Here is a 57671-nt window from a genome sequence, read left to right on the forward strand (position 1 = left end):
CGAACAGGCCAATCACCATGTCCAGCCCGCGCTCGACACAGATCGCCACGCGCGCATCCGGTTGCACACCGAGTTCACGCAGGTGGTGGGCCAGGCGGTTGGCACGCTCGTTGAGCGCCTGATAGCTGAGGCTCTGGCCTTCGGCCTGGACCGCAACGGCATGGGGCGTGCGTTCCACCTGGGCCTCGAACAGGCCGTGCAGGGTCTGCTGCAGCGCGTGATCGGTGACGGTGTCGTTGAAGGTTTCAAGCAGGGTTTCACGTTCGGCGGCCGGCAGCACCGGCAGGTGTTGCAAGGCGGTGTGGGGTGCGGCTTCCAGTGCGTCCACCAGGCCGTGCAAGGCGGTCTGCATGTAGGCCGCCATGCGCCCGGCATCCACGCCGGTGGTTTGCACACTGAGCAGGAAGCCTTCGCCCTGGTCGTCGACGCAGAGCATGCACGGGTAGTTGGTACGCTCGCGCACCTCGATCACCTCGGCGCCCGACCAATACTGCGGCCCTTCGCTCTCCAGCAACGGGCTGTGACGGTAATTGAGGATCGAACTGAACAGCGGTGACGACGCCGGTACGGCGCTGCAGCGTTGCGCCACCACCAGCGGTGCGTGCTCGTGGCCCAGCAACGCGGTCAACCGCGCATGGGTGGCCCGCACACCGGCGCGCACGTCTTGGGTGCCCACGGCCACACGCAGTGGCAAGGTATTGATGAACATCCCCAGGGCGCGGTCGGCGCCCTCACCGCTTTGCATGCGGCCCAGCAGCACGGTGCCGAACACCACGTCGTCGCGGCCGCTGACACTGGCCAGCACCCGGGCCCATGCCAGGTGGTGCAGGCTGGCTGCGCTGACGCCCAGGTGACGGGCCTGCGCTCGCAGGCGCCGGCACAGGCCGGCGTCCAGCTGGAGCTTGGCCTCTTCGGCTTCCAGGCCGTCGCCCTGCACTTCTTGCAGGCCAAACGGCAGGGTCGGCTCATCGACATCGCCGAGCATTTCGCGGAAGAACTGCTCGTGCTCCGCCTGGCTCACCCCCAACAGGGCCTGGGCCACGTAGTTACGGTACGGCATGGCCGCGTCCAGCTGGGCGAACTCGCCCTTGCGGAAGGCCTGGACTTCTTCGCTGATCACGTCCAGCGCCGTGTGGTCCATGGCGATGTGATGGAACAGCAGCATCGCCAGCCAGCGCTGGTTGGCTTCATCGTGTACATACGAGAGTTGCAGCAGCGGTGCCTGGCTGAGGTTCAACCGTACCTGGCGCGGGTCGAAACGCGCGTGCAGTTGCTCCAGCACGCTGCCGTGGGCCGCATCGAAACGCAGCTCTTCAAGCGCCAGCTCGGCGCGACGCAGCACCACTTGCACCGGCTGTTCAAGGCCTTCCCACAGCAAGGCGGTGCGGGTGATGTCATGGCGGTCGATCACCGCCTGCAAGGCCTGGGCAAACGTGTCGAGCTCAGCGCGGCTGTCCAGGCCGAAGGTGGCCTGCAACAGGTACGGGTCGCCCTGCTCGCTGGTGATGTGGTGGTACAGGATGCCCTGCTGCAACGGCGCCAGCGGGTAGATGTCCTGCACGTTTGGCGCACCGCCCGGCACGCGGGCGACGATGCGGTCCAACTCGTCCTGGCTCAGGTCGATCAGCGCCAGCATGTCGGCGCGGATGTGCGTGCAGTCGGCCGGGATGCGGTTGGCCGGCACTTGGACCTCGTTGCCGCCACCCACGGCAGCGGCCAGGGCCGCCAGGGTCGGCTGGCCGAACAGCACGCGCACGTCGGCGCTCAGGCCCTGTTGGCGCATGCGCTCGATCAGTTTGACCGCCAGCAGCGAGTGGCCGCCCAGTTCAAAGAAGTTGTCGTGACGGCCCACGCGGGCCACGCCCAGCACCTGGGCCCACAGCTCGGCCAGGGTGGTTTCGATGGCGTTTTGCGGGGCGGCGTATTCGCGGCTGGCAAAGGCATCGACGTCGGGCACCGGCAAGGCGCGGCGGTCGAGTTTGCCGTTGGGCGACAGCGGCAGCGTGTCCAACTGCACGTAGGCAGCCGGGATCATGTAGTCGGGCAACAGCGCTTGCAGGTGCGCACGCAGGTCATCGATACCCGGCAGTGCCTGCTCGGCCTGGGCGGTGAAGTAGGCCACCAGGCGCTTGTCGCCCGGGCTGTCTTCACGTACCAGCACGGCGGCGTCACGAATACCGGCGTGCTGGGCCAGGCGCGCTTCGATTTCGCCCAACTCCACCCGGAACCCACGGATCTTGATCTGGCCGTCGTTGCGGCCCAGGTAGTCGATTTCGCCGTTGAGCTGGTAGCGACCCAAATCACCGGTCTTGTACACACGCCCCCCGGCCACGAACGGGTCGGCCAGGAAACGCTCGGCAGTGAGGTCGTCGCGGTGCAGGTAGCCCCGCGCAACGCAGGCGCCGCCGATATAGAGCTCGCCAGCCACGCCCAGCGGCACCGGTTGCAGCTGTTCGTCCAACAGGTAGATGCGGGTGTTGGCCACCGGCACGCCAATGGACGGCAGCACCGGCCAGGACGCGGCATCACCGTCCAGGGTCAGGGCGGTGGTCACATGGGACTCGGTAGGCCCGTAATGGTTATGCAGGCGGCAACCCGGCAGGCGCTGGAACAGCGCGCGCATCTGCTCGCTGATGCGCAGCTGTTCACCGGCGGTGATCACATCGCTCAAGGCGCACGGCAGCGCGGCGAGCTCAGGCGCTTCGGCCACCGCTTCGGCCAGGGCTTGCAAGGCGATGCACGGCAGGTACAGGCGCTGCACGCGCTGCTCGCAGATATGGCGGAACAGTTCGCGGAAATTGAGCCGCACATCGCCATGGATCAGCGACAACTCACCCCCGGCACACAAGGTGCTGAAGACTTCCTGGAACGCCACGTCAAACCCCAGTGCGGCAAATTGCAGGGTGCGCTGGGCCACACGGTTGTCGCTGAGGGTTTGCGCGATCTGCCACTGCATCAGGTTGACCAGCGGCGCGTGCGGCATGGCCACGCCCTTGGGCTGGCCGGTGGAACCGGAGGTGTAGATCACGTAGGCCAGCGAGCCCGTGACCTGCGGGTTGTGCGCGGGCTGGGCATCGATGCCGTTGACGGCGCGTTCTTGCGGGTCCAGCAACAGCGTGGGCGCGGTTGAAGCGCTGAAGCGTTGCGCCAGGCTTTGCTGGGTCAGCAGCACCTTGGGCGCGCTGTCGTGCAGCATGTAGGCCAGGCGTTCGTCGGGGTAGGCCGGGTCCAGCGGCACGTAACCGGCACCCGCCTTGAGGATGCCCAGCAGGCCAGCGACCATCTCCAGGCTGCGTTCGGCGCAGATCGCCACACGGTCGTCGGCGCCGATGCCGTCGGCGATCAGGCGGTGGGCGATCCGGTTGGCCAGCGCGTTCAACGCGGCGTAGCTCAAGGATTGCTCTTGATAAGTGACGGCCGTGGCGTCGGGTTGACGTTGCACCTGCGCCTCGAACAGCGTGTGCACGTTGGGGGTGGCCGGGTAAAGCGCGTCAAACGCGTTGAAGTCGCCCAGCAGTAAGTGCTGCTCGGCGTCGGGCAGGATCGCCAGGTGGTGCAGCGCCTGGTCGGGCTGGGTTTCCAGCGCGTCGGCGAGGGCTTGCAGCACACGGTGCATGTAGCCGCAGACACGCTGCGGGTCGACACCGGCCACGGCTTGAACGGTCAGGCCGAACGAGTCGCCCAGGTCGTCCACCGAGAGCATCAGCGGGAAGTTGGTGCGCTCTTCGCCGCCGAGCATTTGCACACCCGCCCAGCTCAGGGCCTTACCGGCGTCTTCAGCCGACTGCGCGCCTACGGCGGCATGCCGGTAGTTGAGCAGCGAGCTGAACAGTGGCGTGGGCGCGGCCACACCACTGCAGCGCTGCGCCAGGGACAGCGGCGCATGCTCGTGGCCAAGCAAGGCGGCCAAGCGTGCGTGGGTGGTTTTCAGGGCGCTTTCAACGCCCTGCCCGCCCGCTTCGACGCGCAGCGGCAAGGTGTTGATGAACATGCCAAAGGCCCGGTCGGCGTCCTGGCCGCTGCTCAGGCGGCCCATCAGCACGGTGCCAAAGACCACGTCGCGACGGCCAGACAAATGCCCCACCACCTGGCCCCAGGCCAAATGGTGCAGGCTGGCATTGCTCACCCCCAGGCGGCGGGCCTGGGCGCGCAGGCGCTGGCCCAGCGCGGGCGCCACCGGCAAGGTGGCCTGCCCGATGCCCCGGCCATCGCCCTGCACGTCTTGCAGGCCGAACGGCAGGCTGGGCTCGTCGACGTCTGCGAGCATCTCGCGAAAGAACGCTTCGTGGGCCGCCTGGCTGATGCCCAGCCGGGTCTGCGCCACGTAATTGCGGTACGGCACCGACGGCGCCAGCTCAGCGTGGCGACCGTGCAGGCAGGCTTCGATTTCCTGGCCCAGCAGGGCCAGCGAGGTGGCGTCGTCGATCAAGTGGTGGAACTGCAACACCGCGACCCAACCGCCGCCCGCCACATCCTCGGCAAAATTGAGCGCCATCATCGGTGCACGGGTCAGGTCCATGCGGGTGTGGCGCGGGTCGAAACGCGCGGCCAGTAGCGTGGCCACGTCCCCCTGCGACGGTGCAAGCGTCACTTCCTGCACCGGCAGGCGGGCTTCGCGCCAGACCACTTGCACCGGCTCGTCCAGGCCGCTCCAGGCCACCGAGGTGCGCAATATGTCGTGGCGGGCGATGACCTGTTGCAAGGCCTCGATAAAGTCCGCCACGTGTTCGCGGCTGCGCATGCGCAGCACGGCTTGCAGCAGGTACGGGTCGCCGTCGGTGCTGGTCTGGTGGTGGAACAGGATGCCTTCCTGCAACGGCACCAGCGCGTAGATGTCTTGCACGTTGGCCACGCCACCGGGAACGCCCGCGACGATCAGGTCGATCTGCTCCTGGGGCAATTGCACCAACGGCAGCATGTCTGGGGTGATGCGTGTGCAGCCGGCGGCGATCAAGTTGATCGGCACTTGCACCTGGTGGCGGCTACCGGCGGCGGCGGCCAGGGCGACCAGGGTGGGCTGGCCGAACAGCACGCCCACGTCGGCGTTCAGGCCGACCTGGCGCATGCGCTCGATCAGCTTGACCGCCAGCAGCGAGTGGCCGCCCAGCTCGAAGAACTGGTCGTGGCGACCCACCTGCTCCACGCCAAGCAACTCGCTCCACAGGCGCGCCAGGGTAGTTTCCAGCTCGCCCTGCGGCGCCTCGTACGTGCGGCGCGCCAGCGCATCGGCGTCCGGCGCGGGCAAGGCCTTGCGGTCGAGCTTGCCATTGGTGGTCAGCGGCAGGCTGTCGAGCATTACAAAGGCGCCCGGCACCATGTAATCGGCCAGGTGCACCAGCAACTGGGTACGCAGCTCGGCGGCAGAAGGCTCGCAGCCTTCGGCGGCGATCAGGTAGGCCACCAGGCGCTTGTCGCCGGGCGTGTCTTCACGGGCGATCACCACCGCTTCGCGCACACCGTCGCAGGCGGCCAGGCGCGCTTGGATCTCGCCCAGTTCGATACGGAAACCACGGATTTTCACCTGGTCGTCGTTACGCCCCAAGTAGTCGATGCTGCCGTCGGCCAGCCAGCGGCCCAGGTCGCCGGTGCGGTACATGCGCGCGCCGGGTGTAGGGTCGAAGGGGTCGTTGAGGAAGCGTTCGGCGTTCAGTTCCGGCCGGTTCAGGTAACCCCGCGCCACGCCCGCGCCACCCACGTACAGCTCGCCTTCAACGCCGTGCGGGACCGCCTGGCCCTGGGCGTCAAGCACGTACAGACGCAGGTCCGGAATGCGCCCGCCAATCGGGCTGACGCCGACCAGTTGCGCGTCGGCGGTTTCCAGCGGGCGGTAAGTCACGTGCACCGTGGTTTCGGTGATGCCGTACATGTTCACCAGCTGGGTGCCGGCGTTGGCCATGCGCGCATACCAGGGTTTGAGAATGCCCGGCTCCAGGGCCTCCCCGCCAAAGATCACTTGGCGCAGGGAGTGCTTGAGGTCGCTTTGACCTTGTGCGGCGATCAGCGAACGGAACGCGCTGGGGGTCTGGTTGAGGATGGTCACGCCGGCGCTGCACAGCAGTGCGTAGCACTCGTCGGGGGAACGGCTGGTGAGTTGCGGCACCACCAGCAACTGGCCGCCGTGGATCAGCGCGCCCCAGATTTCCCACACCGAGAAGTCGAAAGCGAACGAGTGGAACAACGCCCACACGTCTTGATCGTTGAAGTTGAACCAATCTTCAGTGGCGGTGAACAGTCGCGAAACGTTGCGATGTTCGATCATCACGCCTTTGGGCAGGCCGGTGGAGCCGGAGGTGTAAATCACATAGGCCAGGTTCGCCGAGGTGAGGCCCGGCACAGCCGGGTTGACGGTGGATTCTGCTTGCCAGTCGCCCGCCTCCAGGTCGAGCACCGGCACCGACAGTTCGGCCACGCGCGAGGCCGTGGCGGCCTGCACCAGCACTGCGACCGGGGCGCTGTCTTGCAGGGTGTAGCTGATGCGTTCCTGCGGATAGGCCGGGTCGATCGGCACGTAACCGGCCCCCGCCTTGAGGATGCCCAGCAGGCCGACGATCATCTCCAGGCCGCGTTCAACGCAGATCGCCACGCGGTCATCCGGGCGTACGCCCAGCGCCAAGAGGCGGTGTGCAACCTGGTTGGCGCGACGGTTCAGTTCGCCGTAGCTCAGGCGCTGGCCTTCAAAAAGCAACGCGGTGGCGTCGGCCCGTGCAGCCGCCTGGGCTTCAAACAGGCCATGAATCGTGTCGTGGCTGGGGTAAGTGCCGACGCTGGCGTTCCACTGTTGCAACAACTCACGGTCGGCTTGGGTGCTCAGCGAGAACTCATTTACGGCCAGGTCGAGATTGTCCAGGCCCTGCTCCAGCACATGGGTGAAGCGCTCGGCCAGGGACTCGATTTCAGCGGCGTCGAAATACGCCTCGTTATAGACGTAATGCGCCCACGCCTTGTCCTTGTGGTTGCTCGCACGCAAGTGGAAGCCCAGGGGCATCTGCTCGTGGTTGTTGGTGACCTTGACCGTGTGCCCGCGCAGCTCGGCGTACTGGTACAGGTGATCGTCCTGCTCGTAAGACAGGGTCATGTCGAACAACTGGCCGCCTTCGGTGCGCAGGTTCATGCCGCTGAGCGGGAAACGCTGGTGACGGTAATCCTGCTTGAGGGTGTCGCGCACCGCGCTCACCAACTCGCCAAAGCTCAACGCGCGGCCCAGGCTGAAACGCACGGCGCTGACCTGGGTGAACATGCCCAGGGTGGTCTTGAATTTGGCCGAGCGGTTGAGCAGCGGCAGGCCCACCACCCACTCGTCACGCTCGGTTGTACGGGTGAAATACACATACATGGCGGCCAGCAGCACATGGTAGGCCGAGGCTTGCAGCACCTTGGCCAGCTCGCCCATGCGCTCGTGCAGCGCTACCGGGAATGCACGGATGTGATGATGACCGGGCGCCTTGCCCTTGGCGAAGCGGTCGCGGTGGCGGGCGACAAACAATGGCAGCGGCAGGCTGCGGTATTTCTCCTGCCAGTACTCGCGGTCCTTGGCGTAGCGGGCCGACTCGCGATAACGCGCGTCGTCGTCGATGAAATCGATATAGGACGAGGTCTGCAGGTCCGGTTCCCGGCCTTCGGCCAAGTGGCTGTAGAGGTCGCCCAGCGATTGCAGCATTTCGCCAAAGGCCCAGCCATCCAAAATGATGTGGTGGGCCTGGTTGGCGAAGTAGTAGCGCGCCTCGTCCAGCTTGACCAGGAAAAAACGAAACAGCGGGGCCTGGGTCATGCAGAACGCCCGGGCCATGTGTTCATCGATCAACGCCATGGCGCTGCCGGCCGGGTCGGCGTGGCCTGACACATCAAACAGCGGCACCTGGACCGGCACTGAGGGCGCAACGTACTGCAGCGGCACGCCGTCAGCGTCAGTTTGATCAAGCAAGCTCAGGCGCAAGGCATCGTGCTTGGCCACCAGTTGCTCGACCGCGCGCTGCATCAGCTCGGCACTGATGGGCCCGTTGAGCTCAAGGTAAGTACCGATGTTGTACAACGGCGAATCACCGTGGCCGATCTGGTCCAGCCAGATCGCTTTTTGTGCGGCGGTCAGGGGGAACGTCTGAGGGGTCTGTACGTAGGTGTTCATGCGATCACCTGCGCGGCAAGACGGGTAACGACAACGTTGTTTGAAGCACACTCTTTCGCGACAACGTCGCCTACGGCCACTGCAAAAAAACGTTTCATAAAGTCCTTCTCAGAGTTTTGTCAGTGCCACCTGAATCACAGCGCAGCAGCGATGGAAGTTGAGGCGAAAACAAACGATAGATATCGCTAAATTGTCAGGTGATCACGCCACTCATTGACCCGAAAAGTGTTGCGAAAACCCCATAAAACAGGCACACGCACGCACCACCCGATAACGGTATTGGCAGATTTAAGCACCGGCCCCATAGGCTGTATGTCACCCGAAACCCGGACATTTCAGGGCCACAGAAATATTTTGCAAATTCATCTTTAACTAGCTGATAAACAACTATTTTTTACGCAATAAAAGACAACGCCCGCGGCCAGTTAAGGCGGCGGGCGTCAGGGTTTCAGGACAGGTGGGAACAGCAGGGTGAATCAGGCGATGCGATCTTGCGCCGCAACGATGACATCGGAAACGATATGACCGTCCGACAACTTGACGATGCGATCTGCCAATTGGAAATATTGATCGTCATGGGTAATGATCAGCACGGTCTTGCCGCGACACTTGAGATCGGGCAACAGCTCTTCATAGAAGAAACGCTTGAAGGGTGGATCCTGGTCCGCAGCCCACTCGTCGAGCACATACACCTGACGGTCTTCCATGTAGGCACAGACCAGGGCCAGGCGTTTTTGCTGACCGTAGGACAGCTCTTTGGTGGTGGAATACCCCAGCCCTTCGATCTTGATTTTGTCTTCCAGCCCCAGGGTCGCCAGGTACTTCTGCGCCAGCGCCGGGCTGGCCTCCTCGTCATCGGGACCGATCAGGCGATTGAACAGGTGGAAGTCACTGAACACCGCGGAAAAGAGGTCACGATAATCATTGCGGTTTTCATCGGTAACCGCCACGCCATCAAGCAATATCTGGCCATCCTGGGGAACGTACAACCCGCAAAGCGCCTTGACCAAGGTGCTTTTGCCGCACCCGTTGCCGCCGATGATGTAGATCAACTCACCGCTGTTGATGGTCAGGTCGACCGGGCCCAGGCCAAAACCGCTCTCGGCATCCGCTCCGCGGTAGTTCATCTTCACGCCCTTGAGCGAGATCTGGCGCCACGGTTTTTTGTGCTCCAGGCGCAACACATTGGAGGTGTCGGCCTCGGGCTCTTCGCCATGGTGCTCGTTGATCAAAAACCCGAACTCGGCAAGACGACTGACGGCAACCCGCCCCTGCGCCATCACCGGCATGGTGCTGATCAACAGCCCCAACGGGCCCAGGATATACATCACCGTCAAGACACTGGCAGTGAGCACTTTGCTGTCGGCTGCCACCAGCAGCGGCAAGGCGAACACCAGGCTGCCGATCAGCAGTGACTGGGTGAGCAGGCCCATGTTTTCAGCGTCCAAGTACCACAGGTGCTCGATGAAGTTGAACCGGGCCACGCGGGTGGACGACTCTTTGATCGCCGAGCGGCCGAACCAGCGACGGCGAATGCCGTTGAGTTTCAGCTCCTTGAGGCCAAAGACCAGCCCGTGGGTATGCTCGTTGAAAGCGGTGAATTCATCACGCACGCGGGCGGTGTATTTCACGCCACCCAGGAACAAAAAGACGTAGAGCATGGCGCCCACGGCCAGCAGCCCCAGCGTCACTGCGAACACCGTCCAGGACAGGTAGGCCAGGTACGCCAGGCCAAACATGAACACGGTCGATTCCACCAACATCACCGGCATCACCAGCAGCGTCGCGTTGAGCTGGGGAATGTCCGTGGTCAGCAGCGTGAGCACGTTGGGCGGGCCACGCCGGTCCACTTCTTCCAGCGGCGAAGCGAGGATTTTCTGGCACAGCGCGATGCGCAGGCGCGTCATCAACTTCATGTTGGCATAGGCCGGAAACAAGGTGGCGGCGTTACGAAACGCCAGCGCGATCACCGTCAGGCCAATGAACCAATACAGCCAGTGCAGGCGCGAGCCTTCTTCATAGATGGCCTGGTTGACCACGTTGATCACGGCGATTGCCGCCACCCCACTGACAATACCGGTCAACATCGAAAAGAAGGCAAGCCAGGGATGGTTTCGCCACAGCAGGCGCATGACCGAGCCTGGTTTAGGCGGGTTCTCATGCTCTTTATTCATGGATTACGTCCTCAAATACACTCAAGACCGGGCATGGTCCGTCAGGCCAACCGCTTCAACCGGCCAGGATGCCGGGGCTGCCAAGTGTACGGATTGCCTGAAATCGGGCTGTCCCTGAAAGCCTGTACAAAACCCTCGCCAGGGAAAATACCCGGCAGGCGCGGGGCAAATCCGCGAGAGGCGACCCCGGCTTGCCGGATGTCCCCCGTTTCCATTGCAGACCGTCCCGCAATGGGTAGGCCTAATGCGAACCCTGGCAGCACCCTCTTGAGGAGAGAACGATGACCGCGCTCATCGCTCGTACAACAAAAACACACCGTCGATATCAAGGATGATCGGGCTATGGATTTAACCAGCAGTATTCGAAATGCGGACAGTCCGCAGTTCTATTTCATACTAGGCGAGTTGATTTCCAGCACCGACCAGGATCACTTCGCACTCAACATGCTCAAGCTGATCGACAAGCTGTTGCCTGTCACGGCGTTGACGCTCAGTGAGTGGACCATCGACGAGTCCCAAGCCAGCCTGGTGGATATCAAGGCGCTGGGCAGCGCGGGTACAGCCGCCGACATCGCGCCGCCCCACAGCACTCGCCACCCCGAAGAACACCCGCTGTTCAAGGAAGTGTTCGAGATGGAAGACTCGCTGCTGATCCGCATGAACACCCGCAGCAAAAAGGCCGCGCAGCCCGACGCCCACCAGTGCACGCTGGTGTCACGCCGGGGTAACCGGCGCTGCGTGGTGACGCTGTTCCGCTCCCACAGCCAGCGCGATTTTTCCCTGACCGAACTGTCGCTGCTCAAGAACCTGTCCGAGGCCTTGCTGCCGCTGATCGAAAGCTATGCCCAGTTCAGCCGTCAGAACACGCTCAAAAGAATGGGCGGCTGGATGACGGCCCCGGTGACCAACCATGAGCAAACGCAAATTCAACGTGAGTTCCACAAGCGCCTGACGCTGTGCGACATCACTTTGTCGACGCGCGAACAGGAAGTCTGCCTGGGCCTGCTCACGGGCGGGACTGTGCCGGAAATGGCCGAAAAACTGCGCCTCAAAAACAGCTCCGTCGAAACCTACCTCAAGCGCGCAACCGCGAAACTTGGGGTCAGCGGCCGGCATGGCCTGACCAAATGGATGGTCGGCACCTAGCAGCATTTGTAACGCGGGTCACTGCGACGTCACCCGCGCTCCCTTTTTACATGAGGCTTGTCCATGAACACGTTTCCTTTTTCCCTGGCGACACTGGCAGCGGCCGTCGTGCTGGGTGGTTGCTCGCTCATCCCCGACTATCACCAGCCCCAGGCGCCGGTTGCAGCGCAGTTCCCGCAGGGCCCGGCCTACGGCGCCTCGGCCGGGACGGTGAGTGAAGCCACGGCCAAACAGGGCTGGCGCAATCTGTTTCAAGACCCGGCGCTGCAACAGCTGATCCAGACCGCCCTGACCAACAACCGCGACCTGCGGGTGGCCGCCTTGAATGTTGAGGCCTTTCGCGCGCAGTACCAGATCCAGCGTGCCGACCTGTTCCCGGCCGTGTCCGCCAATGCCAGCGGCAACCGCCAGCGTGTGCCGGCCAGCATTACCCAGACCGGCAAGTCTGCAATCACCTCGTCCTATTCGGCGACCTTGGGCATCAACGCCTATGAGCTGGATTTCTTCGGCCGGATCCGCAGCCTCAGCGAGCAGGCGATGCAGGTTTACCTGTCGACCGAACAAGCCCGTCGCAGTGCCGAGCTGAGCCTGGTGTCAAGCGTGGCCGGGGCCTACCTGACCTGGCGCGCCGACCAGGAGCTGCTGGCGCTGACCCACCAGACCCTGGCTTCGTTTGAAGAAAGCCTGCGCCTGACCACCCGCAGCCTGCAAGCCGGTGCGGCCTCTTCACTGGACGCCGCGCAGGCGCAAACCAGCGTCGAAAGCGCCCGCGCCAACCTGGCCCGCTACGAGCGCCAGGTGGCCCAGGACTTGAACAGCCTGACCCTGCTGGTGGGCACCGCGTTGCCCGCCGACCTGCCCGCCCGCCCGCTGGCCAGCGACCTGATAGCCCAGGTGCCCGCCGGTTTGCCATCGGACTTGCTGCAACGCCGCCCGGACATTCTCCAGGCCGAATACCAGCTCAAGTCGGCCAACGCCAACATCGGCGCCGCCCGCGCTGCGTTCTTTCCCAGTGTCAGCCTGACCGCCAACGCCGGGGCGTCCAGCTCCGAACTGTCGAGCCTGTTCAAGGGCGGGTCGGGCAGTTGGAGCTTCCAGCCGCAGATCAACCTGCCGATCTTCAATGCCGGCAGCCTGCGCGCCAGCCTGGATTACGCCAAGCTGCAAAAGGAAATCAGCGTGGCCCAGTATGAAAAGGCGATCCAGACCGCGTTCCAGGAAGTCGCCAATGGCCTGGCCGCACGCCAGACCTACAACGCCCAGCTGAGTGCACAACGCGACCTGGTGCAGGCCGACCAGACCTACTACCACCTCGCCGAACGCCGTTACCGCCTGGGCCTGGACAGCAACCTGGTGTTTCTCGATGCGCAGCGCTCGCTGTTCGCCTCCGAGCAGACGCTGATCACTGACCGCCTGGCCCAGTTGGTGGCCGAGGTCAACCTGTACACGGCGCTGGGCGGGGCATGGGGAGAGCAGCCCCAACTGGCATCTGCCGAGACGCGCCCATGAGTACCTTCGAGCCGGGCCAATATGTGCGCCTGCGCTCGGGGGGCAAACGCATGCGGGTGATGCCTGCGCTGGAGACGGCGCAGCTGTACGGCACCTCGCTGGTGCCGTGCGAATACCAGGAGAAAAAACGCACGGTGCTGGGCTTCTACAACGCCGCCAACCTGACGCTGGCAGACGCCCCTGCTGGGGCGCCCACACGCTGAGCGGGGTGCTTGCCGTCAGCTGCGCGGCTGCACCTTTAGATGCCGCGCGTACCACGGCCGCTGCGGCACCTTGCGAAACAACCCCGCCAACCGGTCCTCGTCCTCGCCAAAGGTAATGCGCAGCGCGAGTTTCATCGTCTCCGGATCCATTTCCACCGAACGCCCCCTCTGCAAGCCAGGGGTGGTGCTGCAGCCGTGGGTGTCCGGCCCCAGCCAGGGGTCGCCGACTTCCACCCAGCGCCCCTGGGCAAACCACGGCACTCCATTGACCTCAAGGCGGCTGACTTCGCCCGGATGAAAGCGTTCGTGGGCACGAAACCAGTCTTCGACGCGGTCGTCGATCCAGCCGTGGAAGTGCCAGAACACCGGGTTGACGTGGGAGGAAAACGGGTCGCCGAGAAAGTCGTTTTCGGCGGTGTACCAACGGCTGGCAAAGTCCGCCGGGTCACGTGCCAGTGGCACCGGGGCGCCGTTGGACGGGTCGCGAGGCACCGAGGCCCAGCGCATGTGCAGCCAGTCGTGCAGGCCCAGCTCCAGTTCCGAGCCGAACTGGCCGAGGGTGAGCCTGGCCAGGTAGCGCGGGTCGCGGTACTGCGATTCCCAGACCTCAAAATTGCTGTGGTAGGTTTCGGCCGCCTTGATGTCGCTGACCCACTGGGTGTACTCCTCGTCTCCCGGCGCCAGCCAGGTGGGCGGCAACGAGTAGCCGTCGTGGTTGTCGAAGTAGCGCATAAAGCCCTGGCGATCGCGCACAAGCTCAGGCTGGGGTTGCGGAAAGTACGGCCAGGACGGCAGGTCTTGCATGGACCGGGCGGTGCCGAGCATGTGCCGGTGCATGAAAAAGAAGTCGATGCCCGAGCCGTTGCGGTCCTTGCGCGGGCCACGGGCATCGCGCTCACGGTCGCGGGGGCCGGGTTGCCAGCCGATCCCGCGCAGGGCGTTGCGTTTTTCCTCAGACAGCTTGTGCCACTGATCCCGCGTGGCGTGCCAGAGCTGGTGAAACAGGCGATGCTCGGGGGCGATCAGCCACGCCAGCAGCGTGGGGTTGAGGCCGACGCGCTGGCGGGCCTCGGGGAACACCCGCTTGGTGGCGACAAAACGGCTGTCGCGCTCGAGCAAGGCCAGCGCCCGGTTCAGGTTAAAGACCTGCCCACTGAGGGTGCCGCTGCCCGCGTTGCCAAAGTCGGCCCAGACTTCGTCAAGGCTCATCTTCAATTCGTAGGCGGGCGCGCCGCCTGCGGTGTCGCGGTCGACCAGCCGCCAGTACAACTGGGCGCCGTCACCGGGGGCCAGGTCGCCAAACACCCGGTAACGGGGCTCGCCCTCGCCTTGCAGGCGCTCGGCGGTGTCCAGGTAACCGCGCAGGCCCCGGCCACGCGGGGCGATGTCGAGCAGCAGCATCAAACCGTCAAGCGGCAGGCCCGCAAGGCCCGCGTCACGCCCTTGCAGACGCACGTCCCACACCCCGCGCAGGCTGTTCGCCAGGTGCTGGCCGGCGGTGTCGGCCAGGTCCACCGTGGCTTCGCCGGGGGTGATCACAAACGCTTCACGCGTCAACTCGCGGTGGGCATAAAAAGCAGCCGGCACCGCAGCGCCTGTCAGCGCCAGGCCGGCGATGAAGCCCCGTCGGGAAATCGTCATGGTCCTACCTTATTTAGCCCGCCCTCGCCTGCGGTGAAGCAGGCTGTATCAGAGCTAGAACGTTCGCTGCCCGGGGAAATTTACCGGGCATGGCCTGCGCGCTAAATTTCGCCGCCCCAGGCTCGTTCATCCCAGATAGCAAAGGCCTCAACTGACTGAGATGGCAATGACAAAACCACGTTCGAAAAAGGCACTGTTCATCGGTTTGCCACTCGCCCTGGCCATTGGCGCAGGCGCGGGTTTTCTGGTCTGGGACCACTGGTTCAAGGGTAACGCCGGGTATCCGCTGGAAGTGATCAAGCACGCCAACGAGCTGCAGGACCGCCTGCTGTCGTTCGACAGTCACATCACCGTGCCGCTGGACTTTGGTGGCGTGGGCAACGAGGCCGACAAGGACGGCAGCGGCCAGTTCGACCTGGCCAAGGCGGCCAAGGGACGCTTGTCCGGCGCGGCGCTGACGATCTTCGGCTGGCCGGAGATGTGGAACGGCCCCAACGCGCCGCACAAGCCCACGGCCGGTTTTGTCGACGAGGCCCGTCACGAGCAGGAGGTGCGCTACACGATCATTTCCGGCATGGTCCGCGACTTTCCCAACCAGGTGGGCATTGCCTACACGCCGGACGATTTCCGGCGCCTGCATGGCGAGGGCAAATTCGCGATCTTTATCAGCATGCTCAACGCCTACCCGCTGGGCCACGACCTGAACCAGCTGGACCTGTGGGCCGCGCGCGGCATGCGCATGTTTGGTTTCAGCTACATCGGCAATAACGACTGGTCCGACTCGTCGCGCCCGCTGCCGTTTTTCAATGATTCGGTGGACGCGCTGGACGGGCTGTCGGAGATCGGCCAGCAAGCCGTGCACCGCCTCAATGACCTGGGGGTGATCATAGATGTGTCGCAGATGTCGACCAAGGCCCTGGAGCAAGTCGCGCAGTTGAGCCGCACGCCCATGGTCGCGTCGCATTCGGCCCCGCGTGCGGCGGTGGACATCCCGCGCAACCTCAGCGACAAGGAACTGCAGCTGATCAAAAACAGCGGCGGCGTGGTGCAGGTGGTCGGTTTCCCCGCCTACCTGCGCCCGCTCAGCCAGCCCATCCAGGACAAACTCAACGCATTGCGCGCCCGCTTCGACCTGCCGCCCCTGCCCAACCTCGCCATGGCCTTGATGCCGGGCGACCCGATCATTGCTGCGTGGCCCGAGCAGAAGTTCGGCCAGTACGCCCAGGCGCTGTACGCGATTCTTGAAGAAGAACCCAAGGCCACGCTCAAGGATTGGGGCGACGCCATTGACTACACCGTGCGCAAGATCGGCATCGATCACGTCGGCATCGCCTCGGACTTCAACGACGGCGGCGGCCTCAAGGGCTGGGAAAACGTCGGCGAGGTGCGCAACGTCACCGCCGAGCTGATCCAGCGCGGCTACTCCGAAGCCGACATCGCCAAGCTGTGGGGCGGCAACTTCCTGCGGGTGTGGGACCAGGTGCAAAAAGCCGCCAAACCCTTGGCCAACCGTTGACCCCTCGACCCGGAACGAAACCCGCCCATGACTGACCGCCGTACATTCCTCAAGCAGGCAGGCCTGCTGGCCGCAAGCCTGCCGCTGGGCGCCAGCGTCATCCCGCAGGCCCTGGCCGCCGCCCCTTCGCCCACAGATCCCTGGGCAACGTTTCGCCAGCTGTTCGACCAGGACCCGGACTACCTGCACTTTTCCAACTTCCTGGTCACCTCCCACCCCAAGCCCGTACGCGAGGCCATCGCACGCTACCGCGCCCAGATCGACCGCAACCCGGGCCTGGCCATGGACTGGGACCTGCAGGAAACCTGGAAACGCGAAGGCCAGGTGCGCGAATGGGCCGGGCGTTACCTGAACGCCAAGCCCGGCCAGATCGCCCTCACCGGCAGCACGTCCGAAGGCCTGGCGATGATTTACGGCGGCATTCACGTGCGGCCCGACCAGGAGATCCTGACCACGGTGCACGAACACTACGCCACCGAGTACAGCCTGGACTTTCGCGTGCGCAAGGAAGGCACCCAGGTGCGCAAGATCGCCCTGTTCAAAGACCCGGCCCAGGTGTCTGCCGACGAGATCCTCGGTTCGATCCAGCGCAACATCCGCCCCAACACCCGGGTGCTGGGCATGACCTGGGTGCAGTCCGGCAGCGGCGTCAAGCTGCCCATCGGCGAGATCGGCAAGCTGGTGGACGCGCACAACCGCGACCGCGACGACAAAGACCGCATCCTGTATGTGGTCGATGGCGTGCACGGTTTTGGCGTGGACGCCCTCGACTTTCCCGACATGCACTGCGACTTCTTTATCGCGGGCACCCACAAATGGATGTTCGGGCCCCGGGGCACCGGGATCATCTGCGCCCGCTCGGCGACAAACACCGACGTGACCCCCATGGTGCCGACCTTTTCCGAAGACACCGATTTCGCCACCCGCATGACGCCCGGCGGCTACCACGCCTTCGAGCACCGCTGGGCGGCGGACGAAGCGTTCAAGTTGCACCTGCAACTGGGCAAGGCACAGGTGCAGTCGCGCATTCAGGCACTCAACGACGAACTCAAGCACCAGTTGCTGGCACAGCCGCAGATCGAACTGGTCACCCCGCGCAGCCCGGCGCTGTCGGCAGGCTTCACGTTTTTTCGCGTCAAGGGCCAGGACAGCGACCAGGTAGCCGCCTACCTGATGAAGCAACGCGTGGTGGTCGACGCCGTGGACCGCGACGTTGGCCCGGTGATCCGCACCGCACCCGGCTTGCTCAACACCCCGGCAGAAATCCAGCGCTTCATGGCCCTGCTGACCCCACGCCTGTGACCCCTTTTACCTTTGAACGAGAGGCACCCATGAAACACTGCAAACCCCTCGCTACCCTGGCACTGGCCGCCGTGTGCGGCGCGCTCTTGCCAAGCCTGGCACACGCCGACACGCCACAACCCGGCAAGGTGTTCAAAGACTGCAAGGACTGCCCGGAGATGGTCGTGCTGCCCGCTGGCACCTTTACCATGGGCACGCCCGAAGACGAGGTGGGCCGCGAGCCCGATGAAGGCCCGATGCACGAGGTGACGTTTGCCAAGGCGTTTGCCATGAGCCGCTTTCACATCACCGCTGCCGAGTGGGACAGCTACGTGCGCCAGAGCGGCGTGCAGATCGCCAACGGCGACGAACGCCCGGGCCGCGAGTGCGTGGCCAGTAAGCCGCGCTACCCACAGGGGCCCCGCCAGCCAGCGGTGTGCATGGACTTTGACGACGTGAAGAACTACGTGGCCTGGCTGTCGAAAAAGACTGGCTACACCTACCACATGGTCAGCGAAGCCCAACGCGAATACGCCGCCCGCGCAGGCTCCACCGGGCCGTTCCCCTTCCCGTTCGACGAAGGCAAGGACTACAGCATCGCCCAGCACGCCAACACCTACGGCCCGGCGGACGGCTACAGCTACACCTCGCCGGTGGGCAGCTACCCGCCCAACGCGTTTGGCATGTATGACATGCACGGCAACGTGTATGAGTGGCTGGCCGACTGCGAACACAGCAATTACATCGGCGCGCCCACCGATGGCAGCGCCTGGGTGGAGCCGGGGTGCAAGTCCTACCAGATTCGCGGCAATGACTGGGGCGAGGCACCGGTGTTTTCCCGCTCGGGCAACCGCAACAACATTTACCCGCAGACCCGGGGCGACTGGATCGGTTTTCGCGTAGTACGCGACCTCTAGGCCCTGCCCCACGCCCGTCACACAAGCGCTCGCCGACCATCGGCGAGCGGCTAAATTTAGCCACGGGCCAGACGTTCTATTGGGTGTCTGTCCCGCCCCCAAGGAACCCACCTCTCATGTCCCAGCCCACGCGCGGTGCAATTCATGAATTGTTCACCCTCCTCAAACCCTTTCGCCTGGTAGTCGCGCTGTCCATCCTGCTGGGCATGGTGGGCGGCCTGAGCGTGACCGTGCTGCTGGCCACCATCAACAGCGCCCTGCATTCGGACGGCGGCCTCACCCAATCGGTGGTGCTGTTGTTCGCCGGCCTGTGCCTGATGGCGCTGTTCAGCTCGATTTGCTCGGACATCGGCACCAACTTCGTCGGCCAGCACATCATTGCCAAACTGCGCAAGGAGCTGGGCGAGAAAGTGCTCTCGGCGCCCATCGAGCAGATTGAACGCTATCGCAGTCACCGGCTGATTCCGGTCCTCACGCACGACGTAGACACCATCAGCGACTTCGCCTTCGCCTTTGCCCCGCTGGCAATCTCGCTGACCGTCACCCTGGGCTGCATGGGCTACCTGGCCATGCTGTCCTGGCCGATGTTCCTGCTGCTGGTGGTGGCCATTCTGATCGGCACCGTGGTGCAGTTTCTCGCCCAGGGCGCCGGTATCAAGGGCTTCATGGCCGCACGCGACGCCGAAGACGTGCTGCAAAAGCACTACAACGCCATCGCCGAAGGCGCCAAGGAACTGCGCATCCACCGGCCCCGCCGCCAGCGCATGTTTGCCTCGGGCATCCAGGCCACGGCCGATTTCATCTGCAAGACCCAGGTGCGTTCGATCAACACCTTCGTGATCGCAAAGACCTTCGGCTCCATGCTGTTTTTTGTGGTCATCGGCTTGGCCCTGGCCCTGCAAACCCTGTGGCCCAGCGCCGACAAGACCGTGATGAGCGGCTTTGTGCTGGTGCTGCTTTATATGAAAGGCCCGCTGGAACACTTGATTGGCACACTGCCGATCGTCAGCCGGGCGCAGATTGCCTTTCGCCGGATCGCCGAGTTGTCGGAGCAATTTTCGTCCCCCGAACCGCACCTGCTGCTCAAGGACCAGGACGCCCACAAGAGCCCGGTGCACACCCTGGAACTGCGCGAGGTGAGCTATGCGTTTGCACCCGTGCAGGGCAATGCGCCGTTTACCCTGGGGCCGGTCAACCTGACCATCCGCCAGGGCGATATCGTGTTCATCGTCGGCGAAAACGGCTGCGGCAAGACCACGCTGATCAAACTGCTGCTGGGGCTCTACGCGCCGCAACAGGGGCACATCCTGCTGAACGGCCAGGCCATCAACCCCGTCAACCGTGATGACTACCGCCAACTGTTCACCACGGTGTTTGCCGACTACTACCTGTTCGATGATGTGGTGCAAGGCGACACCCAGATCCCCGAAGACGCCAACCGCTACCTGGAACGCCTGGAGATTGCCCACAAGGTGAGCGTCAAGGACGGCAGCTTCACCACCACCGACCTGTCCACCGGCCAACGCAAGCGCCTGGCGCTGGTCAACGCGTGGCTCGAAGAACGCCCGGTGCTGGTGTTCGACGAATGGGCCGCGGACCAGGACCCCACCTTCCGGCGGATTTTCTACACCGAGCTGCTGCCCGACCTCAAGCGCCTGGGCAAGACCATCATCGTGATCTCCCACGACGACCGTTACTTCGACGTGGCCGACCAACTGGTGCGCATGGAAGCCGGGCGCGTGAGGGTGCAGGCCGACGCCACCGCCTGACCGGCCATGTGTCCGATCAAGCCCCTGGCCACCGCGTGGTGCCAGGGGCTTTTTTGTGGCGGACTAAATTTGGGCGCTGCCCGACCGTTTTTAACATCAGCACAGAAACACGCCGCGTTGATCCCCCTGTCCACACCCGATTTTTTTGGAGCGGTTTCGCTCCGGTTTTTTCAACGCGATGCGTCTAATAATAGTTCTTATTAACTAAAAGTCTGCCAAGACCCCTCTGGAGCCTTCTCACAACATGAACACCACCCGCCCGCGCCGTTCAACGCGCCCCGTCTTCACCCGTACATTGCTGGCCAGCGCCATCCTGGGCCTGGCCCTCACCGCCGGCCAGGCCCAGGCCGCGCCGGTGCCGTTGAATATCCCGGCGCAATCGCTGTCCAGCGCATTGCAGGCCCTGGGGCACCAGGCAGACGTGCAGATCCTGTACGGGCCAGAAACCGTGCAGGGCCTGCAATCCAAACCGGTCAACGGCGTGCTGGAACCGGCCCAGGCCCTGGAAACCCTGTTGGCAGGCAGCGGCATCAACTATTCGCAAACCGGCAATACCCTCTCGCTGACGCCGCCCGGGGCGGGCTCGACGTTGCAACTGGGTGCCATCAGCATTTCCGGCAAGGCACGGGGCTCCACCACCGAAGGCACCGGCTCCTACACCACCGACTCTTCGAGCAGTTCCACCCGGCTGAACATTCCGCTCAAGGAAACGCCACAGTCGATCACGGTCATCACCCAGCAACGCCTCCAGGACCAGCACCTGACCAACCTCACCGACACCCTGGAAGCCGTCTCCGGCATTACCGTGGTGCGCGAAGGCCTGGGCGCCGACTCCGACAGCTACTACTCCCGCGGCTTTGCCATCAACAACTATGAAATCGACGGCGTGCCCACCTCCTCGCGCCTGGACAACTACACCCAGAACACCGCCATGTACGACCGCGTCGAAGTGGTGCGTGGCTCTACCGGCCTGATCAGCGGCATGGGCGACCCGTCCGCCACCATCAACCTGATCCGCAAGCGCCCTACCGCCACCCCGCAAGTGAGCATTGGCGGCGAAGCCGGCAGCTGGGACCGTTATGGCGCGAACATCGATGTGTCCGGCCCGCTGACCGAAACGGGCAACATCCGTGGGCGGCTGGTGGTGGACTACAAAAACCAGAGCGCCTGGATCGATCGCTACAAGCAGGACAACAACCTGATCTACGGCATCAGCGAATTCGACCTGTCGGACACCCTGCTGCTGACCGTGGGCTTCAGCTACCAGACCCAACACACCAACCAACCGCCACGCAGCGGCTTCCCGCTCAAATACAGCGACGGCAGCCTCACCGACTTCAAGCGCGCCTTCAACACCAGCGCCGACTGGTCCTACTACGACCACGAGCAAACCACCTTCTTCACCTCGCTCGAACAGCAGTTCAGCAATGGCTGGAGCGGCAAGGTCGAATACAGCCGCAACGAGAACAAGTACGACTCCGAGATCGTCTACCTGGCGGGCGATATCGACAAAAGCACAGGCCTTGGCGCCTACGTGATGCCCAACAAGTTCAAGGGCAACCCGGTGCAGAACGCGGTGGACGCCTACCTTACCGGCCCGTTCCAGCTGTTTGGCCGTGAACACGAGCTGATCACCGGCGTTACCCTGTCGCAGATCCGCAACGACAATGCCCCGGACTACGGCGGCTGGGTTCGCCCGGGCGGCGACTACGACGGCAGCCTGGGCCCGATCAACAGCTGGAACGGCAGCATCGGCAAGCCGGACTTCGTCAACACCGGCCGCCAGGACTTCAAGGAAAACCAGTACGCGGCCTACCTGACCTCGCGTTTCCACCTCAACGATGACACCACGCTGATCGTCGGCGGCCGGGTGATCGACTGGAAACAGGACGATGAAACCCGTTACTTCTCCGGCGACGTCAACCGCTCCAATCGCAAGGAAACCGGCGTGACCATCCCGTACGCGGGCCTGGTATACGACCTGAGCGACATCTGGTCGGTGTACGCCAGCTACACCAAGATCTTCAACCCCCAGTCGCTGCAAACCAGCAGCGGCAGCTACCTGGCGCCGCTGGAAGGCACCGGCTATGAAGCGGGTGTGAAAGCCACCTTCAACGAAGGCAGGCTGAACACCAGCCTGGCCCTGTTCAAAGTCGAGCAGGACAACCTCGGCATCGCCGACGGCACCAACCTCACCCCGGCAGGCGGGCAGGCCTACAAGGCCACCAAGGGCACCACCACCCAGGGCGTGGAATGGGAGTTCAACGGTGAGCTGGCCGAGGGTTGGCAAGCGGCGGGCGGCTACACCTACAGCGTGAGTACCGACGAGGACGACAAGCGCATCGCCACGCAGATCCCGCGTCACAGCTTCAAGACCTTCACCTCGTACCGCCTGAGCGGCCCGCTGGACAAGCTGACCGTGGGTGGCGGCCTGAACTGGCAGAGCAAGACCGGCTTTGACCTCACGTACTACGAGCAGAAAAGCTACGCGGTCACCAACCTGATGGCCCGCTACGACATCTCCAAAAACCTGTCGGCGTCGGTCAACCTGAACAACGTGTTTGACAAGGAGTACTACACCACGACCAGTGCGGGCGTGTGGGGTGCACCGCGTAACCTGATGACGTCGTTCAAGTACACCTTCTGATCGGTCGGCACCCTGTAAAAAAAGCGCATCAGTTTGGCTGATGCGCTTTTTTCATGGCCGTTCGTAAAGCGTTTATCGCACCGCAAACACCTGCCGCAAGGCCTGGCCAATCTGCGCCTGGGCGTCTTCGGCCTCATCGATGATCGCGCCCATGCGCAAAAAATCATGGGGCATTCCCGGGTACACCGACACCTGCACCGCCGCGCCCGCCTCCCGCAGGTGCGCGCCATAGGCCAGGCATTCGTCATGCAACGGGTCGCACTCGCCCAGGATCAGCAACGACGGCGCCAGGCCCTGCGGCACCGCGCTCAATAGCGGTGAAAAGCGCGGGTGCTGGCGGTCGGCGGGGGTCTGCTGATACAGGCCGTAGAACCACTGCAGCGTGGCTTTTTCCAGCAGATAGCCCTGGGCATAGCGCTCCAGCGACGGGGTGCTGCGGCTCGCGTCGGTGACCGGGTAAATCAGCACCTGCAAGCGTGGCGCCGGGGCCTGCTGGGCCTGGGCCAGTTGCGTCGCCAGCACCGCCACCAGGCTGCCGCCCACACTGTCGCCGCCCAGGGCCAGGCGCGCGGTATCGATCCCAAGCCCGGCGCCCTGCGCCACCAGCCAGTGCCAGGCGTCTTCGGCATCGTCGGCGGCCGTGGGGAAACGCCACTGCGGCGCCAGCCGGTAGGCAACGGACAGCACCGCGCAGCCCGCGCTGTCGGCCAGCGCGCGGCACAGCGAGTCGTGGGAGTCCAGGCTCCCCACCACGTAGCCGCCGCCGTGGAAATACAACAGCGCCGCCGACGGCGCCTCCACGCTCAACGAGCGGGCACTGTACAACCGCGCGGGCAACTGCTGGCCGTCGCGGGTCGGGATGTAAAGCGCCTCCACGTGCTCAAGGTCCGGGCCGCCTGCGTCCATCATTTGCGACGACACGTCAAATTGCTCGCGGGCCTGTTCAGGCGACAGTTGGTGCATCGCCAGGTTTTTCCCGGCGGCACGGCCGCTGTCGACCAGTTCAAGAAAGGCGGCGATATCAGGGTTCAATGGCATAAAAATACTCGGTGTGCCGGGTGGGCCTGGGGCCGCACCCGGCGTCTGTTCAAGGGTTCAAATTACGGCAACAGGTTGCGCCAGCGCGTCGACCAGCCCTTGCAGGACGTCTTCGACACGCGGCACCTCAAAGTGACCACAGGCCAACACGTGCCCTTCGACCGGCTGGCCAAGCTGGCTAGCCAAGCGCGCCGCCTCCTCGCCACGGCCCGCGGTCCACCAGCACTCGGGGCTGACGGCCAAGGGTTCGCACGCGGTCAGTTGCAGCGACAGCCGCTTGAGGTGACGGGCCACACGGAACACCTGCGCCAGTTCATCGGCGCCGAAGCCTGCGCGATCCGTGATTGCGCCTTCGCGCGCCAGCGCCTCGCCGAGCAACTGGCGCACGTTGCCAGGCGTCTCCAGGCCGCCCACCTGCAGGTACGGCGTCAGGCTCGAGCGCGTCACGCCGACGAACTCGCGCAAGTCGGCCTGCCAGTCATCCACGCCCGTGTGCGGTTCACCCGGCACATACGTGTCCAACAGGCCCAGACACTCCACGGCCTCCCCTTCGCGCTGCAACTGCGCACTCATCAGTGCGGCCAACGTGCCGCCCAACGACCAGCCCACCAGGTAATAAGGCCCCTCGGGCTGCTGCTGGCGCAGGTAGCCGACGTAATCGCGGGCCATTTGTGACAGCGACTCGTCCTGCCACTGGGGGTCGAGCACCATGCGCGACTGGATCGCGACCACTTGCCGTTCACCGGCCAAGGCGCGGGCCAGCGGCTCGTAGTCGAACACCGTGCCAAACCCGGCATGCACGCAGAACAGCGGCGCACGCCCCGCCACGGCCAGGCTGAGGGCCAGCAACGGCGAGCCCTGCACGGCGGCGTGGGTGGCGGTCAACTCGCCAATCGTGGGTTTTTGCATCAGGTCGCGCAGTTTCAGGTTCAGGCCCTGGGCTTTCAGGGCGCGGGAGCGGGCGATCAATTGCAAGCTGAGGATCGAATCGCCCCCCAGTTCGAAGAAATTGTCATCCAGCCCGACGCGTTCCACGTTCAACAAGCCTTGCCAGATCACCGCCAACGCCTTTTGCACCTCGGTCACCGGCGCGACATACGCGCCAGTGGCCACGGCGGCAGACGGCTGCGGCAGTGCCTGGCGGTCGAGCTTGCCATTGGGGGTCAACGGCAGCTGGTCCAGGCACATCAGGTGCGCAGGCACCATGTAGTCCGGCAACACCTGTTGCAATTGCTCGCGCAAACGCTGCACCAGGCCTTGTTCGGCCCCCGCATCGACGGCGGTCACGTAACCCAAAAGCTGTTTGCCGCTGCCCGCGTCGCGGGCGATTACCACCGCTTCGCGCACTTGGGCACAGTCTTTGAGGCGTGCCTCGATCTCGCCCAGCTCGATACGGAAACCACGGATCTTGACCTGCTGGTCGATACGGCCCAGGTAGTCGGCCGTGTCATCGGCGCGCAGGCGCACCAGGTCGCCGGAGCGGTACAGGCGCCCGCCCGTTTGGCTGTACGGGTCGGGCACGAAACGCTCGGCGGTCAGCGCGGCGCGGTTCAGGTAGCCACGGGCCAGGCCTTCGCCGCCCAGGTACAGCTCACCGGACACGCCGTTGGGCAACAGGTTGAGGTCCATGTCCAGCACCTGCACGCTGCGGTTGCCGACGCGTGTGCCGATCGGCGCGTAAGCCGCCCCGCAGCTGTCCGCCGGGCCGGCTTTCCAGATCAGTGGCGTGACCACCGTTTCGGTCGGGCCGTAACCGTTGATGATGAACTGTGGACGCAAGGCGCGCTGGGCCAGCTCCAGACTGGCCTGCGGCACTGCATCCCCGCCAAAGCAGTAGATGCGGACCGGCGGCGGGTTGCCGTCGCGTTCGGCCTGTTCGGCCAGCTGTTGCAGGTACACCGGCGGGAACGCCGCCACGGTCACGCCGTAGGCATGCAAGGCGGCGTAGGTCTGCTCCGGGGTCCACAGGCTGTCATCGCGCACCAGCAAGCGGGCGCCATGGGTCAGGGCCGTCAGCCAGCGTTCATGCGCGCCGTCGAAGGCAAACGACATGAAGTGCAATTCGCAGTCAGCCGGGCTCATGGCATAGCGCTCGCCAATGGCGCTGCAATGCATGGCCAACGGGCCGTGGCTGACCGCAACGCCCTTGGGCTGCCCGGTGGAGCCGGAGGTGTAGATCACGTACGCGAGGGTGTCGCGGTGGACCTGCACCGCCGGGGCCGTGTCGGCAAAATCGTCGAGCACCAGGCGGTCGAGTTCCAGCACCTGCACCTGGGCCGGGATCGGCAGTTGAGTGCGCAGTCGCTGTTCGGTCAACAGCAAGGCAATGCCTGAGTCTTGCATCATGTAGGCCAGGCGCTCGGCCGGGTAGCTGGCGTCCAGCGGCACATAGGCGCCGCCGGCCTTGAGCACCGCCAGCAACGCGACAATCATCGCCTCACTGCGCGCCAGCGCCACACCCACCCGCACCTCCGGGCCCACACCTTCAAGGATCAAGGCCCGCGCCAGGCGATTGGCCTGCGCCTCCAGCGCGCCAAACGTCAGCTGGCGCTCGGCAAACAGCACCGCTGGCGCCTCCTGGTGGGCCTGGGCCCATTGGCTGATGCGCTGATGCACCCACACCGGCTCCTCCACCGCCTCTTGCACCCAGGCGGCGGGCGGCAGAACGCCCGGCAGGCCGATGGCGCCCAGGCGTTGCTCCGCGTCACTGGCAAGGCGCTGGATCAGGCCTTCCATATGACCGCGAATGCCCTCCACCACCGCCTCGTCAAAGTGCTCTTGCAGGTACATGTACTCGATCACCAGGCCGTCTTCGAGCGTGACCATCAGGTCCATCGGGAAGTCGGTCAAACCGGCGCTGGAGGCATCGCCAAATTCCAGGCTGGTGTCTTGCCAGGCGCGCAAGGCCTGATCGATAGGCTGGTTTTCGAACACGATGATGCTGTCGAACAAGGCCTGCCCGGCCTTGCCCGCCCAACGCTGGATATCGGCCAGCGGCGTGTACTCGCGTTCACGCATGTCCAGGTTGTAGGCCTGCAATTGGCGCAACCACTCGCCCACGCCCTGCTGGGGCGCGAGGTCCTGGATCACCGGCAAGGTGTTGATGAACAGGCCCATGATGCGCTCGGAGCCCGGCAGGCTGGCTGCCCGGCCCGACACCGTGGCACCGAACGCGACACTGCGCTGGCCGCTGTAGCGGCTGAGCAACAGCAGCCAGGCAGCCTGCACCAGGGTGTTCAGCGTCACCTGCTGACTTTGCGCAAACCCTTTGAAGGCCTCGGTGGTCGCCGCGTCGAAGCGGCTGTACAGCGCCTTGTGGCCCTTGCCCCGGCGCACGCCCGACACGGTGTCGGCCAGGTACGTCGGCTGGTCGAGCACGGCCAGTTGCTGGCGCCAGAACTGCTCGCCCGCCTGGGCATCCTGGCGTTGCAGCCAGGCGATGTAATGCTGGTACGGCAGCGCCGGTGCCAGCGGCTGGCCGGAGTATTCGGCCAGCACTTCGCCGATCAACTGCGAAAGGCTCCAACCGTCGATGAGGAGGTGATGGTAGGTCCACACCAGTTGGTGGCTGTCGTCGTCCAGGCGCACCAGCACAATGCGCTGCAACGGCGGCTGGTCCAGGTCGAACCCTTGCTGACGTTCAGCCGCCGCCAAGGCCTGCAAGCGCTGCTCGACGTCGGCTTCGCCACGCCAGTCCAGTACTTGCAGCGGCACGTCCAGCTGGTCCATGACAAATTGCAGCGGCTGCTCCAGGTCTTGCCACACAAAGCCGGTGCGCAGGATCGGGTGACGGGCAAACGCCACCGCCCAGGCCTGCTTGAACCGCTGCGCCTGCAAGCCCTTGACCGGCAGGCACAACTGGTTGACGTACAGCTCGGCGTCCGGCGCATTGAGGCCCAGGAACAACATGCCCTGCTGCATCGGTGACAACGGATACAGCTGCTGCACCCTGCCCAGCGGAATCGGCAAGGCCTGGACCTGTTCGGGGCTGAGGCTGTGCAATACCGCATCGGCGGCGGGCAGCACGGGCGCCTCGCCCCCTTCAAGGCCGGTAACACGCAGCGCCAGCGCCCGGACGGTCGGCGCCTGGAACAGGTCCTTGGGGCTCAACCCCAACCCGGCCTCGCGGGCCCGGCTGACCACCTGAATGGAGACGATGGAATCGCCGCCCAAGGCGAAGAAGTTGTCGGTGACACCGACTTGCTCCAGCCCCAACACGGCCTGCCAGATACCCGCCAAGGTCTGTTCAGTGGCGGTGTGCGCCGCCACAAAGGCTTCCCGCGTGTGCTCCGGCGCAGGCAGGGCCTTGCGGTCCAGCTTGCCGTTGGCCGACAGCGGCAGGCTGGGCAGCATCACCCATTGGCTCGGCACCATGTAGTCCGGCAGGCAAGTGTGCAGGTATTCGCTCAAGGCTTGGCTGTCGGCGGACTCCGGCACCACGTAGGCCACCAGGTGTTTGCCGTCACGCGCAACGACCACCGCCTCGCGCACGGTGTCATGTTCCAGCAGGCGCGCTTCGATTTCGCCCAGCTCAATGCGCAGGCCGCGGATCTTCACTTGGTGGTCGATACGTCCCGCGTATTCGATCACGCCGTTGTCGCGGTAGCGTGCCAGGTCGCCGGTGCGGTACAGGCGCTCACCAGCCACGAACGGGCTGGCCACAAAACGCTCGGCGGTCAGCGCCGGGCGGCGGTGGTAACCGCGTGCCAGGCCGATACCGGCCAGGTACAACTCGCCCACCACACCGGCTGGCAGCGGTTCAAGGCTGCTGTCGAGAATGTAGGTGGCGAGGTTGGCGATAGGTTGGCCGATGGGCACGCTGTCGCGGCCCTCTTCAAGGCAAGTCCAGGCGGTGACGTCAATCGCGGCTTCCGTTGGGCCGTACAGGTTGTAGAGCCCAGCGTCCGGCAGCTTGGCAAACACTTGCTGCTGAATATCTACCGCCAGCGCTTCACCGCTGCACACGATGCGCTTGAGGCTGGCACAGCGGCTGACGGATTCATCCTGCAAAAACGCCTGCAACATCGACGGCACGAAGTGCAGCGTGGTGATCTGTTCCTCGGTGATCAACGCCACCAGCTTGGCCGGGTCGCGATGATCGCCAGGCGCAGCTACCACCAGACGGGCACCGGTCATCAGCGGCCAGAAGAACTCCCATACCGACACGTCAAAACTGAACGGCGTTTTTTGCAGGACGCTGTCTTGAGCATCCAAACCGTAGGCTTCTTGCATCCAGCACAGGCGGTTCATCAGCGCGACATGGCGGTTGCCAGCGCCTTTGGGTTTGCCGGTAGAGCCGGAGGTGTAGATGACGTAGGCGAGGTTTTCGCCGGTCAATGCCACTGACGGGTTGGCGCTGCTGTAGCCCGACAACCAGTCATGTTCAGGGTCCAGCACCACACTGCGAATGCCTTCGGGCACGGCAAGACGCTCTTGCAGGGCCCGTTGAGTCAGCAACAGTTCAATGCCGCTGTCCTCAAACATGTAGCTCAGACGGTCCTGCGGATAGTCCGGGTCCAGCGGCACATAGGCACCGCCTGCCTTGAGCACCGCCACCAGTGCGACGACCATTTCAATCGAACGCTCAGCCGAAACGCCCACCAACACATCCGGCCCAACGCCCTGCTCCATCAAATAATGAGCCAGCCGGTTAGCCCGCTCATTCAGCTCGCGATAGCTCAGACGCTCGGCACCAAAGACCAGCGCCTGCGCATCCGGCGTCTTCTCGACCTGTGCCTCAATCCGCTGCTGCACGGTGAGCTGCAACGGATAATCCACCGCCGTGGCGTTCCAGTCCTCCACCAGCACCTGACGCGCCGCCGCTGGCAATAGGTCGATTTCTCCCAACCGGGTCTGGGCGTCCAGGCATCCAAGGACCGTGAGCAAGCCTGTCGCCAGTTGCTCGATAGCGGTTTGACTGAAACTGGCCTGGTCAAAACTCAAATGCACCGACAGGCACTCGCCCATGTTCACCAACACCGTCAGCGGGTAGTTGGTGTGTTCATGGTTGATCACCGCGCCAAAGCTCAGCCCGCCCGTCGCGCCCTGCTCCAGCGCTTCGGACACCGGGTAGTTTTCAAACACCAGGATGTTGTCGAACAGCGCCTCGCCGCCCTGCCCGGCCCAGCGCTGGATATCGAACAGCGGCGTGTGTTCCTGCTCGCGCAGCGCCACGTTGTGCGCCTGCAACTGCCCCAGCCAGTCGCCAAGGCGCTGCTCGGGTTGCGGGCTGGCCACCACCGGCAAGGTGTTGATGAACAGGCCGATCTGCTGCTCCACCCCCACAAGCTCCGCCGGGCGCCCCGACACCGTGGCGCCAAAGGCCACGGTGGGTTGGCCGGTGTAGCGTTGCAGCAACACCAGCCACGCGCCCTGCACCAGGGTGTTGAGGGTGACTTTTTGTGCCCGGGCAAACTCGCCCAGGCGGCGCGTGAACGCGCTGTCCAGCACCCGCACATGCTCGGCATGCCCGACACCTGGGCGCTCGCCCACCTGGCTCAGGCTGTGCGCCAGGCGGGTCGGCGCTTGCAGCGGCGCCAGTTGCTGCCGCCAGAAGGCCTCGCTGGCCGCGCGGTCCTGGCGTTGCAGCCAGGCGATGTAGTCGTGGTAACGACCAGCCAGCGCAGGCACCGGCACGCCGCTGTAGCGCTGCAACACTTCGCCGAACAACTGTGCATTACTCCAGCCGTCCAGCAGGATGTGGTGGTTGGTGTAGATCAGGTGATACGCCTCGTCGCCGGTCTGCACCAGCGTCAACCGCAGCAACGGCGGTTGCTCAAGGTCGAACGGACGGTTGCGTTGCGCTTGCGCCAGTTCCAGCAGGGCATTGTCCAGCCCCTGCCCGCCGCGCCAGTCGTGCACGCTCAGCGGCACCGACGCCTGCTGGTGCACCACCTGCACCGGCTGCTCGAACGCGCCTTGCCAGAGGAAGCCGGTGCGCAAAATGGCGTGCTCATCCAGCACCGCCTGCCAGGCCGCGCGGAAGCGCTCCACGTCCAGGCCCTGCACGTCCACCCGCAGTTGGTTGATATACGCCCCGCTGGCCTCTTCGTACACGCTGTGAAACAGCATGCCGTGCTGCATCGGCGACAACGGGTAAATGTCGGCCACAGCACTGGCCGGCAGCGGCAGGCGATCCAATTGGCCCTGGCTCAGTGGCGCCAGCGGGAAGTCCGACGGCGTCACCGCGCTGTGCTGGCCGTCGCAGCAATGGGCGATCAACGCACTCAGTTCACAGGCGTAGTCGTCCGCCAGCGCCTGGATTGTCGCGGGGTCGAACATGGCCTGGCTGAACGTCCAGCTCAGGCTCAATTCACCGCCATACACCTGGCTGTTGAGGGTCAACCAGTTGGCCAGGTCGGCCTCGCGGCTCTGCTCGGCACCGGCCGATTCGGCAGCCGGGACCAACAAGGCCTGCTCATCGAACTGGCTGTCGAACTGCCCCAGGTAGTTGAAGGTGATGCGCGGCATCGCTTGCCCGCGCAAGGCGTCCTGGCTGGCAGCGTCGCCCAGGTAACGCAGCGCGCCAAAGCCAATGCCTTTGTTCGGGATCGCACGCAGTTGTTCCTTGACCGCCTTGATCGACGCGTCCAACGCGTCGGCCGCCTGCAAACGTACCGGGAACAGGCTGGTGAACCAGCCCACGGTGCGAGTCAGGTCCAGGTCATCGGACAGTTCTTCGCGGCCATGGCCTTCCAGGGCAATGTTCACCCCGGGCTGGCCGGTCCAGCGGCTGATCACCCGCGCCAGTGCGGTCAACAGCAAATCGTTGACCTGGGTACGGTAGGCCGCCGGGGCCTGTTGCAATAGCTGACGGGTGAGGCTGGCATTGAGCGGCGTCTGGATCGTCACGGCGTGACGGTTCTGCAACGACCCGCCCGGGTGGTCGCACGCCAGCGTGTCGGTGCCTTGCAACTGCGCCAGCCAGAACGGCAACTCGGCCTGCACCGCGGTGCTGCGGGCGTAACCCTGCAAGTGACGGGCCCAGTGGCTGAACGCGCTGGTCTTGGCGGGCAGGCGGGTGCCGGGGCGTTGGTAAGCGCTTTGCAGGTCTTCGAGCAACACGCGCCAGGACACACCGTCCACCACCAGGTGATGGATGATCAACAGCAGGCGCTGGGTGCCGTCGGCCAAGGTGACCAATAGCGCACGCAGCAGGGGCCCTGCTTGCAGGTCCAGACTGCGCTGGGCCTCGAGGCCGACCTCGGCCAGGTCTTGCGACGCGTCCAGGCTCACTTGCCACAGCAGCGCAGGGGCTGTCTGCTGCGCATCAAAATGCGCGGCCCAGCCGTTGGCCTGCTCGGTAAAGCGCAGGCGCAGGGCATCGTGATGCGCCCACACCGCCGCCAAAGCACGCTCCAGAACAACGCCGTCCAGGGGCTGACGCGGCTTGAGCAGCACGGACTGGTTCCAGTGATGGCGCTCGCAGGTCACCTCATCAAAGAAGGCCTGTTGCATCGGCAGCAACAGGCTTTCGCCGGTCACCGGGCCCTGGTCGATCACCAACGCCTGGGCACCGGTTTTGACCACCGTTGCCAGGCTCTGCACGGTCGGGTGCTGGAACAGGTCCTTGGGCGTGAAACGCAGGCCCGCTTGACGGGCCCGGCTGACCACTTGGATCGACACAATCGAATCGCCGCCCAGGGCGAAGAAGTTGTCGGTGACGCCGACTTGCTCCAGCCCCAACACGGCTTGCCAGATGCCCGCCAAGGTCTGTTCAGTGGCGGTTTGAGCCGCCACAAAGGCTTCCCGCGTTTGCTCCGGCGCAGGCAGGGCCTTGCGGTCCAGCTTGCCGTTGGCCGACAACGGCAGGTTGGGCAGCGTCACCCATTGGCTCGGCACCATGTAGTCCGGCAGGCAAGTGTGCAGGTATTCGCTCAAGGCTTGGCTGTCGGCGGACTCCGGCACCACGTAGGCCACCAGGTGTTTGCCGTCACGCGCAACGACCACGGCCTCGCGCACGTCGTCATGCTCCAGCAGACGCGCTTCGATTTCACCCAACTCGATGCGCAGGCCACGGATCTTCACCTGGTGGTCGATACGCCCGGCGTATTCGATCACACCGTTATCGCGGTAGCGCGCCAAGTCGCCGGTGCGGTACAGGCGCTCACCAGCCACGAACGGGCTGGCCACAAAACGCTCGGCGGTCAGCGCCGGGCGGCGGTGGTAACCGCGTGCCAGGCCGATACCGGCCAGGTACAACTCGCCCACCACACCGGCTGGCAGCGGTTCAAGGCTGCTGTCGAGAATGTAGGTAGCGAGGTTGGCGATAGGTTGGCCGATGGGCACGCTGTCGCGGCCTTCTTCAAGGCAAGTCCAAACGGTGACGTCAATCGCAGCTTCCGTCGGGCCGTACAGGTTGTACAGTCCGGCATCCGGCAGCTTGACGAATACCTGCTGCTGAATATCCACGGCCAGCGCTTCACCACTGCACACGATGCGCTTGAGGCTGGCACAGCGGCTGACGGATTCATCCTGCAAAAACGCCTGCAACATCGACGGCACGAAGTGCAGCGTGGTGATCTGTTCCTCGGTGATCAACGCCACCAGCTTGGCCGGGTCGCGATGATCGCCGGGCGCAGCCACCACCAGACGGGCACCGGTCATCAGCGGCCAGAAAAACTCCCACACCGACACGTCAAAACTGAACGGCGTTTTTTGCAGGACGCTGTCGTCGGCGTCCAAACCGTAGGCTTCTTGCATCCAGCACAGGCGGTTCATCAGCGCCACATGGCGGTTACCTGCGCCTTTGGGTTTGCCGGTGGAGCCGGAGGTGTAGATGACGTAGGCGAGGTTTTCGCCAGTCAACGTTACCGAGGGGTTGGCGCTGCTGTAGTTCGCCAGCCAGTCATGCTCAGGGTCCAGTACCACACTGCGGATGCCTGCCGGTATGGCAAGACGCTCCTCTAGCGCACGTTGAGTCAGCAACAGTTCAATGCCGCTGTCCTCAAACATGTAGCTCAAGCGGTCCTGCGGATAATCCGGATCCAGCGGCACATAAGCACCGCCTGCTTTAAGGATGGCAACCAGCGCCACGACCATTTCAATCGAACGCTCAGCCGAAACGCCCACCAACACATCCGGCCCAACACCCTGCTCCATCAAATAATGAGCCAGCCGGTTGGCCCGCTCATTCAGCTCGCGATAGCTCAAACGCTCGGCACCAAACACCAGCGCCTGCGCATCCGGCGTCTTCTCGACCTGTGCCTCGATCCGCTGCTGCACAGTAAGCTGCAACGGGTAATCCACCGCCGTGGCATTCCAATCCTCCACCAGCACCTGACGCGCCGCCACCGGCAGCAACGCCACCGCCCCCAGCACCTGCTCGGCAGAATCCGCCAGACGCAGCAACAGGGTTTCCAGGCCCGCCGCCAGCCCCTCGATGGCACTGCTGTTGAATTGGGCCTTGACGTAACTGAACTGGAACGCCAGTTGCTCGCCCACGTTCACCAGCAACGTCAACGGGTAGTTGGTGCGTTCATGGCTGTGCACCGCGCCAAAGCTCAGTTCGGCGGGCTCGCTGTGTTGCAGCGCCTCGGACACCGGGTAGTTTTCAAACACCAGGATGTTGTCGAACAGCGCCTCGCCGCCCTGCCCGGCCCAACGCTGGATGTCGAACAGCGGGGTGTGTTCGTACTCGCGCAGCGCCAGGTTCTGCGCCTGCACGGCTTGTAGCCAGTGGGCGACGGTGTACTCGGGCTGCGGGCTGGCGATGACCGGCAAGGTGTTGATGAACAGGCCGATCTGCTGCTCGATGCCCTTGAGCTGCGTCGGGCGGCCCGACACGGTGGCGCCGAACGCCACGGCCGACTGCCCCACATGGCGTTGCAACAGCAACAGCCAGGCGGCCTGGACTAGGGTGTTGAGGGTTACTTTGTTGACGCGGGCAAAATCCGCCAGGCGCCGGGTGTGCGTGCGGTCCAGGGTCAGGAAGTGATCGCCGTGGCCGGACACGCCTGCCTGCGCGTGATAAGCCAGCGCAGGAGCCAGGCGCGTCGGTTCTTGCAGCGGCGCCAGTTGCGTGCGCCAGAACTGCTCGGCGGCGTGCGCATCCTGGGCCTGCAACCAGCCGATGTAGTCCTTGTAGCGCCCGGGCGGGCTCGCAGGCGCCTGCCCGCTGTAGCGTTGCAGCACTTCGCCGAGCAATTGCGAACTGCTCCAGCCGTCCATCAACAGGTGGTGGCTGGTGAAAATCAGGTGATGGGTGTCGGCCCCGGTCTGCACCACATGCAGGTGCAGCAACGGCGCCTGGGCCAGCTCAAAGCCTTGTTCGCACTGCGTGGCCGCCAGTTGGTCGAGGGCCGCGTGCACGTCCTCAACGCCTTGCCAGTCCTGCAGGGCATACGGCAATGCAACGTGCTTGAACACCACTTGGGCCGGTTGCTCAAGCTCGCCCTGCCAGACGAACCCGCTGCGCAGGCTGTCATGGGCGTCCAGCGCCGCTTGCCAGGCCTGCTGGAAACGCTGCGGGTCGAGCCCGCGCACGTCAAGGCGCATCTGGTTGATGTAGTTGGCGCTGTGCGGCTCATACAACGAGTGGAACAACATGCCCTGCTGCATGGGCGACAGCGGGTAGATATCTTCGATGTCGGCGACCGCCACGGGCAACGCGTCCAGCTGTGCCTGGCCCAGGCGTGCCAGCGGGAAGTCCGACGGCGTCACGCCGCGCGCCTGGCTGCAATGCTCGATCAGCGCGCTCAGTTCCTGCTGCAGCTCGACCGCCAGGCGCTCGATCGTGGCGGGCTCAAACATGTGAGTGCTGAAGCGCCAGTCCAGGCTCAATTCCCCGGCGTACACCTGGCCATTGAGGGTCAGCCAGTTGCCCAGCGGGGCCTCGGGGCTGTGTTCGGCACCGGCCTCTTCACTGGCCGGGGCGAACAACGCGCCCTCGGCCTCGTCAAAACTGGCGTCGAACTGCCCCAGGTAGTTGAAGGTGATGCGCGGTGTGGGCAGGGCCTGCATCGCCTGGCGGGTGGCGTCGCTGCCCAGGTAACGCAGCGCGCCAAAACCGATCCCCTTGTTGGGGATGCTGCGCAGTTGCTCCTTGATCGACTTGATCGAGTCGCCCAACGCCAGCGCGGGCGTGAGGTTGACCGCAAACAGGCTGGTGAACCAGCCGACGGTGCGGGTCAGGTCGATGTCGTCGAACAGCTCTTCGCGGCCATGCCCTTCCATTTGCACCAGCGTCGAGGCATGCCCTGTCCAGCGGCAGATCACTCGGGCCAGTGCCGTCAGCAGCAAGTCGTTGACCTGGGTGCGGTAGGCCGCCGGGGCGGTCTGCAACAGCTGCCGGGTGAGGTGGCTGTCCAGGCGGGTCTGCACGGTGTGGGCATACCGGCTTTGCAGCCCGGCATTGGCGTGGTCGCACGGCAACTGCGCCACGCCGTGCGCCAGGTGGGCCTGCCAGAACGGCAGTTCGGCTTCCAGCGCCGGGCCCTGGGCATGCGCATGCAGGCGTTCGGTCCAGGCCTTGAAGGCGCTGGTTTTGGCGGGCAACTGCAACGGCTGGCCGGCTTCCAGCTGGCGGTAGCCGCGCTGCAGGTCTTCCAGCAGGATGCGCCAGGACACGCCATCGACCACCAGGTGATGGATCACCAGCAACAGGCGTTGCGAGCCGTCAGCCAGCGTCGCCAGCACGGCGCGCAGTACCACACCGGCCGACAGGTCCAGCGACCGCTGGGCGCTCTCGCCCACGGCCAGCAGCGCCTCGTCATCGGCGACGTCCACTTGCCACAGCAACGGCGTGTCGGGCCGTTGCGCCAGCGGCAGGTACGTCGCGGCGGCACCCGGGGCAAAGGCCATGCGCAAGGCATCGTGGTGCGCCAGCAAGGCGTCCAATACCTGTGCCAGGTGTTGCGCGTGCAGGGTATTGAACGGCTTGAGCAGGACCGACTGGTTCCAGTGGTCACGCTCGGGAATGGCTTGCTCAAAGAACACGTGCTGCACCGGCGACAAGGCGGCTTCACCCGTCACCGGGCCCTGGTCGATCGACACGCGCCGGTCGTCGGTACTGGCCACTAGCGCCAGGCTGTGCACGGTCTGGTACTGGAATAGGTCCTTGGGCGTGAAATGGATCCCGGCCAAGCGGGCGCGGCTGACCACCTGGATGGAGATGATCGAGTCGCCGCCCAGCTCGAAGAAGTTGTCGTGCAGGCCGACTTGCTCCAGATGCAGGACTTCCTGCCAGATCGACGCAATCTGGCGCTCCCGCTCACTTTGCGGGGCCTGATAGCTGGCCTGGGAACCGCCCGCTTCGGGTTTGGGCAGGGCCTTGCGGTCGAGCTTGCCGTTGGGGGTCAGGGGAAAGGCGGCCAACACCAGCACGTGAGCCGGCACCATAAAGCCCGGCAGCACCTGCTTGAGCTGGGTCTTGATCGCGGCGGGCAGGTGCACGTCGTGCTGCTGCGCAGGGTCGCTCGGCACCACGTACGCCACCAGTTGCTGGCCACTCGGGCCGGGCTGCGCCACCACCACCGCTTCGCGTACGGCGGGCTGGTCTTGCAGGCGCGCTTCGACTTCACCGAGTTCCACACGGAAACCGCGGATTTTCACCTGGTGGTCGATACGGCCGATGTAGTCGGTGGTGCCGTCGGCGCGTTGGCGCACTAGGTCACCGGAGCGATACAGGCGCCCGCCGGGCGCGCCGAACGGGTCCGGCACAAAGCGTTCGGCGGTCATCGCGGGCCGGTTCAGGTAACCGCGCGCCAGCCCGGTGCCGCCCAGGTACAGCTCGCCGCCCAGGCCTTGGGACAGCGGGTTGGCCTGGTCGTCCAGCACGTAGGTGCTGCGATCGCCGATGCGGCTGCCGATGGGCGCATAGGCCGCGCCGCAGTCAACGTCTGGCCCGGCTTTCCAGATCAGCGGGGTCACCACGGTTTCGGTGGGGCCGTAGCCGTTGATGATGTATTGCGCACGCAGGGCCCGCTTGGCCAGCTCGAAACTGGCCTGGGGCACCGCATCACCGCCAAAGCAGTAGATGCGCACCGGCGGCGGGTTGCCGTCGCGTTCGGCGTGCTCGGCCAGTTGTTGCAGGTACACCGGCGGGAATGCCGCCACCGTGACACCGTGGCGGTGCATGGCGGTGTAGGTCTGTTCGGGGCTCCACAAGCTGTCATCACGCAACAGCAGGCGCCCGCCGTGCGTCAACGCGGTGAGCCAGCGCTCGTGGGCGCCGTCAAAGGCGAACGACATGAAATGCAGCTCGCAGTCGTCTGCCGTCATGGCGTAGCGCTCGCCAATCGCCTGGCAATGCATGGACAGCGGACCGTGCGCCACACTCACGCCCTTGGGCTGGCCGGTGGAGCCGGAGGTGTAGATCACATACGCCAGGTTGTCCGGATGCAGGTCGACCACGGGCGCGGTGTCGGGCCAATGGCTGAAGTCCATGCGGTCCAGTTCCAGCGCATGCAGGCCCGCGGTTTTCGGCAACTGGGCCGAGAGGCTCGAGTGGGTCAGCAGCAGCGCGACGCCGGAGTCTTGCATCAGGTACGCCAGGCGTTCCTCGGGGTAGCTGGCATCCAGCGGCACGTAGGCACCGCCGGCCTTGAGCACGCCAAGCAGGGCCACCATCAAGGCTTCGCCCCGGGGCATGGCCACGGCCACGCGGACCTCGGGGCCCACGCCTTCGGCGATCAGCGCGTGCGCCAGGCGGTTGGCCTGGCGGTTCAGGTGCGCGTAGGTAAAGGTCGTCTCGCCGGTGATCAGCGCGACCGCATCTGGCGCCTGCGCGGCGATGCGTTCATGCACATAAGGCTGCACGGCATACGGCTGTGGCGTGTTGAGCGCCTGCAACTGTGTCCACTCCTGCGCGGTCAGCAGTTGCAGCGCGCCGGTCGGCTGGTACACCGCACGGCTGAACTGCTCGAGCAGGTGCAACAGCTGCGCGTTGAGCCGCGCAATGGCCGATGCGGCAAAGGCTTGGCGGGCGTAGCCGTAGTGCAGCGTCAGGCGGTCTTCGAGCATCACACCGATCGTCAGCGGGTAGCTGGTCTGTTCCTGGGTGTGCACGTCACCGAAGCGCGGCCCGCTGCCCGGCCCTTGTTGCAGGGCGTCGGAGATCGGGTAGTTTTCAAACACCAGAATGCTGTCGAACAGCGCTTCGCCCCCCTGCCCGGCCCAGCGCTGAATGTCGAACAGCGGCGTGTGTTCCTGCTCGCGCAGCGCCAGGTTCAGCGCCTGCACGGTCTGCAACCACTGCCCCACTGTCTGCGTGGGCGCACTGCCGGCGATCACCGGCAGCGTGTTGATGAACAGGCCGATCTGCTGCTCGATGCCTTCAAGGGACGACGGGCGACCCGACACCGTGGCGCCAAAGGCCACCGTGGCCTGGCCGGTGTAGCGCTGCAACAGCAACAGCCAGGCACTTTGCACCAGGGTGTTGACGGTGACTTTTTGCTCACGCGCAAACGCGTTCAAGCGTGCAGTGGCGGCGCTGTCCAGCACGTGCACCAACTCCGCGTGCCCCTGGGCCTCGGGATCGCCGCCCGCCAGGCTGCCAACGAGCCGGGTCGGCGACTCGAGCGTGGCCAGTTGCGCGGTCCAGAACGCCTCGCTGGCCGCGCGGTCGCGGTCGTTGAGCCAGGCGATGTAATCGCGGTAGCGGCCTGCCGATTGCGGCACCGGCTGCCCGGCGTAGCGTTGCAGCACCTCGCCGAACAACTGCGCGGTGCTCCAGCCGTCCAGCAGGATGTGATGGTGGGTGAAGACCAGATGATGACAGGCGTCCCCCGTCTGGATCAGGCACAGGCGCAACAACGGCGCGCGATCCAGCGCAAAGCCTTCATTGCGTTGCGCCTGGGCCAGCTCGTCGAGGGCGGCGGCGAGGTCATCGCGGCCTCTCCAGTCCAGGGTGTGCAGCGCCAAGCTGACGTGCCGGGCGATCACCTGCACTGGCTGCTCAAAGACGCCCTGCCACAGGAACGCACTGCGCAGGCTTTCGTGGGCCGCCACGGCTGCTTGCCAGGCGGCCAGGAAACGGGCGCTGTCGAGTGTCTGGACATCCACGCGCAACTGGTTGATGTAGTCCACGCCCTGCTGGTCGTACAGGCTGTGAAACAGCATGCCCTGCTGCATGGGCGACAGCGGGTAAATGTCCTCGATCTCGCGCAGCGGGAACGGCAATGCATCGAGCTGCGCCTGCGACAGACCGGCCAGCGGGAAGTCCGAAGGCGTCACGCCGCTGTGGGCCAGGTCGCAACAATGCGTCACCAGCGCCGTCAGTTGCACGGCGTAGTCATCGGCCAGCTGTTGCACCGTGGCGTCGCTGAACATTTCGCGGCTGAAAGTCCACTCCAGGCTCAGTTCGCCGCCATACACCTGGCCATTCACGGTCAGCCAGTTACCCAGCGGCGCCTCGGCGCTCTGCTCGGCGCCCGAAGGTTCGCTGGCGGGCACAAACAATGCCGTCTCGTCGAACTGGCTGTCGAACTGCCCCAGGTAGTTGAAGGTAACGCGCGGCACCGGCAACTGCGCCAGTGCGGCGCGCTCAGCCGGCCCCGCCAGGTAACGCAACAGGCCATAACCGAGGCCCTTTTGCGGCACACCACGCAGTTGTTCCTTGATCGCTTTCAATGACTGGGCAGGTTCGGCCGCCGGTGTCAGGCGTACCGGAAACAGGCTGGTGAACCACCCCACGGTGCGGCTCAGGTCAAACGATTCCAGCAGGTCTTCGCGGCCATGGCCTTCCAGCTGAATGACGCTGGAGGTCGCGCCGGTCCAGGTGCACAGCACCTGCGCCAGCGCCGTCAACAGCAGGTCATTGACCTGGGTGCGGTAGGCGGCCGGGGCGTCTTGCAGCAGTTGACGAGTGAGGTGGGCGTCCAGGCGCGTCACCACGGTGGCCGCATGCCGGTTTTGCAGGCCGCCTGCCGGGTTGTCGCACGGCAGGTCATGGGGGGTGTCGCCCAGGGTCTGCTGCCAGTAAGCCAACTGCCCTTGCACGGCCTCGTCGGTCGCGTAGTGCCGCAGGCCCTCGGCCCAGGCCTTGAAGGCGCTGGTTTTAGGCGCCAGCTTGACGGTGCGCGCCGACGCCAATTGTTCATAAGCGCTTTGCAGGTCCTCCAGCAGGATGCGCCAGGACACGCCGTCGACCACCAGGTGATGAATCGCCAACAGCACGCGCTGGCTGCCATCGGCCATCTGCACCAGCAACGCCCGCAGCAGCGGGCCTTGTTGCAGGTCCAGCGATTGCTGGGCCTCGTTGCAGCGCGCCTGCAATTGCGCCTCATCGGCGGCGTCGGCCTGCCACAGCAACGGCTGCACCTGGCCCACCGGGCGGTGCGTGGCCTGGCCTTGCGCGGTAAAGCTCAAGCGCAGGGCATCGTGATGGACGACCAGGGCCTGCAAGGCTTGCTCCAGGCGAGCCGGGTCCACACGCAGGGCCGACGTGAGCAATAACGACTGGTTCCACTGCCCGCGCTCGGGGATCGGGGTTTCAAAGAACCACTGCTGGAACGCCAGCAACGGCGTGTCGCCAGTGACCGGGCCCTGGTCGATCTGCACACCGGCGCCCCATTGGGCAACCCGCGCCAGGCCCTGAATGGTCTGGTACTGGAAGACATCCTTGGGGGTTAGCACAATCCCCGCCTGGCGAGCGCGGCTGACCACCTGGATCGACACGATCGAGTCGCCGCCCAAGGCAAAGAAGTTATCGGTGACGCCGACCTGATCGCGCTTGAGCACGTCCTGCCAGATTTGAGCGATTTGCTGCTCCATCTCGCTCACGGGCGCCACGTGCACAGCGCTCTGCTGGCCCGCGTCCGGCACCGGCAATGCCTTGCGGTCCAGCTTGCCGTTGGGGCTCAGCGGCATCTGCTCCAGCAGCACGATAACGGCGGGCACCATGTAGTCGGGCAGCGCTTGCAGCAAATGGTTTTGCAGCACACCCAGGTAATCGCCTTCGCCGAATGAGGCGTGGGCAGGCACCACATAGCCCACCAGGTGCTTGCCGTCACGCGCGATGACCACCGCCTCGCGCACCGCGTCATGTTCCAGCAGGCGCGCTTCGATTTCGCCCAACTCGATGCGTAGGCCGCGGATCTTCACTTGGTGGTCGATACGTCCCGCGTATTCGATCACGCCGTTGTCGCGGTAGCGTGCCAGGTCGCCGGTGCGGTACAGGCGCTCACCAGCCACGAACGGGCTGGCCACAAAACGCTCGGCGGTCAGCGCCGGGCGGCGGTGGTAACCGCGTGCCAGGCCGATACCGGCCAGGTACAACTCGCCCACCACACCGGCTGGCAGCGGTTCAAGGCTGCTGTCGAGAATATAGGTGGCGAGGTTGGCGATGGGTTGGCCGATGGGCACGCTATCGCGGCCTTCTTCGACACAGGTCCAAGCGGTGACGTCAATCGCAGCTTCCGTCGGGCCGTACAGGTTGTAGAGCCCAGCGTCCGGCAGTTTGGCGAATACCTGCTGCTGAATATCCACCGCCAGCGCTTCACCGCTGCATACGATGCGCTTGAGGCTGGCACAACGGCTGACGGAGTCGTCCTGCAAGAAGGCCTGCAACATCGACGGCACAAAGTGCAGCGTGGTGATCTGTTCCTCGGTGATCAATGCCACCAGCTTGGCCGGATCGCGATGATCGCCAGGCGCGGCTACCACCAGACGGGCACCGGTCATCAGCGGCCAGAAGAACTCCCATACCGACACGTCAAAACTGAACGGCGTTTTTTGCAGGACGCTGTCGTCGGCATCCAAACCGTACGCTTCTTGCATCCAGCACAGGCGGTTCATCAGCGCCACATGGCGGTTACCTGCGCCTTTGGGTTTGCCGGTGGAGCCGGAGGTGTAGATGACGTAGGCGAGGTTTTCGCCGGTCAACGTTACCGAGGGGTTGGCACTGCTGTAGCCCGCCAGCCAGTCATGCTCAGGGTCCAGCACCACACTGCGAATGCCTGCCGGTACGGCAAGACGCTCCTCTAGCGCACGTTGAGTCAGCAGCAATTCGATGCCGCTGTCTTCAAACATGTAGCTCAGACGGTCCTGCGGATAGTCCGGGTCCAGCGGCACATAAGCACCGCCTGCCTTAAGGACAGCCACCAAGGCCACAACCATTTCAATCGAACGCTCAGCAGAGACACCCACCAGCACATCCGGCCCAACGCCCTGCTCCATCAGGTAATGAGCCAGCCGGTTGGCCCGCTCATTCAGCTCGCGATAACTCAGACGCTCGGCACCAAACACCAATGCCTGCGCATCCGGCGTCTTCTCGACCTGTGCCTCGATCCGCTGCTGCACAGTAAGCTGCAACGGATAATCCACCGCCGTAGCGTTCCAGCCTTCGACCAGCACGTGCCGCTCGTGGGCGGCCAGCATCGAAAGGGACTCCAGGCTTTGCGCAGGCGCCGCCAGCATGCCGTCGAGCAGCGTCAGCCAGTGCCCGGCCATGCGCTCGATGGTGGCAGCCTCGAACAAGTCCGAGGCGTAGGTGAACCCGGCGCAAAGGCCGCCGCTGTATTCGACCGTATTGAGGGTCAGGTCAAATTGCGCCGAATGGCTTGCCCACTCCACGCCTTGCACCACCAGCCCCGGCAGTTGCAGGGCGGTGGCTTGGCGCGCTTCGGCCTGGTGGTTGAACATCACCTGGAACAGCGGGTTGCGGCTCAGGCTGCGCTCGGGTTGCAGCACGTCCACCAGTTGCTCGAAAGGCAAGTCCTGATGGGCCTGGGCATCCAGCGCGCATTGACGCACCTGTTGCAATAACTGGCTGACGCTGGCGCGGCTGTCTATTTGGGTACGCAGCACCTGGGTGTTGACCAGAAAGCCGATCAGACGCTCGGTTTCGGCGCGGCTGCGGTTGGCAATCGGCACGCCGACGCGAATATCCGACTGGCCGCTGTAGCGCTGCAGCAGCAGCTGGAACGAGGCCAGCAGCGCCACGAACACCGTCACGTTTTCAGCCTGGGCCACGCGCTTGAGCCGTTCCAGGCGCTCGGCGCCCAGCTCGACCTGCACCGACGCCCCGGCAAAGCTTTGCACCGCAGGCCGTGGATGGTCGGTGGGCAGCTCCAGCACCGGCTGCTCACCGCCCAATTGCACTTGCCAATAGGCCAGCTGGCGCTCGCGCTCACCGGCTTCCATCCAGTGCCGTTGCCACAACGCGTAGTCGGCGTATTGCACCGGCAGCGGCGGCAAGCTTGCATCGCGCCCGTCGCTGAACGCTGCGTAGAGTTGCACCAACTCATTGACCATCACTTGCAGCGACGCCCCGTCGCTGATGCTGTGGTGCAACACCAGCACCAGCACATGCGCGTCGGCCGCCAGGCGCAGCAGGCGTGCACGCATCAAGGGCCCTTGGGCCAGGTCGAACGGCTGGGCGATTTCGGCCTCGACCCACGCGCGCAGGCCTGCCTCGCCCTGCTCGGCCCATCGGGTTTCACAAGGCTCGGCCTGCAAGGGCGCAAACCCCGGCGTGCCGATGTGTTGCACAACCCCGTCACCCGCTTGAACAAAGGTGGTGCGCAGGCTTTCGTGGCAGGCCACCAGCGCCGCCAGGCTGTTGTTCAAGGCATCAAGGTTCAGGTGGCCGTCAAGGCGCAGGGCTTTGGACAAGTTATAAGCAGCGCTATGGGGTTCCAGTTGCCACAAAAACCACTGGCGCTGCTGGGCGTATGAAAGCAGCAGGGGCTCGTCGGCATCGCGCTTGAAGATAGGCGCGACACCAAACAAGTTAATGCCCTTTTGCTTGAGCAGGACGGCCAGCGCCTTCCTTTCTTTCGCAGAAAGCGCCCCTACCGACTCGATTAACTTTTGCACGCCATAGCCCTCAATTTAAGAAATCAGTTTCTCAAGATCATTGGCTGATAGACGTTTGAGGGCCTCCAGAGATTTAGTCAGTTCATCCTGCAACGGCTGTAGATCGCCTTGCAGCCCCTGTAGCTGGTCACAGAACGCCCGCAGGTTGTGCGCGCCGAACAACACCTTGAGCGGCACCTCCAGGTCCAACTGCTGGCGGATCTGCATGACCACCTGCGTGGCCAGCAACGAATGCCCGCCCAAGGCGAAGAAGTTGTCGTCGAGGCCCACCTGCGGCACGTCGAGCACCGCCTGCCAGATGCCGGCCACCTGTTGCGCCAACTCGGTGTCGGGCGCGACAAAGGCCGCTGCCGCCACGGCGTCGGGCTTGGGCAACGCCTTGCGGTCGAGCTTGCCGTTGGGGCTCAGTGGCATCGCCGCCAGCGCCTGCACATGGTTGGGCACCATATAGCCCGGCAGTGCCTGGCCCACGTGCAGCTTGAGCGCAGTGGCGAACTCGACGGCGTCCGCCACCTCGGCAAGCGGCACCACATACGCCACCAGCACCGCGTTATCCACCGCCACCACCACCGCTTCGCGCACCTGCTCATGTTCGAGCAACCGCGCTTCGATCTCGCCCAGCTCGATGCGCAAGCCGCGCAGCTTGACCTGATGGTCGATCCGCCCCGCGTACTCGATCACCCCGTCGGCGCGATAGCGTGCCAGGTCCCCGGTGCGGTACATCCGCTCGCCGCCGCCCAGCGGGCTGACCACAAACCGCTCGGCGGTCAATGCCGGGCGCTGGTGATAACCGCGCGCCAGCCCCGCCCCCGCCAGGTACAACTCACCGAGCACACCGGCGGCGACCGGCTCCAGGTTGGCGTCCAGGATGAAACACGCCATGTTGGCGATAGGCTGGCCGATAGGCACCGCGTCCCGCCCTTCGTCGCGGCACGTCCAATGGGTCACGTCGATCGCAGCTTCCGTGGGCCCGTACAGGTTGTACAAACCAGCGCCGGGCAAGCGGGCGAGCACCTGCTGCTGAGCGTCGACCGGCAATGCCTCGCCGCTGCACACGATACGGCGCAGGCTCACGCAGCTGTCCACCTGCGGGGTCTGCATAAACGCCTGCAACATCGAGGGCACAAAGTGCAGCGTGGTGACCTGCTCACGGTTGATCAGCTCGACCAGGCGCGCCGGGTCACGGTGATCACCGGGCGCTGCGACGACCAGGCGAGCGCCGGTCATCAACGGCCAGAAGAACTCCCACACCGACACGTCAAAGCTGAACGGGGTCTTTTGCAGCACCGCATCCGTGGGGCCCAGGCCATAGGCCTCTTGCATCCAGCACAGCCGGTTGGTCAACGCCCCATGGCGGTTGCCGCAACCTTTGGGTTTGCCAGTGGAACCCGAGGTGTAGATCACATAGGCCAAGTGCTCGGCGTCCACCGCCACCTGCGGGTCGGCGCTGCTGTAAGCCTCAAGCCAGGGCGCAGACGGCTCCAGCAGCCAGGTCTGTACGCCCTGCGGCACCGGCAGTTCATCCACCACACCGGCCTGGGTCAGCACCAGTGACACGCCGCTGTCTTCGATCATGTAGCGCAGACGGTCCTCGGGGTATTCCGGGTCCAGCGGCACATAGGCGCCGCCCGCCTTGAGAATGGCCAACAGGCCCACGACCATTTCCACCGAGCGCTCCAGCGCGATGCCCACCAATTGGTCCGGGCCTATGCCGGCCTCGATCAGCTTATGGGCCAGGCGATTGGCCCGGGCGTTGAGCTGGGCGTAGCTCAGGTGCTGGTCGGCAAACACCAGGGCGGTGGCATTCGGGCTCTGTTGTACCTGGTCTTGTATGCGCTGCTGAATGCTGCGGTCCAGGGGGTAAGCCACCGCCGTGGCGTTCCAGTCCTGCAGGATGTGGCGACGCTGGTGGTCGTCCAGCACCCGCAAGTCGCCGACACGCGCTTGCTCGCCGCTGTCGGCCATTTGCAACAACAGGTGCTGCAGATGACCGGCCAGTTGCGCGATGAAGTCACCGGCAAACTGCTGGCGGTCATAGGCAAACTGCAACGACAGCGTCTGGCCCGCGTCCACCAGCACGGTGAGCGGCAGGCTGGTCTGCTCGTGGCTGCTGGCCTGGCCAAAGCGCATGCCGGCCGGGGCGCCCTGTTCCAGGGCTTGGGACACCGGGTAGTTTTCAAACACCAGCAGGCTGTCAAACAAGCCCGCGCCGCCGTGCCCGGCCCAGCGTTGAATGTCGAACAGCGGCGTTTGTTCGTGTTCGCGTATGGCCAGGTTCAGGCGCTGCACGTCCTGCAACCAGTCACCCAGGTGTTGTTTGCTGTCGGGGGTGGCGATGACCGGCAAGGTATTGATGAACAGGCCGACGTGTTGCTCCACCCCCGGCAAGTCGGCCGGGCGCCCGGACACCGTCGCGCCAAAGGCGACCGTCGCGTGGCCGGTGTAGCCCTGCAACAACAGCAGCCAGGCACTTTGCACCAGGGTGTTGAGCGTGACTTTGCGAGCCCGGGCAAACGCGCCCAGGTGCTGGGTGGCGGCAGGGTCGAGGCGTTGCTCGTGGCTGCCATGCCCGCTGCCCGCGTCACCTGGCGAGCCACCGAGGCTGCGCGCCAACAGCGTGGGCTCTTGCAGCGCGGCCAACTGCTGCGTCCAGAACGCTTGGCTGGCGGCGCTGTCCTGGCGCTGAAGCCAGGCGATGTAGTCACCGTAGCCACCTGGACGCGCGGCGACCGGTTGCCCGCTGTAACGCTGCAACACCTCGCCCAGCAGCTGCGAATTGCTCCAGCCGTCCATCAGGATGTGATGGCTGGTGTAGAGCAGTTCATGGCGGTCCTGGGCGGTGCGCACCAACACCAGGCGCAGCAGCGGCGCCTGGGCCAGGTCAAAGCCCTGCTGGCGTTGCTCGGCGGCCAGGGCATCCAGCGCAGACGCCAGGTGCGGGCGCGCCTGCCAGTCATGCACGGTAAACGGCAGTTCGGCGTGGCGCTTGACGATCTGCAAGGGCTGCGGGTGCGCGCTCTCCCACACAAATTGGGTGCGCAACACATCGTGGGCCTGCACGCTGTCTTGCCAGGCCGCACGGAACCGTTCGACGTCCACGCCGTGCACGGTGACGCGCATCTGGTTGATGTAATCGCCGCTGTCCTGCTCCAGTCGGCTGTGAAACAGCATGCCTTGCTGCATGGGTGCCAAGGGGTAAATGTTCGCCAGCTCGCGGGCCGGTACGTCCAGGGCGTCCAGCTGCGCCTGGCTCAGCCCGGCCAGGGGGAAGTCCGACGGTGAAACACCGGCCGCCCCGCCCGTGCAGCAATGGGCGATCAACGCCTCGAGCTCCACCGCGTAATCGTCCGCCAGCCGTTGCACGGTGGCCTCATCGAACATCTGCGTGCTGAAACTCCAGTCCAGGCTCAACTCGCCGCCGTACACGCGGCCGTTGAGCGAAAGCCAGTTACCCAGCGGCGCCTGCGCGCCTTGCTCCGCACCAGCCGGTTCCGGGGCGGGCAGCCACAGCGAGGTTTCATCGAACTGGCTGTCGAACTGCCCCAGGTAGTTGAAGGTGATGCGCGGCGGCGCCAGCACGCTCAAGGCGGCGCGCGAGGCCTCATCCCCCAGGTGACGCAGGGCCCCAAAGCCGATGCCTTTGTGGGGGATGGCGCGCAGTTGCTCCTTGATCGCCTTGATCGACGCGTCCAGCGTGTCGCCGGGCGTCAGGCGCAGCGGGAACAGGCTGGTGAACCAGCCCACGGTGCGGCTCAGGTCGAGGCTGTCAAAAAGTTCTTCACGGCCATGGCCCTCCAGTTGCAGGGCCAGGCTGCCCTGCCCGCTCCAGCGCGTCATCACCCGTGCCAAGGCGGTCAACAGCAAATCGTTGACCTGGGTGCGGTACGCCGCTGGGGCTTCTTGCAGCAACTGGCGGGTGTGCGGCGCGCTCAGGCGGCTCTGCACCGTGGTCGCGTAGCGGTTTTCCAGGCTGCCTGCTGGGCGGTCGCACGGCAATTCAGCGTCGGCGGCCTGGGCCTGCCAGTACGCCAGCTCTGCCTGCACGGCCGGTGTGCGGGCGTAGGTTTGCAGGTGTTCGGCAAAGTGCTTGAACGCCGATGTCTTGGGCGGCAAGCGCAGCGCCTGGCCCTCAAGCGCCTGGCGATAGGCGGCCTGCAGGTCTTCCAGCAGGATCCGCCACGATACGCCGTCCACCGCCAAATGGTGCACCACCAGCAACAGGCGCTGGCTGCCGTCCGCCATTTGCGCCAGCACGGCGCGCATCAGCGGCCCTTGCTGTAGGTGCAGCGAGCGCTGGGCGCGCAGCCCAAGGTGTTCTAGCTCGGCGGCGTCGGCCACCGCGGCTTGCCACAACAGCTCGGGCACGGCACCCGTCGGCAGGTGCTGCGCGGCCCAGCCACTGGCGTGTTCGGTAAAGCTCAGGCGCAAGCTGTCGTGATGCGCCAGCACGGCCTGCAACGCCTGTTCCAGCGCCTTGGCGTTCAAGGCCTGCGCAGGGCGCAGCAGCACCGACTGGTTCCAGTGATGGCGGTCGGTGATCGGCTGGGCGAAGAAGTCCTGTTGAATCGCCAACAACGGCGTGGGCCCCTCGACCGGCCCCTGGTCGACGTGCGCCCCGATAGGCGCCTGCCGTGCGACGCGGGCCAGCCCTTGCACGGTCTGGTGGGCGAACAGCGCCTTGGCGGTGATGTGAATGCCCGCCGCACGGGCCCGGCTGACGACCTGGATCGACACAATCGAGTCGCCGCCCAGTTCAAAGAAGTTGTCGGTGACACCCACCTCGGTCAGCTTGAGCACGTCCTGCCAGATCGTCACCAAGCCTTGCTCGATGGCATTGCACGGGGCCTGGTAACCGGCCTGCGCGGCCTGCAACGGCGGCACCGACAGAGCCTTGCGGTCCAGCTTGCCGTTGGGCGTGAGCGGCAAGTGCGCCAGGCTCACCCACTGGGCGGGCACCATGTAGTCGGGCAGCGCCTGGCGCACCCAATCACGCGCCAACGCCTGCAGGTCCTGCGCGGCCTGCGGCTGGGGCACCAGGTAGGCGATCAGGCGCGTGCCCTGCTCGCCGTCATGGGCCACCACCACGGCTTCTTCGATAAGTGGATGTTGCAGCAGGCGCTTCTCGATTTCCCCCAACTCGATCCGAAAGCCGCGCACTTTGGTCTGGTGGTCGATACGCCCCACGTACTGGAGCTGCCCGTCGGGCAGGTAGCGGACCAGGTCACCGGTGCGGTACAAGCGCGCCTCGCCACCCCCGAACGGGTTGGGCACAAACCGCTCTGCCGTCAGGTCCGGGCGCAGCAGGTAGCCCCGCGCGATCCCGGCCCCGGCCAGGTACAACTCACCCGCCACCCCCACCGGCACCGGCTGCAATTGCCCGTCCAGCACGTACGCGTCGCTGCCCGTCAATGGTCGGCCAATGCTGGCTTGGCCACCGGCGGCCCGGCGCACGTAGGTCGAGTAGGTGGTGTCCTCGGAGGGGCCGTACAGGTCGTAGACATGCTCCAGCGGCGCATGCTGGTACAGCGCGTCCACCAAAGTCTGCTTGAGCGGTTCGCCCGCCAGGTTAATGATGCGCACGCTCGCCGGGAGGTGCCCGGCCTGGTGCAACGCGGCGATGGCCGACGGCACCGTGTTGATCAGCGTGACCCGCTCGCGGGCGGGCAGTTCTGCCAGCGCCAGGGCGTTTTCGGCCAGGATGAAAAACCCGCCGCTGGCCAGGGTCACGAACAGCTCCCACACCGACAAGTCGAAACAGATCGAGGTGGACGCGAGCACCCCTTGCAGGTCTTCGCGGCGGTAAACCCCTTGCGCCCACTGGATCAGCGCCACGGCGTTGCGATGGCTGATGGCAACGCCCTTGGGCGTGCCGGTGGAGCCCGAGGTGTAGATCACGTAGGCCAGGTTATCGGCGCTGGCCAGGGGCTTGAGGTCGGCGCATTCCGGGGCGTGCGGGTCAACCTTGCGATCGCTGACGATCAGCTCTTCCACTGCGCCGCCCTGCCCGGGCACGTCGGTGAGCACCAGGCGGGCGCGGCTGTGTTCCAGCATGTAGGCCAGGCGGTCGGCCGGGTAGTTGGGGTCCAGCGGTACGTAGGTGCCACCGGCCTTGAGGATCGCCAGCAACGCCACGACCATTTGCGCCGAGCGCGGCAGCAACACGCCTACGCGCACTTCCGGGCCCACGCCACGCGCCCGCAAACGCCGCGCCAACAGGTTGGCGCGTGCGTTGAGCTGGCGATAGTCGAACGATTGCTCGCCCACCAGCATCGCGAGGTCATCGGGGTGCGCTGCCACGCGGGCCTCAATCAGCGCATGGATAAGCGTGTCGCAGGGCTGGGCCAACTCAAGGCTGTTCCAGTCGCCCAGCATCACTTGGCGTTCGGCGGCGTCCAGCAACGGCAGTTCGGCGACCGCCAGGCTCGGTTGCTCCACCACCGCGGCCAGCAGGTTCTGCCAGTGGCGGGCCAGTTGCGCAACGGTGCCGTGGCGGAACAGGTCGGTGGCATAGGTCAGGGAGGCGGCCAGGCCGCCGGGCACTTCGGCGGTGTCCAGGGTCAGGTCAAATTGTGCGGTGCCGCTGTCCCAGGCGATGCCTTCGATGGCCAGCCCGGGCAGTTGGGTCACCTGCGGTTCGCGGTGCTGGTGGTTGAACAGCACCTGGAACAGCGGGCTGTGGCTCAGGCTGCGCTGGGGTTGCAGGGCGTCCACCAGTTGCTCGAACGGCAGGTCTTGATGGGCCTGGGCGTCGAGCACCGAACGGTGCACCTGGTGCAGTAAGTCGCCAAACGGCGCCAGCCCGTCCACCTCGGCTCGCAGCACCTGGGTGTTGACGAAAAAGCCCACCAGGCCTTCGGTTTCCATGCGGTTACGGTTGGCCACTGGCACGCCGACGCGCACATCGGCCTGCCCGCTGTAGCGGTGCAACAGCACTTGGAACGAGGCCAGCAATACGCTGAATAGCGTCACCTCTTGTTGCCGGGCCAGCGCCTGCAAACGGCTGGTCAGTTCGGCGGGCAAGGTGAAGTCCAGGCGTGCGCCGTTAAAGCTTTGCTCGGCCGGGCGTGCAAAGTCCAAGGGCAGCTCCAGCACAGGCTGCTCCCCGGCGAGTTTTTCGCGCCAGTACGCCAGTTGCCGGGCACTTTCGCCCTCGGCCATCCATTGGCGCTGCCACGCCGCGTAGTCGGCGTATTGCAGGGGCAACGCACGCAAGCTGGCAGAGGTGCCCTGGCAGGCGGCGGCGTAGAGCTGGATCAGCTCGTCCACCAGGATCTGCATCGACCAGCCATCCGAAATGATGTGGTGCTGGGTGATCACCAGCACATGGTGCGCAGGTTCGATCGCCAGCAAGCGCACGCGCATCAGCGGGCCGCTGAACAGGTCGAAGGGACGGCGGATTTCCTGCTCCACCTGGCGCTGGATAAGCGCGGCGTCCACCGCCTCCTGCTCCACTGGCACGTGCAGCGTGGGGTGGATCACCTGCCAGGCGCGCTCGCCCTCTTCCACAAAGGTGGTGCGCAGGGCCTCATGGCGCATCACCAGTGCCGCAAACGCCTGCTCCAGCGCGGGCACATTCAGCTCGCCGCGCAGGTGCAGCGCGGTGGGCACGTGGTAGGCGGCGCTGGTGGGGTCCAGTTGCCAGAGGAACCATTGGCGTTCCTGGGCCGACGACAACGCCAGCGGGCGGCCGCGCTCCAGCGCCTGCATCGGCGCGCTGTGCTGCACGGCGAGCCCTTCGCAGGCCTGCGCAAAGCCGCGCAGTGTGGGGTGGTCGAACAACACTTTGAGCGCCACTTCCAGCGCAAGGGTGTGACGCACGCGGGAAATCACCTGTGTGGCCAGCAACGAATGGCCGCCGCGGGCGAAGAAGTGGTCGTCCAGGCCCACCTGTTCAACCTGCAACACGGCTTGCCAGATCGTGGCCAACGCCTGCTGCAACGGGGTGTGCGGGGCCACATACGCTTCGCCAGCCTGACTCAGGTCCGGCTTGGGCAATGCGCGACGGTCGAGCTTCCCGTTGTTGTTCAGCGGCAAGGCGTCCAGCACCACCCAGTGGGCGGGCACCATGTAGTCCGGCAGGCACTCGCCCACGCGGCGGGCCAGCGCGGCGGTGTCGAGCTGCATGCCGCTGGCGGCCACGGTGTAGGCCACCAGTTGTGCCCCGGTGGGGCCCTCATGGGCGATCACCGCCGCTTCGCGCACCTGCGGCAGCGCTTGCAGCACGGCTTCGATCTCGCCCATCTCGATGCGCAACCCACGGATTTTCACCTGATGGTCGATACGCCCAACGTATTCCAGTGCGCCGCTCCCGTTGTAGCGCGCCAAGTCGCCGCTGCGATAGAGCCGGGCGCCCGGCACGCGGGCAAACGGGTCGGGCAGAAAACGCTCGGCGGTCAGCGCCGGGCGGTCGAAATAGCCCTGGGCCAGGCCCTCCTGCGCACCGATGCACAACTCGCCCACGGCGTCGGCCGGCAGTAGCTCAAAAGCGCTGTCGAGCACATACAGTGCGCGGCCCTGAATGGCCTGGCCAATCGGCATGCCAAACGCGTCACTGGCATCTGCCAGTTGGCAGTCGTGCACGCTGGACACCACGGTGGCCTCGGTGGGGCCGTAGGTGTTCAGCAGGCGCACCGCGCCCAACCCGGCGGCGTGCCAGGCACGCACGCCTTCGACGGCCATCGCCTCGCCGCCCACGTGCACCTGACGCAGCTTGCCCAGGGAGCGGCCGTCGAGGGCACATTCCTTGGCCAGCAGGAACCAGTAGGCGGCCGGCAAGTCGGTCAGGGTCACGCCCTGCTCGACGATTTCCCGCGCCAGTTGCCCGGCATCCCACAACTCATCGCCGCGCATGATCAGCGCAGCCCCCACACACAGCGGCGGGTAGCACTGCTCGACAAACCCGTCAAAGCTGAACGTGGCAAATTGCAGCACGCGGTCTTCACTCGACAGCACGCTGTAGTGCACCGCCGTTTCACAGAACTGACCCAGGGCGGCGTGATCGATCGCCACGCCCTTGGGTTGGCCGGTGGAGCCTGAGGTGTAGATCACGTAGGCCAGGTCGGCGGCGCTCGACCGGCTCGGCGGGTTGGTGGCCGGGTAGGCGCCCAGCTCGTCACCCGAGGGGCTGACCTCCACCCGGCGCAAGGCCTGGGGCAACGGCAGGTCAGCCAGCAGGCCGGTTTCGCACAGCAGCAGGTCCAGGCGGCTGTCGGCGAGCATATAGGCCAGGCGTTCGGCGGGGTATTTTGGGTCCAGCGGGACATAGGCCGCGCCGCTTTTGAGCACCGCCAACAGGCTTACGATCAGTTGCGGGCCCCGGCGCGACGCCAGGCCCACGCGCTGCCCGGGGCCCACGCCCTGCGCCAGCAAGTGATGCGCCAGGCGGTTGGCGCGCTCATTGAGCTGACGGTAAGTCAGTTGCTCACGCCCGGCCTGCACGGCCAGCGCCGCCGGGGTGGCCTCGGCCTGGGCGGCGAAGCGTTCGTGTACGCGGTCATGGCGCAGCACGTCGCGCGGCGACTGGCTCAAGGCAAGCGCCTGGCGGCACCCGCTGTCGTCCAGCAATTGCAGGGTGCCCAGCGGCGCCTGGGCGTTGGCCATCAACTGGTGCAACAGGTGTTGCAAGTTGGCGCTCAATTGCTCGACCTGCGGCGCGCTGAAACGCGCCCGGTCATAGCTGAACTCCAGGCGCAGGCGGTCACCCAGCTCCACGCCAAGCGTCAGCGGATAGTTGGTGCGTTCGTGATTGTGCATCTGGCCAAACGTCAGCCCGGCGGGCGCGCCACGCTTGAGCGCAGCGGCCACGGGGAAGTTTTCAAACACCAGCAAGGTGTCGAACAAGGCCCCGCCCGGCTGCCCGGCCCAGGCCTGGATGTCGTAGAGCGGTACATGTTCGTGGTCGCGCAGGCTCGCGTTGAGGGCTTGCAGTTCGGTCAGCCACGCGGCGGCCGATTGCGCCGGTGAGGCGCTGCTGATCATCGGCAAGGTGTTGATAAACAGGCCCAGTTGCTGCTCGATCCCGGGCAACGGCGCCGAGCGCCCGGCAACCGTGGCGCCAAAGGCCACGCAGTCGTGCCCGGTGTAGCGCTGCAACAGCAGGCTCCAGGCGCCCTGCAGCAAGGTGTTGAGGGTGATTTTGTGCTGGCGGGCGAACGCGCCGAGGCGTTGAGTGAAAGCGCCGTCCAGGCTCACCGGGTAATCCGCCATGCCCGCCGCGTCCTGCGGGGCGCGCAAGGCGGCGGCCAACAGGGTGGGGGTCTGCAACGGCGCCAGCGCATTTCTCCAGAACGCCTCCCCTTCGGCGGGCACTTGCTGCTGCAGCCACGCCAGGTAATCGCGAAATTGCCCCAGCGGGGCCGGCAACGCTTGACCGGCGTAGTGGGCAATCACTTCGCCGAGCAGCTGGGCGTTGCTCCAGCCGTCCATCAACAGGTGATGGCTGGTAAAGATCAGGTGCCAGCGGCTGCCGGGGCCGCGCACCAGCATCAGGCGCAACAGCGGCGCGGTATCCAGCGCAAAACCGCGCGCCCGCTCGGCCTCGGCCAGGGCGTCGGTGTTGGCGTTGACGTCGTCGATCACCTGCAACGGCAAGTCGACCTGCTGGCGGATGACCTGATGCGCGCTGTCCAGGCCCTCCCAGTGGAAGCTGCTGCGCAAAATGTCGTGCCGGTCCACCGCCGCCTGCCAGGCGCGACCAAAGGCCAACAGGTCGAGGCCGTCGATGTCCAGGCGCAGCTGGTTGATGTAGGCCTGGGCCTGGGGCTCATACAGGGTATGGAACAACATGCCTTGCTGCATCGGCGACAGCGGATACAGGTCGGCCATGGCGGGCCCGTCGACCGGCAGCGCATCCAGTTGCTGCTGGGTGACGCGGGCCAGCGGGAAGTCGGACGGCGTGACCTGCCCGGCTTGGGCCGCGCAGCAATGCTGGATCAGGCCAGTCAGCTCCTCGATGTAGTCGTGCGCCAGGCGCTGGACCGTCGAGGCGTTGAACATCTCGCGGCTAAAGCCCCACTGCAAGGTCAGCTCGCCACCGTAGACCTGGCCTTCCACGGTGAGCCAGTTGGCCAGCGGCGCCTCGGGGTCCTGGGCCTGGCCGCTGCCTTGCGTGGCAGGCACAAACAGTGCCGACTCATCGAACTGACGGTCGAACTGCCCCAGGTAGTTGAAGGTGATGCGCGGCGCCGCCAACCCGGCAAGCGCCTGGCGTGCCTGCGGTTGTGCCAGGTAGCGCAGCAGGCCGTACCCGATGCCTTTGTGCGGCACTGCGCGCAACTGCTCCTTGACCGCCTTGATCGCCACCGGCCACTCGCCGCCCGCCTGCAAATGCAGGGGAAACAGGCTGGTGAACCAACCCACCGTGCGGGTCAGGTCCAGGTCGTCGAACAGGTCTTCACGGCCATGGCCTTCGAGTTGAATCAACGCGCCGTCCTTCCCGCTCCAGCGCCCCACCACACGGGCCAGGGCGGTGAGCAGCAAATCGTTGACCTGGGTGCGATAGGCCGCCGGTGCGGTTTGCAGCAGTTGGCGGGTCAGGTCGGCGTCCAGGCGTACGTCTACCTTTTCACCCAGGCGGTTTTGCAGGCCGCCCTGAGCGTTGTCACAGGGCAACTCGGCGTCGTGGGTTTGGGCAAGCCAGTACGGCAGTTGCGCGTCGAGCGTCTGGGCGTGGGCCTGTAACTGCTGCGCCCAGTGTTGGTAGGCGCTGGTCTTGGCGGGCCATTGCCCGGGGGTGCGGTAGGCGTGCTGCAAGTCTTCCAGCAGGATGCGCCAGGACACGCCGTCCACCGCCAGGTGATGGACCACCAGCAACAGGCGCTGACTGCCGTCCGCCATCTGCACCTCTACCGCGCGCATCAGCGGGCCGTGTTGCAGGTCGAGGCTGCGCTGCGCCTCTTCGCACAAGGCCGCCAGTTCGTGGTCGTTTTCGGCGCGGGCCTGCCAGAGCCCCGACGCCTCGACGGGCGCGCCATACGACTGCTGCCAGCCTTCGGCGTGCTCGGTGAACCGCAGGCGCAAGGCATCATGGTGGTTGATCAGGCCGGTCAGGGCCGCGTCCAGCCGGGTGGCGTCCAGCGGCTCGCGCGGGGTCAGCAGCAAGGACTGGTTCCAGTGCGATCGCACAGGGATGGCCTGCTCGAAAAAGCCCTGCTGCACCGGGGTCAGGATGACCTCGCCAGTGACCGGCCCCTGGTCAATACACGCCCGGTCTTCAAAGGTGGCAACCAAGGCCAGGCTGCGCACGGTCTGGTACTGGAACAGGTCGCGCGGGCTGAGGCGGATGCCCGCCTGCCGCGCTCGGCTGACCACCTGGATGGAAATGATCGAATCACCGCCCAGCTCGAAAAAGTTGTCTTCCAGGCCCACCTGGGCAACCCCCAGCACGTCACACCAGATCGCCGCCAAGGCTTTTTGCAGGGGATTGTGCGGGGCGACGAACGCGTGTTGCGGCGCGGCGTCCGGCAAGGGCAGTGCCTTGCGGTCGAGCTTGCCGTTGGCCGTTACCGGCAGCTTATCCAGCACCATCAGGTGAGTCGGCACCATGAATTCGGGCAGGCTGCCCAGCAGCCAGTCCTTGAGCTGCGGCTGCCACGGCGTGGACGGCTCGTCGCCCTCCAGCACCAGGTACGCCACCAGTTGCTTGGCGCCGTGCACCAGCACCACCGCTTCGCGCACCCACGCGTGTTGCATCAGGCGGGTTTCGATTTCGCCCAGTTCGATACGCAGGCCGCGCAGTTTGACTTGATGATCCAGGCGCCCCAGGTACTCGATCACCCCGTCGGCGCGTTGCTTCACACGGTCGCCGGTGCGGTACAGGCGCTCGCCCGGTGCGAACGGCGCCGGCACAAAACGCTCGGCGGTCAGCGCCGGGCGACGGTGGTAACTGCGGGCCAGGCCGACACCGCCCAGGTACAACTCCCCTGCCACACCCGCAGGCACCGGGTTCAACTG

The 57671-nt window shown here is 65.3% G+C and carries 14 protein-coding genes (1 of these 14 running past the window's edge); 8 read left to right on the top strand and 6 right to left on the bottom strand.

From position 1 onward, the window contains the following. Both ACW9H9_RS11075 and ACW9H9_RS11080 read right to left on the bottom strand, forming a co-directional pair. Positions 1-8122, bottom strand: an 8122-nt coding sequence (locus ACW9H9_RS11075) for an amino acid adenylation domain-containing protein (protein WP_457370428.1), incomplete at its 3' end; no start/stop codon positions are given. 476 nt (positions 8123-8598) lie between these two features. Then, positions 8599-10296, bottom strand: coding sequence for a cyclic peptide export ABC transporter (locus ACW9H9_RS11080; RefSeq protein ID WP_457343194.1), 1698 nt, complete (start codon positions 10294-10296; stop codon positions 8599-8601). Between the two features lie 342 nt (positions 10297-10638). Between ACW9H9_RS11080 and ACW9H9_RS11085 the strand changes: the two genes are divergently transcribed. The 3 genes from ACW9H9_RS11085 to ACW9H9_RS11095 all read left to right on the top strand — a co-directional run bounded on the left by ACW9H9_RS11085 (position 10639) and on the right by ACW9H9_RS11095 (position 13154). Then, positions 10639-11442, top strand: a complete 804-nt coding sequence (locus ACW9H9_RS11085) for a helix-turn-helix transcriptional regulator (RefSeq protein WP_457343195.1) — start codon at positions 10639-10641, stop codon at positions 11440-11442. Positions 11443-11505: 63 nt separating this feature from the next. Next, positions 11506-12951 (top strand): efflux transporter outer membrane subunit, encoded by a 1446-nt coding sequence (locus tag ACW9H9_RS11090; RefSeq protein WP_457343196.1) that lies wholly within the window; start codon positions 11506-11508, stop codon positions 12949-12951. Then, on the top strand, positions 12948-13154 hold the full coding sequence (locus ACW9H9_RS11095; RefSeq protein WP_457343197.1) for a hypothetical protein: 207 nt from the start codon (positions 12948-12950) through the stop codon (positions 13152-13154). Before ACW9H9_RS11090 ends, ACW9H9_RS11095 begins: the two co-directional genes overlap by 4 nt. 15 nt (positions 13155-13169) lie before the next feature. Here the strand turns inward: ACW9H9_RS11095 and pvdP are convergent, their stop codons facing one another. Next, positions 13170-14795, bottom strand: a complete 1626-nt coding sequence (pvdP, locus tag ACW9H9_RS11100) for a pyoverdine maturation tyrosinase PvdP (RefSeq protein ID WP_457343198.1) — start codon at positions 14793-14795, stop codon at positions 13170-13172. A 166-nt stretch (positions 14796-14961) separates the two neighbouring features. On the opposite strand from pvdP, the gene pvdM reads away from it, so the two are divergent. The 5 genes from pvdM to ACW9H9_RS11125 all read left to right on the top strand — a co-directional run bounded on the left by pvdM (position 14962) and on the right by ACW9H9_RS11125 (position 22925). Next, a complete protein-coding gene (pvdM, locus tag ACW9H9_RS11105; protein ID WP_457343199.1) occupies positions 14962-16311 on the top strand; it encodes a pyoverdine-tailoring dipeptidase-like protein PvdM in 1350 nt (449 codons plus the stop codon). Positions 16312-16338: 27 nt separating this feature from the next. Next, entirely contained in the window at positions 16339-17613 is a 1275-nt protein-coding gene (gene pvdN, locus ACW9H9_RS11110) for a pyoverdine-tailoring periplasmic protein PvdN (RefSeq protein ID WP_457343200.1), read from the top strand. Positions 17614-17642: 29 nt separating this feature from the next. Continuing rightward, positions 17643-18509, top strand: a complete 867-nt coding sequence (pvdO, locus tag ACW9H9_RS11115; protein ID WP_457343201.1) for a dihydropyoverdine dehydrogenase — start codon at positions 17643-17645, stop codon at positions 18507-18509. A gap of 116 nt (positions 18510-18625) precedes the next feature. Next, positions 18626-20278: a cyclic peptide export ABC transporter gene (locus tag ACW9H9_RS11120; RefSeq protein ID WP_457343202.1), complete on the top strand. Its 1653-nt coding sequence runs from the start codon at positions 18626-18628 to the stop codon at positions 20276-20278. A 244-nt stretch (positions 20279-20522) separates the two neighbouring features. Beyond that, complete coding sequence (locus tag ACW9H9_RS11125) at positions 20523-22925, top strand: TonB-dependent siderophore receptor (RefSeq protein ID WP_457343203.1); 2403 nt, start codon at positions 20523-20525, stop codon at positions 22923-22925. A gap of 72 nt (positions 22926-22997) precedes the next feature. Here the strand turns inward: ACW9H9_RS11125 and ACW9H9_RS11130 are convergent, their stop codons facing one another. The 3 genes in view from ACW9H9_RS11130 to ACW9H9_RS11140 are tightly spaced (at most 57 nt apart) and all read right to left on the bottom strand, a layout consistent with a single transcriptional unit that may run on beyond the window. Continuing rightward, positions 22998-23963 carry an alpha/beta hydrolase gene (locus ACW9H9_RS11130; RefSeq protein WP_457343204.1) on the bottom strand — a complete coding sequence of 322 codons (966 nt, stop codon included), beginning with the start codon at positions 23961-23963 and terminating at the stop codon, positions 22998-23000. A gap of 57 nt (positions 23964-24020) precedes the next feature. Continuing rightward, positions 24021-44720, bottom strand: coding sequence for a non-ribosomal peptide synthase/polyketide synthase (locus ACW9H9_RS11135; protein ID WP_457374535.1), 20700 nt, complete (start codon positions 44718-44720; stop codon positions 24021-24023). 15 nt (positions 44721-44735) lie between these two features. Then, positions 44736-57671, bottom strand: partial view of a non-ribosomal peptide synthetase gene (locus ACW9H9_RS11140; RefSeq protein ID WP_457343206.1) — the 3' portion only. It continues 2520 nt past the right edge of the window; 12936 of the gene's 15456 nt are visible here — the last part of the coding sequence; its start codon lies off the right edge, out of view — the gene reads right to left on this strand; it ends in the stop codon at positions 44736-44738.

Source organism: Pseudomonas sp. SDO5215_S409 (assembly GCF_054071325.1).

Bases quoted from the DNA above. Each gene is read 5' to 3' on its own strand.
- ACW9H9_RS11080 (WP_457343194.1), bottom strand. From the start codon at position 10,296: ATGAATAAAGAGCATGAGAACCCGCCTAAACCAGGCTCGGTCATGCGC.
- ACW9H9_RS11085 (WP_457343195.1), top strand. From the start codon at position 10,639: ATGGATTTAACCAGCAGTATTCGAAATGCGGACAGTCCGCAGTTCTAT.
- ACW9H9_RS11125 (WP_457343203.1), top strand. From the start codon at position 20,523: ATGAACACCACCCGCCCGCGCCGTTCAACGCGCCCCGTCTTCACCCGT.
- ACW9H9_RS11095 (WP_457343197.1), top strand. From the start codon at position 12,948: ATGAGTACCTTCGAGCCGGGCCAATATGTGCGCCTGCGCTCGGGGGGC.
- ACW9H9_RS11130 (WP_457343204.1), bottom strand. From the start codon at position 23,963: ATGCCATTGAACCCTGATATCGCCGCCTTTCTTGAACTGGTCGACAGC.
- pvdP (WP_457343198.1), bottom strand. From the start codon at position 14,795: ATGACGATTTCCCGACGGGGCTTCATCGCCGGCCTGGCGCTGACAGGC.
- ACW9H9_RS11120 (WP_457343202.1), top strand. From the start codon at position 18,626: ATGTCCCAGCCCACGCGCGGTGCAATTCATGAATTGTTCACCCTCCTC.
- ACW9H9_RS11090 (WP_457343196.1), top strand. From the start codon at position 11,506: ATGAACACGTTTCCTTTTTCCCTGGCGACACTGGCAGCGGCCGTCGTG.
- pvdN (WP_457343200.1), top strand. From the start codon at position 16,339: ATGACTGACCGCCGTACATTCCTCAAGCAGGCAGGCCTGCTGGCCGCA.
- pvdO (WP_457343201.1), top strand. From the start codon at position 17,643: ATGAAACACTGCAAACCCCTCGCTACCCTGGCACTGGCCGCCGTGTGC.
- pvdM (WP_457343199.1), top strand. From the start codon at position 14,962: ATGACAAAACCACGTTCGAAAAAGGCACTGTTCATCGGTTTGCCACTC.